At 67.0% G+C, this 56,537-nt stretch carries 54 protein-coding genes (1 of these 54 only partly in view); 36 read left to right on the top strand and 18 right to left on the bottom strand.

Annotated elements, in window-relative coordinates:
• From RT614_RS04240 to RT614_RS04185, 12 genes are all read left to right on the top strand, one after another.
• Nucleotides 1–314, top strand: the end of a protein-coding gene (locus RT614_RS04240) for a M14 family metallopeptidase (protein WP_313620501.1). Its footprint begins 796 nt before the window's first position; the window shows 314 of its 1,110 coding nt (coding positions 797–1,110); its start codon lies beyond the left edge, outside the window; its stop codon occupies nt 312–314.
• Between the two features lie 37 nt (nt 315–351).
• The gene (locus tag RT614_RS04235; RefSeq protein WP_313620500.1) at nt 352–1,365 is read left to right on the top strand and encodes a zinc-binding dehydrogenase; all 1,014 of its coding nucleotides are present in this window, start codon (nt 352–354) and stop codon (nt 1,363–1,365) included.
• A complete protein-coding gene (locus tag RT614_RS04230; protein WP_313620499.1) occupies nt 1,362–1,784 on the top strand; it encodes a PaaI family thioesterase in 423 nt (140 codons plus the stop codon). The genes RT614_RS04235 and RT614_RS04230 overlap by 4 nt, the downstream gene beginning before the upstream one ends.
• Before the next feature lie 28 nt (nt 1,785–1,812).
• The gene (locus RT614_RS04225; RefSeq protein WP_313620498.1) at nt 1,813–3,459 is read left to right on the top strand and encodes an ABC transporter substrate-binding protein; all 1,647 of its coding nucleotides are present in this window, start codon (nt 1,813–1,815) and stop codon (nt 3,457–3,459) included.
• 7 nt (nt 3,460–3,466) lie between these two features.
• Nucleotides 3,467–4,438, top strand: a complete 972-nt coding sequence (locus RT614_RS04220) for an ABC transporter permease (protein ID WP_313620497.1) — start codon at nt 3,467–3,469, stop codon at nt 4,436–4,438.
• A 1-nt stretch (nt 4,439) separates the two neighbouring features.
• Nucleotides 4,440–5,327 carry an ABC transporter permease gene (locus tag RT614_RS04215; protein ID WP_313620495.1) on the top strand — a complete coding sequence of 296 codons (888 nt, stop codon included), beginning with the start codon at nt 4,440–4,442 and terminating at the stop codon, nt 5,325–5,327.
• 26 nt (nt 5,328–5,353) lie between these two features.
• Nucleotides 5,354–6,892, top strand: a complete 1,539-nt coding sequence (locus RT614_RS04210; protein ID WP_313620494.1) for a class I adenylate-forming enzyme family protein — start codon at nt 5,354–5,356, stop codon at nt 6,890–6,892.
• Entirely contained in the window at nt 6,889–7,662 is a 774-nt protein-coding gene (locus RT614_RS04205; protein ID WP_313620491.1) for an SDR family oxidoreductase, read from the top strand. The genes RT614_RS04210 and RT614_RS04205 overlap by 4 nt, the downstream gene beginning before the upstream one ends.
• 122 nt (nt 7,663–7,784) lie before the next feature.
• The gene (locus RT614_RS04200) at nt 7,785–8,342 is read left to right on the top strand and encodes a carboxymuconolactone decarboxylase family protein (RefSeq protein WP_313620489.1); all 558 of its coding nucleotides are present in this window, start codon (nt 7,785–7,787) and stop codon (nt 8,340–8,342) included.
• A 21-nt stretch (nt 8,343–8,363) separates the two neighbouring features.
• Nucleotides 8,364–9,161 (top strand): ABC transporter ATP-binding protein, encoded by a 798-nt coding sequence (locus tag RT614_RS04195; RefSeq protein ID WP_313620487.1) that lies wholly within the window; start codon nt 8,364–8,366, stop codon nt 9,159–9,161.
• Nucleotides 9,158–10,009 (top strand): ABC transporter permease, encoded by an 852-nt coding sequence (locus RT614_RS04190; RefSeq protein WP_313620485.1) that lies wholly within the window; start codon nt 9,158–9,160, stop codon nt 10,007–10,009. The genes RT614_RS04195 and RT614_RS04190 overlap by 4 nt, the downstream gene beginning before the upstream one ends.
• 26 nt (nt 10,010–10,035) lie before the next feature.
• On the top strand, nt 10,036–11,004 hold the full coding sequence (locus RT614_RS04185) for an ABC transporter substrate-binding protein (protein WP_313620484.1): 969 nt from the start codon (nt 10,036–10,038) through the stop codon (nt 11,002–11,004).
• A gap of 7 nt (nt 11,005–11,011) precedes the next feature.
• Here RT614_RS04185 and RT614_RS04180 read toward each other — a convergent pair whose 3' ends face one another.
• Nucleotides 11,012–12,100, bottom strand: coding sequence for a porin (locus tag RT614_RS04180; RefSeq protein ID WP_313620483.1), 1,089 nt, complete (start codon nt 12,098–12,100; stop codon nt 11,012–11,014).
• Between the two features lie 8 nt (nt 12,101–12,108).
• Nucleotides 12,109–13,281, bottom strand: coding sequence for a DUF1624 domain-containing protein (locus RT614_RS04175; protein ID WP_313620481.1), 1,173 nt, complete (start codon nt 13,279–13,281; stop codon nt 12,109–12,111).
• Between the two features lie 312 nt (nt 13,282–13,593).
• On the opposite strand from RT614_RS04175, the gene RT614_RS04170 reads away from it, so the two are divergent.
• Both RT614_RS04170 and RT614_RS04165 read left to right on the top strand, forming a co-directional pair.
• Nucleotides 13,594–14,616: an NADP-dependent oxidoreductase gene (locus RT614_RS04170; RefSeq protein ID WP_313620479.1), complete on the top strand. Its 1,023-nt coding sequence runs from the start codon at nt 13,594–13,596 to the stop codon at nt 14,614–14,616.
• 182 nt (nt 14,617–14,798) lie between these two features.
• Nucleotides 14,799–15,731, top strand: coding sequence for a hypothetical protein (locus tag RT614_RS04165; protein ID WP_313620478.1), 933 nt, complete (start codon nt 14,799–14,801; stop codon nt 15,729–15,731).
• 10 nt (nt 15,732–15,741) lie between these two features.
• Here the strand turns inward: RT614_RS04165 and ilvA are convergent, their stop codons facing one another.
• Both ilvA and RT614_RS04155 read right to left on the bottom strand, forming a co-directional pair.
• Entirely contained in the window at nt 15,742–17,313 is a 1,572-nt protein-coding gene (gene ilvA, locus RT614_RS04160; protein ID WP_313620477.1) for a threonine ammonia-lyase, biosynthetic, read from the bottom strand.
• Between the two features lie 188 nt (nt 17,314–17,501).
• Nucleotides 17,502–19,073 (bottom strand): helix-turn-helix domain-containing protein, encoded by a 1,572-nt coding sequence (locus RT614_RS04155; protein ID WP_313620476.1) that lies wholly within the window; start codon nt 19,071–19,073, stop codon nt 17,502–17,504.
• Nucleotides 19,074–19,555: 482 nt separating this feature from the next.
• Between RT614_RS04155 and RT614_RS04150 the strand changes: the two genes are divergently transcribed.
• From RT614_RS04150 to RT614_RS04100, 11 genes are all read left to right on the top strand, one after another.
• Nucleotides 19,556–21,784: an NADP-dependent isocitrate dehydrogenase gene (locus RT614_RS04150; RefSeq protein ID WP_313620475.1), complete on the top strand. Its 2,229-nt coding sequence runs from the start codon at nt 19,556–19,558 to the stop codon at nt 21,782–21,784.
• Nucleotides 21,785–22,123: 339 nt separating this feature from the next.
• On the top strand, nt 22,124–22,858 hold the full coding sequence (locus RT614_RS04145) for a 2Fe-2S iron-sulfur cluster-binding protein (RefSeq protein WP_313620474.1): 735 nt from the start codon (nt 22,124–22,126) through the stop codon (nt 22,856–22,858).
• Nucleotide 22,859: 1 nt separating this feature from the next.
• Nucleotides 22,860–23,195 carry a succinate dehydrogenase gene (locus RT614_RS04140; protein WP_313620473.1) on the top strand — a complete coding sequence of 112 codons (336 nt, stop codon included), beginning with the start codon at nt 22,860–22,862 and terminating at the stop codon, nt 23,193–23,195.
• Nucleotides 23,192–23,536: a succinate dehydrogenase gene (locus RT614_RS04135; RefSeq protein WP_313620472.1), complete on the top strand. Its 345-nt coding sequence runs from the start codon at nt 23,192–23,194 to the stop codon at nt 23,534–23,536. The genes RT614_RS04140 and RT614_RS04135 overlap by 4 nt, the downstream gene beginning before the upstream one ends.
• Before the next feature lies 1 nt (nt 23,537).
• Entirely contained in the window at nt 23,538–25,277 is a 1,740-nt protein-coding gene (locus RT614_RS04130; protein WP_313620471.1) for an L-aspartate oxidase, read from the top strand.
• A gap of 13 nt (nt 25,278–25,290) precedes the next feature.
• Nucleotides 25,291–26,226, top strand: coding sequence for a fumarate hydratase (locus tag RT614_RS04125; protein ID WP_313620470.1), 936 nt, complete (start codon nt 25,291–25,293; stop codon nt 26,224–26,226).
• Nucleotides 26,220–26,900, top strand: coding sequence for a fumarate hydratase C-terminal domain-containing protein (locus RT614_RS04120; protein ID WP_313620469.1), 681 nt, complete (start codon nt 26,220–26,222; stop codon nt 26,898–26,900). The genes RT614_RS04125 and RT614_RS04120 overlap by 7 nt, the downstream gene beginning before the upstream one ends.
• Before the next feature lie 50 nt (nt 26,901–26,950).
• Complete coding sequence (locus RT614_RS04115) at nt 26,951–27,784, top strand: amidohydrolase family protein (protein ID WP_313620468.1); 834 nt, start codon at nt 26,951–26,953, stop codon at nt 27,782–27,784.
• Nucleotides 27,785–27,836: 52 nt separating this feature from the next.
• Nucleotides 27,837–28,742 (top strand): LysR substrate-binding domain-containing protein, encoded by a 906-nt coding sequence (locus tag RT614_RS04110; RefSeq protein ID WP_313620467.1) that lies wholly within the window; start codon nt 27,837–27,839, stop codon nt 28,740–28,742.
• A gap of 180 nt (nt 28,743–28,922) precedes the next feature.
• Complete coding sequence (locus tag RT614_RS04105; RefSeq protein ID WP_313620466.1) at nt 28,923–29,924, top strand: tripartite tricarboxylate transporter substrate binding protein; 1,002 nt, start codon at nt 28,923–28,925, stop codon at nt 29,922–29,924.
• 64 nt (nt 29,925–29,988) lie between these two features.
• The gene (locus RT614_RS04100) at nt 29,989–30,741 is read left to right on the top strand and encodes a sulfite exporter TauE/SafE family protein (protein ID WP_313620465.1); all 753 of its coding nucleotides are present in this window, start codon (nt 29,989–29,991) and stop codon (nt 30,739–30,741) included.
• Between the two features lie 74 nt (nt 30,742–30,815).
• On the opposite strand, the gene RT614_RS04095 is transcribed toward RT614_RS04100, so the two are convergent.
• On the bottom strand, nt 30,816–32,345 hold the full coding sequence (locus RT614_RS04095; RefSeq protein ID WP_313620464.1) for a CoA-acylating methylmalonate-semialdehyde dehydrogenase: 1,530 nt from the start codon (nt 32,343–32,345) through the stop codon (nt 30,816–30,818).
• A 118-nt stretch (nt 32,346–32,463) separates the two neighbouring features.
• On the opposite strand from RT614_RS04095, the gene RT614_RS04090 reads away from it, so the two are divergent.
• Complete coding sequence (locus RT614_RS04090; RefSeq protein ID WP_313620463.1) at nt 32,464–33,426, top strand: LysR family transcriptional regulator; 963 nt, start codon at nt 32,464–32,466, stop codon at nt 33,424–33,426.
• Here the strand turns inward: RT614_RS04090 and RT614_RS04085 are convergent.
• The 7 genes from RT614_RS04085 to RT614_RS04055 all read right to left on the bottom strand — a co-directional run bounded on the left by RT614_RS04085 (nt 33,423) and on the right by RT614_RS04055 (nt 40,146).
• Nucleotides 33,423–34,424, bottom strand: coding sequence for a tripartite tricarboxylate transporter substrate binding protein (locus tag RT614_RS04085; RefSeq protein ID WP_313620462.1), 1,002 nt, complete (start codon nt 34,422–34,424; stop codon nt 33,423–33,425). The two genes, RT614_RS04090 and RT614_RS04085, sit on opposite strands and share 4 nt — an antisense overlap.
• A gap of 62 nt (nt 34,425–34,486) precedes the next feature.
• Nucleotides 34,487–36,118, bottom strand: a complete 1,632-nt coding sequence (locus RT614_RS04080) for a thiamine pyrophosphate-binding protein (RefSeq protein ID WP_313620460.1) — start codon at nt 36,116–36,118, stop codon at nt 34,487–34,489.
• Nucleotides 36,119–36,268: 150 nt separating this feature from the next.
• A complete protein-coding gene (locus RT614_RS04075; RefSeq protein WP_313620458.1) occupies nt 36,269–37,084 on the bottom strand; it encodes an ABC transporter permease in 816 nt (271 codons plus the stop codon).
• Entirely contained in the window at nt 37,075–37,716 is a 642-nt protein-coding gene (locus RT614_RS04070) for an ATP-binding cassette domain-containing protein (protein WP_313620456.1), read from the bottom strand. Before RT614_RS04070 ends, RT614_RS04075 begins: the two co-directional genes overlap by 10 nt.
• 63 nt (nt 37,717–37,779) lie before the next feature.
• Entirely contained in the window at nt 37,780–38,532 is a 753-nt protein-coding gene (locus RT614_RS04065) for an amino acid ABC transporter ATP-binding protein (protein ID WP_313620659.1), read from the bottom strand.
• Nucleotides 38,533–38,572: 40 nt separating this feature from the next.
• A complete protein-coding gene (locus RT614_RS04060; protein ID WP_313620455.1) occupies nt 38,573–39,226 on the bottom strand; it encodes an amino acid ABC transporter permease in 654 nt (217 codons plus the stop codon).
• Between the two features lie 128 nt (nt 39,227–39,354).
• Entirely contained in the window at nt 39,355–40,146 is a 792-nt protein-coding gene (locus RT614_RS04055) for an amino acid ABC transporter substrate-binding protein (RefSeq protein WP_313620453.1), read from the bottom strand.
• Between the two features lie 166 nt (nt 40,147–40,312).
• Between RT614_RS04055 and RT614_RS04050 the strand changes: the two genes are divergently transcribed.
• Nucleotides 40,313–41,143: a TlpA disulfide reductase family protein gene (locus tag RT614_RS04050; RefSeq protein ID WP_313620452.1), complete on the top strand. Its 831-nt coding sequence runs from the start codon at nt 40,313–40,315 to the stop codon at nt 41,141–41,143.
• A 16-nt stretch (nt 41,144–41,159) separates the two neighbouring features.
• Here RT614_RS04050 and argC read toward each other — a convergent pair whose 3' ends face one another.
• Nucleotides 41,160–42,092, bottom strand: coding sequence for an N-acetyl-gamma-glutamyl-phosphate reductase (gene argC / locus RT614_RS04045; RefSeq protein ID WP_313620450.1), 933 nt, complete (start codon nt 42,090–42,092; stop codon nt 41,160–41,162).
• A 179-nt stretch (nt 42,093–42,271) separates the two neighbouring features.
• Here argC and RT614_RS04040 point away from each other — a divergent pair, with 179 nt between their 5' ends.
• Complete coding sequence (locus RT614_RS04040) at nt 42,272–43,162, top strand: LysR family transcriptional regulator (protein ID WP_313620449.1); 891 nt, start codon at nt 42,272–42,274, stop codon at nt 43,160–43,162.
• A 156-nt stretch (nt 43,163–43,318) separates the two neighbouring features.
• Here RT614_RS04040 and RT614_RS04035 read toward each other — a convergent pair whose 3' ends face one another.
• The gene (locus RT614_RS04035; protein WP_313620448.1) at nt 43,319–45,124 is read right to left on the bottom strand and encodes a chloride channel protein; all 1,806 of its coding nucleotides are present in this window, start codon (nt 45,122–45,124) and stop codon (nt 43,319–43,321) included.
• 74 nt (nt 45,125–45,198) lie between these two features.
• On the opposite strand from RT614_RS04035, the gene RT614_RS04030 reads away from it, so the two are divergent.
• The 5 genes from RT614_RS04030 (at nt 45,199) to RT614_RS04010 (ending at nt 49,622) form a co-directional block, all read left to right on the top strand.
• Nucleotides 45,199–45,660 carry a MarR family winged helix-turn-helix transcriptional regulator gene (locus RT614_RS04030; protein ID WP_409558424.1) on the top strand — a complete coding sequence of 154 codons (462 nt, stop codon included), beginning with the start codon at nt 45,199–45,201 and terminating at the stop codon, nt 45,658–45,660.
• Between the two features lie 97 nt (nt 45,661–45,757).
• Complete coding sequence (locus tag RT614_RS04025) at nt 45,758–46,915, top strand: HPP family protein (RefSeq protein WP_313620444.1); 1,158 nt, start codon at nt 45,758–45,760, stop codon at nt 46,913–46,915.
• A 56-nt stretch (nt 46,916–46,971) separates the two neighbouring features.
• A complete protein-coding gene (locus tag RT614_RS04020) occupies nt 46,972–48,411 on the top strand; it encodes an ATP-binding protein (RefSeq protein WP_313620443.1) in 1,440 nt (479 codons plus the stop codon).
• Complete coding sequence (locus tag RT614_RS04015; protein WP_313620442.1) at nt 48,408–49,022, top strand: response regulator transcription factor; 615 nt, start codon at nt 48,408–48,410, stop codon at nt 49,020–49,022. The genes RT614_RS04020 and RT614_RS04015 overlap by 4 nt, the downstream gene beginning before the upstream one ends.
• Nucleotides 49,023–49,133: 111 nt before the next feature.
• Entirely contained in the window at nt 49,134–49,622 is a 489-nt protein-coding gene (locus tag RT614_RS04010; protein WP_313620440.1) for a heme-binding protein, read from the top strand.
• Between the two features lie 177 nt (nt 49,623–49,799).
• On the opposite strand, the gene RT614_RS04005 is transcribed toward RT614_RS04010, so the two are convergent.
• From RT614_RS04005 to RT614_RS03990, 4 genes are all read right to left on the bottom strand, one after another.
• Nucleotides 49,800–51,377 carry a hypothetical protein gene (locus tag RT614_RS04005; protein ID WP_313620438.1) on the bottom strand — a complete coding sequence of 526 codons (1,578 nt, stop codon included), beginning with the start codon at nt 51,375–51,377 and terminating at the stop codon, nt 49,800–49,802.
• Between the two features lie 136 nt (nt 51,378–51,513).
• The gene (locus RT614_RS04000; protein WP_313620437.1) at nt 51,514–52,053 is read right to left on the bottom strand and encodes a DsbA family protein; all 540 of its coding nucleotides are present in this window, start codon (nt 52,051–52,053) and stop codon (nt 51,514–51,516) included.
• Nucleotides 52,050–52,556, bottom strand: coding sequence for a redoxin domain-containing protein (locus RT614_RS03995; protein WP_313620436.1), 507 nt, complete (start codon nt 52,554–52,556; stop codon nt 52,050–52,052). Before RT614_RS03995 ends, RT614_RS04000 begins: the two co-directional genes overlap by 4 nt.
• A gap of 77 nt (nt 52,557–52,633) precedes the next feature.
• A complete protein-coding gene (locus RT614_RS03990) occupies nt 52,634–53,152 on the bottom strand; it encodes a DNA starvation/stationary phase protection protein (protein WP_313620435.1) in 519 nt (172 codons plus the stop codon).
• Between the two features lie 313 nt (nt 53,153–53,465).
• On the opposite strand from RT614_RS03990, the gene RT614_RS03985 reads away from it, so the two are divergent.
• From RT614_RS03985 to RT614_RS03975, 3 genes are all read left to right on the top strand, one after another.
• Nucleotides 53,466–55,388, top strand: a complete 1,923-nt coding sequence (locus RT614_RS03985) for an ATP-binding protein (RefSeq protein WP_313620434.1) — start codon at nt 53,466–53,468, stop codon at nt 55,386–55,388.
• Nucleotides 55,385–56,035, top strand: coding sequence for a response regulator transcription factor (locus tag RT614_RS03980; protein WP_313620432.1), 651 nt, complete (start codon nt 55,385–55,387; stop codon nt 56,033–56,035). The genes RT614_RS03985 and RT614_RS03980 overlap by 4 nt, the downstream gene beginning before the upstream one ends.
• Nucleotides 56,036–56,151: 116 nt before the next feature.
• Nucleotides 56,152–56,535: a response regulator transcription factor gene (locus RT614_RS03975; protein WP_313620430.1), complete on the top strand. Its 384-nt coding sequence runs from the start codon at nt 56,152–56,154 to the stop codon at nt 56,533–56,535.
• Nucleotides 56,536–56,537: the final 2 nt, after the last annotated feature.

Genomic DNA, 56,537 nt, shown 5'->3' with positions numbered 1-56,537 from the left:
GCCCGCATGGACTGGCCCGGCCGGACTACCAAGGACTGGTCTTTCGCGGCGTGCAGCAGGCGCTGGGCGACCGTCCGCTGGCCGGCGCGGTCGTCGAATTCGGCACACGCGGGCTGCAGATGCGGCCCGCACTGCGCCTGGATCAATGGCTGCGCTTCAAGTCGCCAGCGGCGCCCGACGCCGCCCGTGATGCGCAGCTGCGCGCGGACCTGATCGACGCCTTTGTCCCGGTATCCAGCGTATGGCGTCGCAGCGTCGTGGCGCATGGCCTGAACATTACCCGGCAGGCCATCGACGGCGTGGCCGGCTGGTGAATTCCTTCAATTCAAACCCACTCTAGAACTGGCATTCATGAAAGCGATTGTTTTGCGTGAGCACGGCGGCAACGAAAAGCTGCGCCTGGAAACCCAATTCCCCGATCCCGTGGCGGGCCCCGATGACGTGGTGATCCGTGTCAAGGCGTCGTCCCTGAACTATCACGACGTCTTCACCCGCCGCGGCATGCCCGGCATCAAGCTGCCCTTCCCCGTCATCATCGGCCTGGACGTGGCCGGCGAGATCGTGCAGACGGGCGAGAACGTGCGCGACTGGAAGGCCGGCGACCGCGTGCTGGTGGATCCGATCGACCGCGTGGATGGCGGCCTGGTGGGCGAAACCATCCACGGCGGCCTGGCCGAGCTGTGCCGTGTGCCGGCCCACCAGCTGCTGCGACTGCCCGACGAAGTCAGCTTCGAACAGGCCGCGGCGCTGCCGGTGGCCTACGGCACCGCCCTGCGCATGATGAACCGCATCGGCCAGGTGCAGGCCGGCGAAAAGGTGCTGATCCTGGGCGCCAGCGGCGGCGTGGGCGTCTGCGCCGTGCAGCTGGCCAAGCTGGCCGGCGCCGAGGTCATCGCCTGCGCCGGCACGCCGGAAAAGGGTGAGGCGCTGCGCGCGCTGGGCGCCGACCACATCATCCTGTACACCGAAGAAGACTTCCTGAAGGCCGTGCAGGAACGCTTTGGCAAGCCCTCGCGCCGCCGCGGCGGCAAGCCGGGCGGCGTGGATGTCGTCGTCAACTTCACGGGCGGCGACACCTGGGTCAAGTCCCTGCGCTGCCTGCGCCTGGGCGGACGCCTGCTGACCTGCGGCGCCACGGCCGGCTTCGATCCGAAGGAAGACCTGCGCTACATCTGGACCTTCGAGCTGCAGATCCGCGGCTCCAACGGCTGGGACCGCGAAGACCTGCACGAGCTGCTGGCGCTGGTGCGCGACGGGCGCCTGCATGTCGAGGTAGACCGTGTCTGGCCGCTGGAACAAGGCGCGGATGCGCTGGCCTCGCTGGAAGATCGCAAGATCGTCGGCAAAGTGCTGGTGGCGTCATGAGCGCGCTGCTGAACGCCGAGCAGATCCAGGCCAAGTTCGACGGGTCTCCCTTCATTGCGTGGCTGGGCCTTTCCGTGCGCGAGGTCGACCACGACAAGGGCGAACTGACGGTGCTGGCCCCGATGCGCCCGGAATTCGAGCGCGGCGCCGCCAGCGGCCAATGGCATGGCGGCCCGCTTGCCGCCGTGATCGACACCGTGGGCGACTTCGCCGTCGGCATGCTGCTGGGCCGCGGCCTGCCCACCATCAATTTCCGCGTGGACTACCTGCGCCCCGCCGTGGACACGGCGCTGACCGCCGTGGCGCGCGTGCGCCGCAACGGCCGCAGCGTGGGCGTGGCCGACGTGGACCTCTACAACGACCAGGGTGCGCTGGTGGCCATTGGCCGCGCCACCTACGCCACGCTCAGCCAGGGCTGAGCCGCGCCATCCATCCAAGGACTTGATCATGACCCAATCCACGCGCGCCGGACGGCGTGCTTTCCTGACCCGCTCCGCCGCGGGCGGCCTGGCCGCGACCGGCCTGGGCCTGGCGCCGCGCGCCCTGCTGGCCGCAACCGACCGGCCCGGCTCCGACGCCGGCCCCGCGCGCCGGGGCGGCACGCTGGTCGCCACCTGGGGCGGCCTGGAGCCGCAAGCGTTGTTCGTGCCGGGCGGCGGCGGTTCCAGCCCCTTCCAGACGTCCACCAAGATCCTGGAACGCCTGCTGAAACTGGACGCCGACCTGAAGTTCCAGCCCGCGCTGGCCCTGTCCGTCACGCCGGCCGCCGATTTCCGCAGCTACACCATCAAGCTGCGCGAGAACGTCACCTGGCACGACGGCGCGCCGTTCACGTCGGCCGACGTGGTCTACAACGTGCTGCAGCACTGGAAGCCGATCTCGGCCGGCATCGCCTTGAAGTCGCTGACGGACGCCACGGCCCCCGACGCGCACACCGTGGTGCTGACCTTCAACGCGCCGGTGCCCGAATTCTTCCTGAAGTCCACGCTGTCGGGCCAGTACCAGCTTCTGGTGCCCAAGCATCTGTATGACGGCAAGGATCTGATCACCAACCCGCTGAACAACACGCCGGTTGGCACCGGCCCCTGGAAGTACGGCAAGTGGGTGCGCGGCAGCCACGTCGAATATTTGCGCAACGACAAGTACTGGAACCCGGCGCAGCCGAACCTGGACAAGGTGGTGATCCGCTGGTGGGCCGATCCGGCCTCGCGCGGCGCCGCGCTGGAAACCGGCGAACTGGGCCTGGCCTATTCCAACCCGGTGCCGGCGCGCGATATCGACCGCCTGGTCAAGACCGGCAAGGTCGTCGTCGACACCCGCGGCTACCAGAACACGGCCTGGACCGTCACGGCGGAATTCAACCAGCGGCGCGAAATCGTCAACCGCCGCGAAGTCCGCCAGGCCATCCTGCACGCCATCGACCGTCAGTTCATCGTCGACACCATCTACTACGGCCGCGGCAAACCCGCGATCGCGCCGATCTTCAGCAGCAACCCTCTGTTCTTCACGGAAGACGTGCCACGCTATCCCTTCGACCCCAAGAAGGCGGCCGCGCTGCTGGACGCGGCCGGCCTGCCGGTCAAGGACGGCAAGCGTTTCACCGTCAACCTGCTGGCCGCCGCCTGGTTCGAGGAAAACGCCAAGCTGGGCCAGTACCTGAAGCAGGCGCTGGAGGACGTGGGCATCGCAGTGAAGCTGGATTCCGTGGACCGCGCCACGGCTCTCAAGCGCATCTACGGCGACTATGACTACGACATCGCCGTGTCCAACTTCACGTCGCCGCTGGAACTGGTGCCCACCGTGACGCAGTTCTTCACGACCGACGGCATCGTGCGCGGCGCCGCGTTCCGCAACGCCACGGGCTATTCCAGCCCCGAGATGGACGCCATCGTGGGCAAGCTCGCGGTCGAGACCGAGCCCGAGGCCCGCCGTGCGCTGGCCGCGCAATTCGCGCGCCTGGCGTCCACCGACGTGCCGATCGTTCCGCTGGTGGAGATCCAGTCGTTCACGCTGGCCGGCAAGAACGTGCGCAACTTCACCACCGGCGCCAACGTCCAGGGCGAAACCCTGGCCGACGTCTGGCTGCAGGCCTGAGCCCGCCATGCCGATCCGCCTGATCTCGCGCCGCCTGCTCCAGGCCATCCCGCTGCTGCTGGGCGTGGTGGTGCTGAACTTTGCCCTGATCCAGTCCGTGCCGGGCACCTTCCTGGACGTCATGACGGCCGAGCAGCAGGTCACCGATCCGGCGCTGATCGAACGCCTGCGCGTGACCTACGGGCTGGACCAGCCGCCGGCGGTGCAGTTGTTGAAGTACATCGGGTCGGTGGCCCGACTGGATTTCGGCTACTCGTACCGGCACAACCTGCCGGTGCTGGACGTGATCCTTGCTCACCTGCCCGCCACGCTGGTGCTGATGCTGGCCAGCATCGCCATCGCGGTGCTGGTGGGCGTGGCGGCCGGCATCGTGTCGGCCGTCAAGGTCAACACCTGGTGGGACAGCGCCGTGTCCGCCTTCGCGGTCCTGTGCTTCGCCGCGCCGAGCTTCTGGCTGGGCATCATGCTGATCATCATGTTTTCGGTGAAGCTGGGCTGGTTCCCCGTCGGCGGCATGGTCACCATCGGCCTGGACGGCGGACTGTGGCGGCAGGCGCTGGACGTGCTGCATCACCTGGCGCTGCCGGCCGTGGCGCTGGGCCTGTTCTACTCGGCGGCCTATGCCCGCGTGATGCGCGCCTCGATGCTGGAAGTCAGCCGCATGGACTACGTGCGCACGGCCTACGCCAAGGGCCTGACGCGCGTCACGGTCGTGCTGCGCCACATCCTGCGCAACGCCGTCCTGCCCATCGTCACCTTGCTGGGCCTGCAGCTTGGCGCGGTGCTAGGCGGCAGCATCGTGATCGAATCCGTGTTCAGTTGGCCCGGCATCGGCGCCGTGCTGTTCGACAGCGTCATGAGCCGCAACTATCCCGTCGTGCTGGGCATCCTGGTGCTCAGCTCCGTCGTGGTCATCATCGCCAACATCATCGTGGATCTTGCCTATACGCGGCTGGACCCACGCATCAAGGCCGCCTGACATGTCCGCCACCCCTGCTGCAATCGTCCCCTCGAGCCCGGCTTCCGGCCGCCGCCGCGACGCGTTCGTCACCCGCTTCGCGCGCAACCGCGGCGCGGTGGCGGGCGCCCTGGTCCTGGTGCTGGTGGCGCTGGTCGCCGCCAGCGCGGACTGGCTCTACCCGGTCAACCCGCTGCGCATCGTCGGCGCGCCGGAGATCTGGCCATTCGAATCCTGGCGTTTCCCGTTGGGCACCGACTCCATGGGCCGCGACATGGCCGCGCTGATCGCGCACGGCGCGCGCGCCACCCTGCTGATCGGCCTGGTGGCCGCCGCCACCGCCACGCTGATCGGCGTGACCGTCGGCGCCGCCGCCGCGTGGTCGGGCGGCTGGATCGACGAAGCGCTCATGCGCGTGACCGAACTGTTCCAGATCATTCCCAACGTGGTCTTCGTGCTGACGGTTGTGTCGGTGCTGGGCCCGCGCATCGAGACCATCACGCTGGCCGTCGGGCTGGTGTCCTGGCCGCCCATCGCCCGCCTGACCCGCGCCGAATTCCTGTCCTTCAAAGAGCGCGAATTCGTGCAGGCCTGCCGCGCCGTGGGCATGAGCCCCCTGCGCATCGTCGCGGCCGAGGTCCTGCCCAATGCGCTGCCGCCCGTGATCGTCATGTCGTCGCTGGTGGTGGCCGGCGCCATCCTGTACGAATCGGTGGTGTCGTTCCTGGGCCTTGGCGATCCCAACATCGCCAGTTGGGGCCGGCTGGTGGGCGAAGGCCGCAGCCTGATCCGGTCCTCCTGGTACATCTGCGCCGTGCCCGGCGTGGCCATCATGCTTACCGTGCTGTCGCTGAACCTGGTTGGCGACGGCCTGAACGACGCGCTCAATCCCAAACTGCAAAAGCGCTGAGCCGCCATCAACCCGGAAACATCCTCATGACGCATTCCCTCAAGAACCTGGGCGACCTGGCCGACCCGCGCCTGTCGGCCGACCTGCCGGCCATCGTCGACCTGCGCCTGCCCGACTCGCCGTGGAGCCTGACGCATGGGCAGGCAGACAAGCTTGCCGGCGGCGTGGCCGCGTGGCTGGCGGCGCGCGGCCTTCCGCCCGGTGCCCGCATCGCCATCGCCGCGCTGAACCGCGCCGAATACCTGCTGGCCTACTTCGGCATCATGCGCGCGGGCTTCGTGGCGGTGCCCATCAACATCAAGCAGTCGCAAGAGAACATCGACTACGTGCTGCGCGACGCGGACGTGGCATTGGCCTTTGTGGACGGCGCCCGCCGCGCATCGTTCGAGGCCACCGTGCCGGTGCTGGACTTCGACGACGCGGGACCGCAGGGCTTTGCCGCCCAGATCGAGCCGGCGGAATTCGCCGCCGTCACGCCTGCCCCGCAGGACATCGCGCAGATGCTGTACACGTCCGGTTCCACGGGCAAGCCCAAGGGCGTGCCGCTGACCCATTCCGGGCAATTGTGGGCGCTGACGGCCACCGCCGGCGCGGCCGCTGGCGGCGGACAGGCGCGCTATCTGCTGGCGCAGCCGCTCTTTCACATGAACGGGTTGTTCATGGCGAAGCGCGCCTTTTCGGGCAACAGCCTGCTGGTGATCCAGCCGGCCTTTGACGTCGCCGCGTACGCGGACGCGCTGGAACGCTACCGCATCACCGTGCTGACAGCCGTGCCGACGATGTTCGCGCGACTGGTGAAGGACCCCGCGCTGCTGAACGGCCGCGACCTGTCCGCGCTGGAGCGCGTGATGCTGGGGTCGGCGCCGATGACCGTCGCGCTGTACGAGCGCATCCAGCAGGCCTTGCCGGGCGTGCGCATCACGCACGGCTACGGCACGACCGAAGCCGGGCCCGCCGTGTTCGGTCCGCATCCCGACGGCCTGCCGACGCCGCCGCTGGCCCTGGGCTATCCGCTGTCGCAGGACCAGGTCCGGTTGACTGGCGGCGCGGGGCCCGACGAAGGCGTGCTGCTGATGAGAAACCCCGCCGTGCTCGCCGGCTATCACAACCTGCCCGAGAAGAGCGCCCAGGTGCTGGACGACGGCTGGTATTACAGCGGCGACGTCATGCGCCGCGACGCCGACGGGTTCTATTACTTCGTGGGCCGCGCCGACGACATGTTCGTGTGCTCGGGCGAAAACATCTATCCGGTCGAGGTCGAGAAGCTGCTGGAATCCCACCCCGACGTGCGCCAGAGCTGCGTCGTTCCGCTTGCCGATGAAGAGCGCGGCAACATCCCGGTCGCCTTCGTGGTGCGACGCGCCGGAAGCAGCCTGGACGCCGAGGCCCTGAAGCAGCACGCGCTGGCGCACGGCCCGGCGTACCAGCATCCGCGCCGCATCCGCTTCGTGGACGATCTGCCGTGGGCGGGCACCAACAAGGTCGACCGCAATGCCCTGCTGTTGCAGGCGCGCGAACTCGAAGCCCGCAAGGACTGGGCACACGCCCAAAAGGAAGCAGCATGAGCCCCGCATTGGATTCCCTGCAAGGCAAGACCGCGCTGGTCACCGGCGGCAGCCGCGGCATCGGCCGCGCGATTGCGCTGGCGCTGGGCCGGCGCGGGGCCAGCGTCGCCGTGCATTACAACGCGGCCGCCGAGGCCGCCTTTGAGGTCGTCGGCCAGATCGAGGCGGCTGGCGGCCGGGCCTGGGCCGTGCAGGCAGACCTGGCGGATCCGTCGGCGGCCGAGAGACTCGCGAACGCCGTGCGCACCGCGTTGCCGGACCGCACGGGCGAAGACGGCCTGGACATCCTGGTCAACAACGCCGGCGTCGGACTGCGCGCCCGGTTGCCGGACGTGACGCCAGAAGGGTTCGACCGCGTGCTGCAGGTGAACCTGAAAACGCCGTTCTTCCTGATCCAGCACTGCCTGCCGTTCCTGCGCGACGGCGGCCGCATCATCAACATTTCGTCCATGGGCACGCGCGCGGCGTATCCGGAGATGAGCGTGTACGCTCCGGCCAAGGCAGGTCTGGAAGCCCTGACCCTGCTGCTGGCCAGCGACCTGGGCGCGCGCGGCATCACCGTGAATGCGGTGCTGCCCGGCGCCACCGCGACCGACCTGAACCAGCGGGCGCGCGACCCCGAACTGAGCCGCGCCATCGCGCAAACCATCGCGCTGGGCCGCGTGGGACAGCCCGAGGATATCGCCGACATCGTCGCGTTCCTGGCCTTGCATGAGGGCCGTTGGGTCACCGGACAAAGCATCGACGCCACGGGTGGACAGCGGTTGTAGGGGACCGGGCATACGCATCCAGGGGGACACATACCCATATACATATGTGATATCGGTATTTTTCACGCGACCCAGGGTCTTTTAGGATTCCAGCGTTGATTTTGCCTAACGCTGGAATTGCCTTGTCACGCCTGACCCCTCTGGATCCCGCCAAGCTGGATCCCGCCACCGCCGCCCTTTTCAATCAACTGCTGCAGGACTACGGTCCTTACGCGAACATGCTGAGCGCCTTCGCGCCGCGGCCGCCGGCCTTGAAGCACTTTTTCTCGTACCTGGTGCAATCGCGCCAGGACGGCCTGATCTCGCCGCGCCACCTGGAAATCGCGCTGTTGACGGCGTCCAAGGCGCACGCGTGCCACTACTGCGTCACGCTGCACACGCCCAAGCTGGCTGCGCACGGCATTTCGCAGGAAGCCATCGACCGCCTGCTGGAACCGGAATTGCCCGGCCTGGACGAAAAGGACCTCGTGGTGCGCGACTACGCCGTGCTGGTCACCCTGACGCCGGCGCAGGTCAGCGACGCGTTCTACCAAAAGCTGCAGTCCTTCTTCAGCGAAGAGCAGATCGTCGAACTGACCATCCGCATCGCCCTGTGCAGTTTCTTCAAGCGCTTCAATGAAGCGCTCGAGGTGCCGCACGAAGACGTGGTGGCGCTGGAACTGGGGCATGGCGCGGCGTGAGGCGCGTGCAGTCGTTTCGCCATGAGCCCTACCCCTGCCCTCAAGCTTGAGATCCGCAATCTATCCAAGCGCTTTGACACCGACACCGGCCCCGTCCAGGTCCTGGACGACATCAGCCTGAACGCCGCCGGCGGCGAATTCATCAGCATCATCGGTCCTTCCGGCTGCGGCAAGTCCACGCTGTTCAACATCCTGACGGGCCTGTTGGACCATGACGCCGGCACGATCGCGCTGGACGGACAGCCGCTGCCGAACCTGCGCGGACGCGTCGGCTACATGCTGCAGCGCGACCTGCTGATGCCCTGGCGCACCGTGCTGGACAACGTGCTGGTCGGCCTGGAAATCCGCGGCACGCCCAAGGCCGAATCCGTGGAACGCGCTCGCGAATACCTGGACACCTTTGGCCTGCTGCCGTTCCAGGACAGCTACCCGAAGGCGCTGTCCGGCGGCATGCGCCAGCGCGTGGCGCTGGCGCGCACCCTGCTGCCCGACCCCGACGTCCTGCTGCTGGACGAACCCTTTTCGGCGCTGGACTACCAGACCCGCCTGTTCCTGGAATCCATGCTGGCCGACACCGTCAGCAAGCAGGGCAAGACGGTGGTGCTGGTGACCCACGACATCGACGAGGCGATCGCCCTGTCCGAACGCATCTTCGTGCTGAGCGCCCGACCCGGCCGCCTGAAGACCGTGCACAACATCGAACTGGGCACGCGTTCGCCGCTGGAAGCGCGCCACGACAGCCGCTTTCCGGGCTATTTCGACCTGCTGTGCCAGGAACTCGACATTCAGACCGCCCGCAAGGACGGCACCCACGCATGAGCCAGACCACCGCAACCATCGCGCAGGGCGCACCCGCCTCCGCGCAAGCCAGGCCGCGCACCCGCGGCAAATTCCGCCTTCCCGTGCTGGCCACGCAGCTCCTGATCCTGGCCGTCCTGTTCGGCGCCTGGGAAGCCGCCGTGCGCACCGGCGCCGTGTCGGGCTTCCTGTTCGGGTCGCCAGCGGGCGTGCTGCAGGCCGCCTGGAAAATGATCCTGAACGGCGAACTCTGGGAACACGCCAACTACACCTTGTGGGCGTCGGCCGCCGGCTTTGTGGTCGGCACCGTGCTGGGCACCATTCCGGGCCTGGCGCTCTGGTATTCGCCCTACGGCGCCAAAGTGGTCGAACCGTTCCTGGTCGCCATCAACAGCGTGCCCAAGATCGCGTTCGCGCCGCTGGTGATCCTGTGGTTCGGCACCGGCATCATCTCGAAGGTGGCCCTGTCGATTTCGCTCACGTCCATCGTCGCCCTGCTGGCCGCGTTCCAGGCCGCCAAGGACGCCGATCCCGACATCCAGAAGATGCTGGTGTCGCTGGGCGCGACGAAGCGGCAGATCTTCTCCAAGGTCGTCGTGCCGTCGTCGCTGCCCGCCATCATCGCCACGTTCCGTATCAACATCGGCTTCGCGCTGGTGGGCACCGTGGTGGGCGAGTTCATTTCGTCCAAGTACGGACTGGGACACATCATCTTCGTCGCCTCGTCGCTCTATGACCTGAACACCGTCTGGGTCGGCATCTTCTCGCTGATGCTGCTGGGCTTTGTCCTGTACGCCGGCGTGGACGTCGCCGAGAAGCGCCTGCTGCGCTGGAAAGACCAGACCTACGCCACTCAATTCAAACTGTGAAGCGCCTTGCGCCGCTGCAAAACCCCATGAAAATCACCTTCCCCCTGCGCCTTGCCGCCGCCGCGGCCGCCTCGTTGCTGTCCGTCTCGGCCATGGCCAACGACAAGGCCGTGGTCTCCGCCGCCTTCAAATCCGTGTTCTACCTGCCGGTGTACTTCGCCGAGGAACACGGCTACTTCAAGGACGAAGGGCTGGACGTGCGTATCGACGTGGCCTCGTCGTCGACGAACGCGCTGGCCGCGGTCATCTCCAAAAGCGCCGACTTTTCGCTGCACGGCCCCGAATGGACCGCGATCTCTTTCGGGCGCGGCGCGCCGGTCAAGGTCGTGGGCGGCACCCTGAATCGCCTGGGCGTGTGGCTGACCTGCAAGCCGGCCTTTGCCTTTGACGGCTTCAAGAGCCTGAAGGGCGCCACCATCGCCACGGGCGCCATGCCCACCACCAGCTCGTCCGCCTTCATCAAGCTGGTCAAGAACGCCGGGCTGGATCCCAAGCGCGACGTGAACCTGCTGGAAGTGCCGCTGGGCAACGAGATCGGGCCGCTCAGTTCCGGCCAGGCGGATTGCGCGGTGCTCTACGAGCCGGGCGCGTCGCAGGCGCAGGCCCAGGGCTACAAGGTCGTGTCCGCGTTCTCGCGCGAGATCGGTCCGTACACGTTCTCGGCCATCTCCACCCGCCAGGACATCCCGCCGCAGGTGTCGCAGAAGTTCGTGTCCGGCATCGACCGCGCGCTCAAGGCCATCCACAAGGATCCCGCCGCCGCCGTCGCCAGCGGACTAAAGCTCTTTCCCAACCTGGACCCCGCGGTCGTGCGCGCATCGGTGCAGCGCCTGATCGACGACGGCGTGTTCGCGGACTCCGTGGCCGTGCCGGATCAGGCCCTGAAGGACGCGCTGCAGACCCAGATCGACCTGAACAACCTGGACCGGATTCCGCAGGACGGCAAGTGGCTGGATCTGGGATACGCCGACAAGATTTCGGGCAAGACGTACTAGGCCCGCATCAGAACCGATGGCGCATCCCCACCGCGTACTGCGCCTGATGCCAGGACGGGTCGTCCCACGCGCCGCGCATGTAGCCGTAGATGGCGTACAGGTTGGTGCGCTTGGACAGGTCGTACACGTAGCCGGCCGAATAGATCTGCTGCGTGTGCGTCGCGCCGTCGCGCTCCAGGACGCCGCCGCCCGGCAGGCTGCCCTGCCATGACGCCATCACCATCCCGGGGCCGGCCCGCCAGGTCGCGCCGGCCATCAGGCCATGCACCGTGCTGCCCGGGAAATAGACGCGCTGGCCCGGCGACGGCACCGCCGGAATGGTGGAGCCGTTGCGCATCACCGACCAGCCCGCGTACAGCGTGAAGGCGTCCAGCGTCGCGCGCCCGGCCAGCGTATAGGCGTCGGGCTGACGCGCGCCGCCGGCCCGGGCCATGGCGGCAGCCTGCGTCGTGCCGTCTGCCCAGCGCGCGCCTTCGTACGTGGCGGCGATCGAATAGCCCGCCTGTTCATAGACCAGCGCGGCGCTGTACAGCTTGTTGGTGGACCCCGTCTGGAAGCCGCCCCCGCCGTCGTAGTCCAGGCTGGCCTCGACCCCTGCGCGGAATCCGCCCGCGGAGGGCGTCCAGTACGCGACCGTATTGTCCGCGCGGTTCGCGTTGTAAGGCAGCAGCGCCGTCTGCGCGCCCGTGATCAGGTATGACGCCATGAAGGCGTCGTAGTCCGCCAGCGTGGCGGAAGACACCGAGGTCTGGCGGCCCAGCCGCACATCCCCGAAGGCTCCCGACACGCCCACCCAGGCCGCGCGGCCGAAGAGCCGCCCGCCCTGCGCGGACTTGCCGTTGGTGGCGAGGATGCCGCTTTCAAGCTGGAAGTTGGCCCGCAGGCCGTTGCCCAGATCTTCGCTGCCCCGCAGACCCCACCGCGATCCGGACTGCACGCCCGACTGCATGTTGATCGCCGTGCCGCGCTCCTGCGTGGAGAAACCCGCAAGGCTCAGGTCCACGACGCCGTACAACGTGACGGCGCTTTGCTGCGCGTCGGCCGCCCACGGCGCGATCAGCGCCGCGACGCCCGCGGAAAACTTCCGGACCGCCATCGCCGACCTCACAGATACTTGAGCCAGGAGATGTCGCGGCGCGCAGCCTTCAATCGGCCGAACCAGCGCACCGGCCAATACAGCGCCGCCGCCAGCAATACCGAGATCAGCCACACCGAGCTCATGTCGTCCACGCCGAAATACTTGCCCTGGTTCAGCCCCCAGACGCCCTCTCCCGCCAGGTACAGCGCCTTCAGGACGTACAGGTGCAGCAGGTAGAAGAACATCGGCGCCGCGCCGAACACGCACAGCGCGCGCACCCACGCGGCGGATTGCGCCCGCTCGATCAGGACCAGCAGGCAAAGGCCCAGGCCCAGCGTCAGCAGCAGGAACATCAGCGAAGGCGGATATTTGGTGATGTTCAGGAAGCTCATCGCCGTATGAAGCGCGTCCGCTTGCGGCGCCCACTGCTGAGCCTGCCCATACCCGTTCAACGCGCGCAGGACGACAAAGCCCGCGATGGCCAGCAATCCCGCCGTCCACAGCCGCCGCTGCCGCGTCGCCGCCGGAAAGCCGGCGTGGAACCAGGGCCCGGCCGCAAAACCCAGGGCGATCACGCCGATCCACGGCAGCAGCGGATACGAGGTGCGCAAGCGCAATGTCTCGCTCAGCTCGATCCAGCCGCGGTCGTGCAGGATGGCCCACGGCACGTGCATGGCATGTCCCGCCGCGAAATGCAGGCCGTCCAACGCGTTATGCCCGGCTACCAGCACGATGCCGACCGCAATCAGCGCCGCGCGCGGCAGCCACAGCAAGGCGGCCAGCGACAGCATGGACAGCCCAATCACCCAGATCACCTGCAGGTACACGACGCTGGGCGGAAACTGGAACGTCCACGCGAAATTCACGACGATGACTTCCAGCGCGATCAGGAACGCGCCGCGCTTGGCCAGGAACGCCGCCGTCGCGCCCCGGCTGCCGGCCTTCGCGCCATACAGCCACGCCGACAGGCCGGTCAGGAAAACGAACACGGGCGCGCACAGATGCGCCATCAGGCGCGAGAAAAACAGATCCGGTGGGGTCGTCGACACGTCCATCGGGTCGCCCACCTGGTGATGCAGGAAGAAGGTCTCGCGGACGTGGTCCAGCAGCATGATGACGATGACCAGCCCGCGCAGGGCGTCGATCGATTGCAGGCGGGAATTGCGGGGGGAAGCGGAAACGGGAATGGGTGATGCCATCTTGGAATGCAGCGTGGGAATGCGCGCGGGCCGGACAAAACTGCCCGGAGCCGCTCGAAAAAAAGCACGAATAGTAATGTAATAACATTACTATTCCAAGACAAGATTGGTCGCCAAGTTCGTATCCGCGCGGTTTTGACGGCGGGACAGCGAAACGCTGCATCAGGACCGCCTTTGTTCATCACGCTTCTCACCGCAGTGCGCCCTACTCCGCCTGGACGCCCGCCTGCCGCACCTTGTAGCCCGGAGTTTTTCTCACGCACATACCGTATGCATGCCTAGAATGTTCGGAACAACCCGAGGAGACACCCCATGCACGTCCGCAATCTGACCAACCGGCAGGTCGTCCTGAAGTCGCGCCCCCAGGGCATTCCGCAGGCAGAACACTTTGAGATCCGGACCGCGTCGGTGCCGGAACCGAAGGATGGCGAGGTGCTGGTCCGCAACCTGTTCCTGTCGGTGGACCCGGCGATGCGCGGCTGGGTGAACGCGGTCGCCAACTATTCCGAACCCGTCGGCATCGGCGAGGTCATGCGCGCTTTCGCCGCCGGGCGCGTCGTGGCTTCGCGCAATCCGCAATATCCGGAAGGCAGCCTGGTCATGGGCCTGCTGGGCTGGCAGGACTACGCCATCACGGATGGCAAGGCCATCCGCCGCCAGGTCCTGGAGACCGACCTGCCGCTGTCGCTGTCCCTGGGCGTGCTGGGCTTGAACGGCGTCACTGCGTACTTCGCGCTGAACGCCTGCGGCGAGCCCAAGGCAGGCGAAACCGTGGTGGTGTCCACCGCCGCGGGCGCCGTGGGTTCCGTCGTGGGACAGCTTGCACGCCATCAGGGCTGCCGCGCCGTGGGCATCGCGGGCGGCGCCGACAAGGCGCGCCTGTGCGTCGAGGAATTCGGCTACGACGCGGCGCTGGATTATCATGCGCCCGACCTTGCGCAGACGCTGGCGCAAGCGTGCCCCGATGGCGTGGACGTGTACTTCGACAACACCGCCGGACGCATCAGCGACACCATGCATCCGCTGATCAACCGCCACGCCCGCATCGTGATCTGCGGCACCGCGTCCGTCAGCAGCTGGGATCCCTGGCCCGCCGGCCCGCGCGTCGAACGACATCTCTTGAACAAGGCGGCGCGCATGCAGGGCTTTCTGGTCTGGGACTACGAGCACCGCTACGAGGAAGCCATCGCCGCGCTGGCCCCGCTGGTGCGCCAGGGCACGCTGCGCTATCGCGAGGAAATCCTGGACGGCATCGAGGCCGCACCGGGGTCGATCGCCGATCTTTATCAAGGCAGGAACATGGGCAAACGCCTGATCCGGCTGGAAAATGCTTGAATGGCCAAGAAGGTTTCAGCACACGCGGACGGCCCCGCGGACGAAGACCAGCCCACCGCGCACCCGACAGGCCCGCGCCCCAGCGTCTTGACAGGCCCTCAGACGCGCAACCCGGCCTCCTGAGGGACCTGCTCCGCACACCGTTATATATTTACCCCCTTGCCCTACCCCGGAGCCAACCGATGACGAGCCGCCGCGCCATCGCGTTTCTACTCAGCATGCTTGCCGCCACCGCAGGCGCCGCCGTGATATTCGACAGCCAGGGGCTGGTGGTCGACGTGACGCAGGGATCTCGCAACGACTGGAACACCGGCCAGCGCCAGGCGACCCGTGCAACGACCATCACTTACCAGGGCAAGAAACTGTGCGGCGCCGACGTCGGCGCTCTGCTATACCCGGACAGCAAGGAACCCGCCGCGCGCGCGTTCTTCTGCGCGGGCCCGGCACGCGCGTTGGAAACGGATGCCGTGCTGGCATTCTTCAACAGCTCCAGCGCCCGCAGCGTGCTGGCGCACCTGCAGGTGATCAATGGCGTCCTGCGCGTGCAGCGCGTGGCGCTGTCCGACAAGCCCGACCGCGACCGCGTGGGCGGCACGCTGTTCGGCGACGCTCGAATGCCCGGCTGGACGCGCGTCGAGTCGGCATGGAACGAAACCGTCATGATTCGCCACGCGCCGCTCAAGGCATTGAACCTGGGGCCCGGCAAACTGCTGGACGTGCAGGACGGCGTGGCCTATCTAGCTGTCCCGCCCGGCAGCGATGTGGTGGTGGTCGAGCCCGCCAAGACCGTCAAGGATGCGCACGGCTACAACCAGTATGTTCCGGAAATCACGCGGTTCGTGCCCGTTCCGCTGGCGTTCCGCGCCGTGCGCATGAGCGACGGCCGCGAGCTGGCGCGGCTGGACTTCAAGGACGTCTGCCTGCGCCTGCCCGCCATTCAATTCGACCGGCCCGATCCGCTGCGCACCACCTCGGCCACGCCGGACGTTTCGTTCGACGACGTGCCGGCCTGGCGCGCCGCCTCCCTGCAACTGGACCAGACGCAGGGCCGCACCACGCTGCGCCTGCAGCCGGGCGTGGGCCTGCCGCGCAAGCCCGGCTGCGCGCCAGGCTAGGCGGCCGCGCTCAGGCCAGGAACCGCCGGTACGCCTCGTTGCCGGTCTCCTCGGAATGCGCGTAGCCCAACTGGCGCAGGAATGAATCCAGGGCGGCGTCGTCGGCCAGCGGCGCCTGGATGCCCACCAGGGCGGAACTGAAATCGGCGCCTTGGTTGCGGTAATGGAACAGGCTGATGTTCCAGTTGGGCGCCATGGCCGACAGGAACTTCATCAACGCGCCCGGACGCTCGGGAAACTCGAAGCGGAACAGACGCTCGCCGCTGGCAAGCGGCGAACGTCCGCCGACCATATAGCGGATGTGCTGCTTGGACACTTCGTTGTGTGTCAGGTCGCTGGCCGCAAAGCCCTGCTCCTCCAGCCCCGCCATGATGTCGGCCGCTTCGCCGCGGCGCGCGATCTGCACGCTCACGAAAATATGGGCGGTGCGGGCGTCGGCGATGCGGTAGTTGAATTCGGTCACGCTGCGCTGGCCGATCACGCCGCAGAAGCGGCGGAAGCTGCCGCGCTCTTCGGGGATGGTCACCGCGAAAACCGCTTCGCGCGCCTCGCCCACTTCGGCGCGGTCGGCCACGAAGCGCATGCGGTCGAAGTTCATGTTGGCGCCGGATGTGATCGCCACCAGCGACTGTCCCTGCGCACCCTCGCGTTCCACGTACTTCTTCAATCCCGCGACCGCCAGCGCGCCCGCCGGCTCCAGCACGCTGCGCGTGTCCAGGAATACGTCCTTGATCGCCGCGCACACCGCGTCCGTATCGACCAGGATGACTTCGTCCAGATATTCGCGGCACAGGCGGAAGGTCTCTTCGCCCACCAGCTTGACGGCCGTGCCGTCCGAGAACAGGCCGACCTCGGCCAGGATGACGCGCTCGCCCACCCGCAGCGACTGCGCCATCGCGCACGAGTCTTCGGTCTGCACGCCGATTACCTTCACACCCGGATTGACCGCCTTGACGTAGGCCGACACGCCCGCCGCCAGGCTGCCGCCGCCGATGGGCACGAAGATGGCGTGCAGCGGTTCGGGATGCTGGCGCAGGATCTCCATGCCCACCGTGCCCTGCCCGGCGATCACATAGGGGTCGTCGAACGCCGGCACGAAGGTCAGGCTTTGTTCCTGGGCCAGCTTTTGCGCGTGCGCGTAGGCGTCGTTGTACGAATCGCCGGCCTGCACCACGGTCACCGTCGGCCCGCCATGCGCGCGCACGGCATCCACCTTCACTTGCGGCGCCGTCTGCGGCACCACGATGATGGCGCGCACGCCCAGCTTGGCGGCCGAGATCGCGACGCCCTGCGCGTGATTGCCGGCCGACGCCGTGATCACGCCGCGGTCCAGCGCGGACTGCGGCGTGTTGCGCATCTTGTTGTACGCGCCGCGCACCTTGAACGAGAACACCGGCTGGTTGTCTTCGCGCTTCAGGTGGACGGTGTTGCCAAGCCGGGTGGAGAGGCCGCGCGCCAGGTCCAGTTCGGTTTCACGGGCGATGTCGTAGACCCGGGCGGTCAGGATCTGCCTCAGGTATTCCATGGGCGATGCGGCGCCGGCCTGGAAATCCGTGGTTGCGGTGTGGGGTGTAGCGGACATGGGGTTCTCTGCTTGGGTAGGCTTTGCCCGGCAGAGGCGGCCACAAAAAACCCGCCTCTTGGGGCGGGTGGCTGTGACTGTTGCGGTCGCGCGCTAACCCACCATTCCAGGAATGATGGTAATAATCAGCGAAATGCGGACGGCGCGGAAATTCATGGACCGAAGCTTGCGCCAAGCAAGCTGCTTTGTCAAACGGCGCTTTGTGATCCCGCCTGTCCGCGCGCGATGTCCGCCAGCCCTGGAGCGGACGCAAACACTTCCGGCGGCAGGACGTCGCCGGGCCGGTGCGCCACCATGCGCGTCACGATGCCGCGGAACATGCGCTCGCGTCCCGCCGCGTCCGGCACGCGCCGCACGAACAGATAGTCGTAATGCGCCAGCATCCGCTGCAGCAGCGCGGCGTCCAGGCTCTCAAGGACGTGTCGCAAGTCCTGCGGCAAGGCGTCGTCCGGATGCGTCAGGAACACGCCCAACTGCATGCGCGTCAGCGGCTTGATCTCGTACAGCATTCGGTTGGCTGCCTCGGAGGCGTCGCGGTCGCCCATCGCCACGAGCGTCGTGCACTTGAGCACCTGCAGGAACACCTGGAATTCCGAACCCGGCTCGGCCAGTTCGATGCCCTGGTCGAAGTCCTCGACCGCCTCGGCCAGCCGGCCCCGGTTCAGTTTCAATTGCCCCAGCACGGCGAAGGCCGATGCGTAGGCCGTGCCTTGCGCGAACGCCTCGTCGGCCAGCGCCTCCGCCAGGTCCAGATGGTCGCGGCCGACGAAACACAGCAGCTTGGCCGCAGCCAGCATCAGCACGGGGTTGTCGCGGATATGCGGCAACGCCTGGAACACCAGCGCCTCGATCTGCGGTTCCAGTTCGGCCGGCTTGCTGGCCAGGTCCAGCACCAGACGCGCGTACAGATGGGATGCCCACATCAACGCGGTCTGCGGATCGTCCGGGTGCTCGGCGCGCACTTTCTCCAGCTCTTCCACCGATTCCAGCCAGCCTTGCGGCGTGCGCGCCAGCAGCACGGTGGCGCGATGCAGGCGCAGTTCGAATGGTTCGTCCGTGGGACCGGCGTGTCCGTCCTGCGCCCGCGTCAGGCTGCGCCAGATCTCGCTCTTGATCGACGCCGCGCACGCGGCGGCTGCGCGCCCGAGGTCCGTCGATGCGCCATGCCCGATGACCAGCCGGTCGGCCCGCAAAGCCCTTCCGCCAGCCGTCTCGCGCAGGGCGACGGCGCAGTGGATGCCCGCGTCATCCTGGCGGAGGCCGATTTCCACGCAAAAGGCGGCTGTCGCACGGGCCTGCGCGTCCGGCTCCAGGCTGACGCCGCGCTCGCTGGGCAGCCGGTCGCGCACGGCGTCGGCCAGCGCGTCCAAAAAAGCCCGCACGGAAGAAGCCTCGCGCAGGCGCGCGGGACCAACGGCCGGGCCGATCGCGACGTAAACGGATTCGGGCAAGGCCGGGGTGGCGGCGGCGATCCAGCTATATCCCTCGCCGTAACTGGTGGCGATGTAGCGCGGCGCCCGCGCCGAATCGCCCAGCTTGGCGCGCAGGCGGTTGACGAGCAGGTCCACGCTGCGTTCCAGCGCGTCGGCATCGCCGCGCTGGGTGGCGTCAAGCAACCGCTGACGCGGCAGGATCGAGCCGGCATGCCCGACCAGCAACGCCAGCGCCGCGGATTCTGCCGTCGTGAACTGGGTCACGCTCCCCTGCCCGTCGGTCGCATAACGAAACCGATCGTCGAATGTCAGGTCTCCGTACCGCATGTGCTCTCCCGCCGGATGTCGCGCGTGGACGGCGCCCGCATCCCCGGCCATCGTCTTCGATAACGGTGTCAACGGCACCAGAAAGCGGCAATGCTATGTCAAACCCCGTTCATTGCGCCAGCGGGACAAGAACGCACGCCCTCGCATATCGACTGCCCCTCCGTTATACGTCCCCATATAAGTGGCATGAGCTTATAACCCACCCCGAAGCAAACAAGAGACGTTTCGCCGCGCAATGCGTAGCACGGTATTACAATGGAAGGTTCGTGGCCCCCGTACTTCCCAAGGCGGACCTGGACACGGCCGGAACTCCGGCCGCCCGGTCCAGTCAACAATAGGGCGGACGGCGGCCATGTTGGGTGGACGCTCGGCCTGTCGTGTCCGCCCATACGAACCCACTCTCGACAACATCTACCGGCGCATGCCGCATAGCATGTTCGGGTTTGCGCGTTAAGCGCCTGAGCCGAACAGATTCAAGGATCATGTCTCTTACTCCGAAGATTATCTATACCCTCACCGACGAAGCTCCGGCACTTGCAACCCGTTCGCTGCTGCCCATCGTCCAGGCATTCGCCAAACCCGCAGGCATCACGGTCGAGACCCGCGACATTTCGCTGGCAGGCCGCATCATCGCCCTGTTCCCGGACTACCTCGAAGACAGCCAGAAGCTGTCCGACGCCCTGTCCGAACTGGGCGGCCTGGCTGTCAAGCCTGAAGCCAACATCATCAAGCTGCCCAACATCAGCGCCTCGATGCCTCAACTGAAGGCGGCCATCAAGGAACTGCAGGACCAGGGCTACAAGCTGCCGGACTACCCGGACGCCCCCGCCAACGACACCGAGCGCGACGTCAAGGCCCGCTACGACAAGGTCAAGGGCAGCGCCGTGAACCCGGTCCTGCGCGAAGGCAACTCCGACCGCCGCGCCCCGCTGTCGGTCAAGAACTACGCTCGCAAGCACCCGCACAAGATGGGCGCCTGGACGTCTGACTCCAAGTCGCACGTCGCGCACATGAGCGAAGGCGATTTCTACGGCACCGAAAAGTCCGCCCTGATCGCCCAAGCCGGCGACGTCAAGATCGAACTGACCGCCGCCGACGGCACGAAGACCGTGCTGAAGGAAAAGACCCCCGTCAAGGCCGGCGAGATCATCGACGCCGCCGTGATGTCGGCCGCCAAGCTGAAGTCCTTCCTGCAGGCGCAGATCGACGACGCGCGCGCCACCGGCGTGCTGTTCTCGGTGCACCTGAAGGCCACGATGATGAAGGTCTCCGACCCCGTCATCTTCGGTCTCGTGGTTTCCGTGTTCTACAAGGACGTGCTGGCCAAGCACGCCGACACGCTCAAGCAGGCGGGCTTCGATCCCAACAACGGCATTGGCGACCTCTACGCCAAGATCCAGTCCCTGCCGGCCGACCAGCAAGCCGCCATCACGGCCGACATCGACGCCGCCTACAAGACGCTGCCGCAACTGGCCATGGTGAACTCCGACAAGGGCATCACCAACCTGCACGTGCCCAGCGACGTCATCGTCGACGCGTCCATGCCCGCCATGATCCGCGACTCCGGCAAGATGTGGAACGCCGAAGGCAAGCTGCAGGACACCAAGGCCGTCATCCCCGACCGCAGCTACGCTGGCGTCTACCAGGCCGTCATCGACGACTGCAAGCGCAATGGCGCCTTCAATCCGGTCACGATGGGCAGCGTGCCCAACGTCGGCCTGATGGCCCAGGCCGCTGAAGAATACGGTTCGCACAACAAGACCTTCGTCATCCCGGCCGCGGGCACCGTGCGCGTCACCGACGCCGCTGGCGCCGTGCTGCTGGAGCAGGCTGTTGAAGCCGGCGACCTCTGGCGCATGTGCCAGACCAAGGACGCCGCGATCCAGGACTGGGTCAAGCTGGCTGTCTCGCGCGCCCGCGCCACCAAGACGCCCGCCGTCTTCTGGCTGGACGAAAAGCGCGCCCACGACGCCCAGGTCATCGCCAAGGTCAAGCAGTACCTGAAGGACCACGACACCAGCGGCCTGGACCTGCGCATCCTGGATCCGGTCGAAGCCACCAAGTTCTCGGTCAAGCGCATCCGCGAAGGCCTGGACACCATCTCGGTCACCGGCAACGTGCTGCGCGACTACCTGACCGACCTGTTCCCCATCATGGAACTGGGCACCAGCGCCAAGATGCTGTCGATCGTTCCGCTGGTCGCCGGTGGCGGCCTGTTCGAAACGGGCGCCGGCGGCTCGGCCCCCAAGCACGTGCAGCAGTTCCTTGAAGAAGGCTTCCTGCGCTGGGATTCGCTGGGTGAATTCATGGCGCTGGCCGAATCGCTGGACCACCTGGGCCGCACGTACAAGAACCCGACCGCCCAGATTCTGGCCAAGACGCTGGATCAGGCAACCGCCAAGTTCCTGGACGAGAACAAGTCGCCCGAGCGCAAGGTCGGCGGCCTGGACAACCGCGGCAGCCACTTCTATCTGGCGATGTACTGGGCCCAGGCCCTGGCTGCCCAGACCGAAGATCGCGCGCTGGCAGCCCAGTTCGCCCCCGCGTCGACCGCGTTCTCGGAAGGCGAGAACAAGATCCTGGACGAGCTGAAGGCCGCCCAGGGCAAGCCGGTGGACATCGGCGGCTACTACCAGCCGAACGAAGCCAAGGCCAGCCAGGCGATGCGCCCCAGCGCCACGCTGAACAAGGTGCTGGCCTCGATCGGTTAAGACCCCCTGCTTTGCCGGCCGGCACATGCCGGCCAGCCGAGTCAAAAACCGGCAGTCCGAACATGGACTGCCGGTTTTTTTTATCGGTCGAATTTCGCCACCCGCGCAGAAAAATTCCCCGACCGACCCCCACGTCAACCGCGCCGACCAGACTTTGACGCGCCGCGTCATTGCAAATCGTTGAACCTACCGCGGCGCAGTAGTCGCCTTGCCCGCCCAGGCACCCTCTGGACCGCCCCGGATTAACTACAAAAAATATCAACCAAAACTATATTGCTTCAGGGATTCGCGAGATTCAAACTTTGTCCATGGGCGCAGCATGCCAATCGAGGACAGGAAATGGATGCTAAGAATTCCACCGATCAGAGACAGCTTACGGTCCGCATCGCGCGGGGCACCGAAGACGGAACCTTCTCCACCTACTCGGTGCCCTGGCGTGAAAATCAGACCGTGCTGGACGTGGTGACCGAAGTCCAGCGCACGCAAGAGCCCACGCTTTCGTACCGCTACGCCTGTCGCGTCGGCGTGTGCGGTTCCTGTGCGATGACCGTGAACGGCAAACCGCGCTGGACTTGCCGGACCCACGTAAGCCGCGTCGAAGAAGACGGCGTGATCGTGATCGAACCCTTGCGCAACATGCCGCGCATCAAGGACCTGGTCGTCGACATGCGCGAGTTCTTCCAGAAGTGGGCCCGCGCCGGCAACACCTTTGTCGGAACGGCCACGCGCAATGATCCGCCGGCGCTGGTGTCGCCCCAAAGCAAGAAGCGCAAGCTCGCGGACGCGGCCATCGAATGCATCAACTGCGGCGTCTGCTACGCCGCCTGTGACGTCGTGTCCTGGGACAAGGATTACCTTGGCCCTGCGGCGCTGAACCGGGCATGGACGCTCTACAACGACGAACGGCATGCCGATCCCAAGGACGTGCTGCACAAGTCCACGTCGGGCAGCGGCTGCAACTCCTGTCACACCCAGGGCAGCTGCATGAAGCACTGCCCGGTCAGCCTGAGCCCCACCGGCAGCATCGCCGGATTGAAACGCAGCGCCATCTTCAGCCTGCTCAAGGGAGGCTGACATGGAGGCACGTCTGTTTGCGCTCCAGCGCCTGACGGCGATGGTGATGGCCCCCTTCGTCTTCGTGCACGTCGGACTTGTGATCTATGCGGTCCGGGGCGGCCTGACCGCCGGCGAAATCCTTTCACGCACCCAGGGGAACTGGCTCTGGATCGCCTTCTATGGCCTGTTCGTACTCAGCGTGTCCATCCACGTCCCGATCGGCGTGCGCAACATCCTGATCGAGTGGCTGCGGATCGGCCGTCCGGCGGCGTCCGCCATCGGGCTTGCCTTCGGCGCGGCGCTGCTCATCCTGGGCATGCGCGCCGTGGCCGCAGTGGGAGGACTGGCGTCATGAAGTCCGCGCGCAACCATCAAGCCTACTGGGCCTTCCTTGGGCATCGCCTGTCCGGCCTTGCGCTGGCCCTTTTCCTTCCCGCCCACTTCTATGTGCTGGCCATGGCGCTGGACCAGGCCCGGCTGGACGCCTTCCTGAAGCTTTCGGAGATGCCAGCGATGAAATTCGGCGAATGGGGGCTGGTCCTGCTGCTTACGCTCCATATGTTCTTCGGACTGCGTCTTCTTGTCCTGGAACTCCTGCCCTGGAATACCCCGCGCGACGCGCGCGTCGCCTGGATCGGCTGGGGCTTCGCGATCTCGATGGCCACGGGCCTGGCTTTCCTCGCTGGAGTCATCTGACATGCAAATCGAAAACCACAAGACGGACATCCTGGTGATCGGCACCGGAGGCGCGGGCTTGTTCGCGGCGCTGCATGCCAAGAAGGCGAACCCCTCCCTGCAGGTGACGGTGACCGTGAAAGGCCTGCTCGGCAAGTGCGGCTGTACCCGCATGGTCCAGGGCGGCTACAACGTTGCGCTGGCCGCTGGCGATTCGGTCGAACGCCACTTCATGGACACCATCGAAGGCGGCAAATGGCTGCCGCGCCAGGACCTGGCGTGGCGGCTGGTCGAAGGCGCGGTCGAGCGGGTGCGAGAGCTTGAAAACGAAATCGGCTGTTTCTTCGACCGCAATCCCGACGGATCGCTGCATTCCAAGGCGTTTGCCGGCCAGAGCTTCGACCGCACGGTGCACAAGGCGGACCTGACGGGCATCGAGATCATCAATCGGCTGATGGAGCAGGTTCGCGCGCTGGACGTCGACGAATTGGAAGAGCATCGCGCCATCGAGCTGATTCCCGCCGCCGACGGTTCCGGCATCTCGGGCGTTCTGTTCATCGATATGCGGACAGGCGGGTATCGGTTCATCCAGGCCAAGGCGGTGCTGCTGGCCACCGGGGCCGGTCCGACGATGTACCGGTACCACACGCCCTCCGGGGACAAGACGTGCGACGGGCTGGCGATGGCATTGCGCTACGGCCTGGCGCTGAGAGACATGGAAATGGTCCAGTTCCACCCGACCGGCCTGCTGGGCGGGCCGGATACGCGGATGACCGGCACGGTGCTGGAAGAAGGACTGCGGGGCGCCGGCGGCTACCTGCTCAACGGCGACGGCGAGCGCTTCATGGCCAATTACGACAAGCGCGGCGAACGCGCCACGCGGGACGTCGTCAGCCGGGGCATCTACGCTGAAATGCGCGCCGGGCGCACGGGACCGATGGGCGGCGTCTACATCCAGATGAGCCATCTCGGCCCGGAGAAGGTCGCCAAGACCTTCCCCGGCATGGTCAATCGATGCAAGGACTGCGGATTCGACCTGGCCGGTGGCAAGGTCGAGGTCGTTCCGACGGCCCACTACCTGATGGGCGGCGTCGAGTTCAACGTGGATGGCTCGACCGCTTCGCCCGGCCTGTACGCCGCGGGAGAGGATTGCGGCGGCGTGCACGGCGCGAACCGCCTGGGCGGCAACGGCGTGGCCAACTCGACGGTGTTCGGCGGCATCGCGGGCGACTCGATGGCCGCCTATGTCGCCAAAACCGGCCATTGGCGCGACCCGGACAAGCAAATCATCGCGCGCGGCGTCGAACGCGCCGAGTTCCCATTTTCCAGGCCGTCCGGCCGCATTCATGAATTGCGCGATGCGCTTTCGCAGACGATGTGGGACGACGTGGGCGTGTTGCGCACCCAGGACGCCATGGAACACGGCCTTGGCGCCATCGCCGGCCATCGCGCGGCGCTGCGCGGCATCGGCGTGGCGGATGGGGACCGACGCTACAACCTGACCTGGCACGACTGGCTCAACCTGGAAAGCCTGGTCGACATCTCGAAGGTCATCACGCTGTCGGCGCTGGCGCGCCAAAACAGCCGTGGCGCGCACTTCCGCGAAGACTTTCCCGAGCCGGGCGACCTGCACACCAGCCGCTACACGCGCGTGAGCGCGCGGGACGATTCGGTGCGGCTGGAGATGGTTCCGGTTTCCTTTGACATCGTAAAGCCCGGCGAATCGCTGATCGAAGGCGAAGCAGGCATCCCCCAGAGCTAAGGCACACACCACCATGAGAATCCCCGTTCAGAAAGTCGAAGAGGCGGCGCTGGAGATCATGCGACGCGCGGCAATCGAAATCCCCCCGGACTACAAGCAAGGCATCCAGGCCTTGCAGAAAAAGGAGACCGGAAAGCTCCCGCGTTTCGTCATCCATGCCATGGTCGACAACTGGGAGGCCGCCGACCAGGACCGGCGCCCCATGTGCGCCGACACCGGACTGCCGCGCTACTACGTCAAGGTCGGCAACAACGCGTCCGTGGACGCCGGCTTTGTCGCGGTGGAGCGCGCGCTGCGCTACGCGACGGCCGAAGGCACGGTCACCATTCCTTTGCGCCCGAACCGCGTGCATCCGCTCTGGCGCACCGACCACAACAACAACGTGGGCATCAACGCGCCGGAGATCGAATGGTCTTTCGAACCGGATGCCGACTGGATCGAAATCACCACCGTCCACAAGGGCGGCCTGTTCGGCACGGATTACCGGATGCTGTTCCCAGGTGACGGCATCGACGGCATCAAGCGCTTCGTGCTGGATACCCTGATCGCCTTCGGCAAGCGCGGGCTGGCGTGCCAGCCGGCCATCGTCGGCATCGGCCTGGGCGGATCGAAGGACACCTGCATGCAGCTGGGCAAGCAGGCGGCCTGTCTTCGGACGGTGGGAGACCGGAATCCCGATCCCAAGGTGGCCGAGCTGGAGCTGGAGCTGATGCAGCTGGGGAACTCGATCGGCATGGGGGCCATGGGCTTCGTCGGCACCGGCATGGTGGTCGACTGCCACATCGAGTGCGGCTATACGCATACGGGCGGCATGCCCATCAGCCTGCACACGTTCTGCCTGTCTTCGCGCCGCGCCACCGCGCGGATCCACGCCAACGGAGAGATCCAGTACCGCACGGATCCCCAATGGTTCACGCCCTACATGCGCCGGGAGACGGTCGAATGGTAAGCAACGACGACGACATCAAGGTCTTTCACCTGGACTTGCCCGCCAAAACGGAAGACATCGCCAAGCTTGAACTCGGATCGGCGGTCTATCTCAATGGCCTGGTGTACACGGCCCGCGAGGGCGTCTACAAGAAGGTCCTGGACGAGGGCCTGCCGCTGCCGCTGGACCTGCGATCCCTCAGCAACGTCAACTTCCATTGTTCGCCGGCCGCGGCGCCGGACGGCCGTGGCGGCTTCAACGTCGGCGCCGTCACCGCCACCGCGTCGTTCCGGTTCTCCAAGTGGATTCCTCGATGGCTGGACGAGACCGGATGCCGAATCCTGATCGGCAAAGGCGGCATGCCTGCGGACGACTACAAGAAGGTGCTTGCGCCCGGCGGCGCAATCTATCTGACGACGGTCGGCTACGGCACGGGCGCACTGCTGGGCCGGGGCATCAAGCGAGTGCGCGAGGTGCATTGGCTGGATGAGCTGGGCATCGCGCAGGCGATGTGGCTGTTCGAAGTGGAGAACTTCGGCCCCTTCATCGTCGAAAGCGACCTCGATGGAAATTCGCTCTTCGCGCAGCACGCGGAAGTCATCAACGCCGGCATCGAAAAGCTCTACGCCGGCTTGAAGCCTCCTGCCCTGCACCGCTACGGCGAGACGGACGACCGCAAGGACGAAGTGATGTAGGCGGCGCAACGCGCGGCTGCCACCAACCCATTCCATTCAGAGACACTGCGATGATCATCGACTTTCGGCTTCGGCCGCCCGTGGGCGGTTTCCTGGACACGCTGATGTACTCGGCGGGAGAGCGGCGCGACGGTTTCACCCGGACCGTGGGATTCGAGCCGTCCAAGGCGGCGCAGCAGCAGTCGATGGACATGCTGCTTGACGAGATGGATGCCGCGAAGATCGATCGCGGCGTGGTGGTCGGGCGGCTGGCCGGGGTGCTGGGCAGCGTGTCCAACGAAGACGTCCGCGGCATCGTGGCCGATCACCCGGACCGCTTCATCGGCGCCGCCTCGATCGACCCCACCGATCGGCGCAAGGCGTGTCGCACCATCAGCCAGGCCGTCGAAGATGGATTCCGGCTCATCAACATAGAACCCGGCTCATACCCGGTTCCGATGTACGCCGATGACCGGCGCCTCTACCCGATCTACGGCCATTGCGAGGACATCGGCGTCCCGGTGATCATGATGGTTGGAGGCACGGCGGGTCCGGACCTGAGCTATTCGGATCCGATCCGGACCGACCGGGTCCTGACGGACTTTCCCAATCTGAACGTCGTCGTCGCGCACGGCGGCTGGCCATGGGTCAACGAAATCCTGCATCTGGGCTTCCGGCGGCCGAACATGTGGCTGTCGCCCGACATGTATTTCTCGCGCATGCCCGGCTGGGAAGAATACGTGAAGGCGGCCGATGGCTTTCTTTCGGATCGGATGCTCTACGCCAGCTCATTCCCATTCTGCCCCGTGCAAGGGTACAAAGAGTGGTTCGAGCGCTTGCCGATCCGGGAAGACAACCTGAAAAAGATCATGGGCGGAAATGCCCGGCGGCTGCTCGGAATCTAGCGCCTGGAAACGGGCGTTTCGCAACGCCTATCTCTACTGGGACATAACTTGCATGGACATCCGGACCCTCTACACGCTGATCGCCATTGCGGACCATGGCAGCTTCGCCGAGGCCGGCAACACCATCGGCCTGTCGCTGTCGGCCGTGAGCATGCAGGTCCGCGCCCTGGAGGACGAGCTGGGCATCACGATCTTCGACCGCAGCCGGCGCCCGCCGATTTTGACGGACACCGGCCTTGCGCTGGTGCACCGGGCGCGCGACCTGATCGCGCACTGGGAGAGCATGAGCGCATCGCTCAAGAAAGGCACGTCGGCGGGCCTGCTCAAGCTGGGCAGCGTCCATACCTGTGTGTCCGGCGTGTTGCCGCTGGCCCTGCGCCACCTGCAAAAGCAGGGGCATGGCCTGGAGGTTCACGTCACCACGGGGCTGACGCATGACCTGGAGCGGGCCATCTACCACCGCCAGCTTGACGTGGCCATCGTGACCGAGCCCGACGCGCCACGGTCAGGCCTGGACTTCCTGCCGTTCGTCGAGGAAGAGCTGGTCGTCATCGCGCACCGGTCGATCAAGGGCGCGAGCGACCAGGAGATCCTGGAGCAGACGCCCTATGTCCGCTTCAACCGCTCCGCCCGCGTCGGGCATCTGGTGCAGGAAGAAATGGTGCGCAGGCGCATCACGGTGCGTTCGACCATGGAAATCGACAACCTCGAAGGCGTCATCGCCATGGTGGCCAATGGCCTTGGCGCATCGGTGGTGCCGGCCCGGCGTGGCGGGAACGAATTTCCGGCCGGCATCCGGGTCATTCCGTTCGGTTCTCCGACAATCACCCGCCGCCTGGGCATCCTGGCGCCCAAGGAGAACCCAAGATCCCATCTGTCGCAGCTATTGCTGGATGCATTGAAGGCAGTCTGCGCCAGCCAGCATGACCTGACGAAACAGGCCAGCACCATCCCGTAATCCGCAGCCCAGCAGTCCGTAGCCCAGCAGTCCAGTAGTCCAGTAGTCCGCAAAAAAACCACCGCAACGCCCGCGAAAAATCGAGCCCTTCGGCCCGAGGGGCAGTTGCTGCCTGGCGATCCGCCTGTCGGCCGCAATCCGGCAGGTACCGCCTTTCCGCGAACTGAAGGAGACAAAGCCGTGAAAGACGCAAATCAACCTGTCAATACGCGCCGCCGTATCGTCCAAGCCATCGGGTACGGCCTGGCGCTTTCACCATTTCTTGCGAAGTCCGCGCGCGCGGAGTGGCCATCGGACAAAGTCATCCGCATGGTCGTGCCGTTCTCGGCGGGCGGCGCCACCGACCTGCTGGGCCGCGCGCTCGCCGCCGAATTGGGCAAGGGCCTGAACCAGAGCGTGATCGTCGAGAACCGCGCCGGCGCCGGCGGCAGCGTGGGAGCACAGGCCGTCGCCAGTTCGACCCCAGACGGCTACACGCTGTTGCTCGCATCGGGCAGCATGTTCACCGTCAATCAATACATCTACAGCAAACTGCCCTACTCCCTGGACGACTTCAGCCTCATTGGCAAGGTTGCGAACGGGCCGATGGTCATCACCGTCAACGCCAGCCTACCCGTGAACAACACACGGGAACTCATCGCGTACGCCAAGGCCAGGCCCGGCAAGCTCAGCTTCTCGTCCGCCGGCGTCGGCAGCCAGACGCACATGGCCGGCGAGGCGTTCACCGATGCTGCGGGGATCGAGCTGATGCACGTCCCGTACAAGGGCGAGGGCCCCGCCTACACCGACCTCATGGCTGGCGTCATTGAAGTGGCCGTCGGCAATATCAACGCGATTGCACCGCTGCTCAAGGGCGGCCGCCTGCGCGCGCTTTCCGTCACGGGCAAGGAACGCGCGGCCTTGCTGCCCGACGTGCCGACCACCGCCGAGGATGGCGTGCCGGGCTTCGAGTTCACCGGCTGGTTCGCGTTGCTGGCTCCGGCTGGGACGCCGCAGTCGTCGATCGACCGGCTGCTGGCGGATGCCACGCGGGCGGTTGCGCAGCCGGGCCTGAAGCGCTACCTGCAGGACCAGGGCATGACCGCCACCATCGTGCCGCCCGCGGCGCTCCGGGAGGAGATCGCCAGGGAGTCCGCCAAATGGAAGGCGCTGGTGCAGAAAAAGAAGATCACCACGACGTGAGCCCACCATCAGGCTTGGGAAGATCCACAGGCCTTTATCCGCCAATCAAGGTTACGCTGTCCGCATGATGTCCGCCGAATCGCTAGCCATCGTTGCCCCCGTCATTTTTGTCGCCTACACGGTCTTCGGAATGACGGGGTTCGGCGCGGCCATGGTCGCCGTCCCGGTCCTGGTCCAGTTCATCCCGCTGCAGTTCGCCGTGCCGCTCGTCGTCCTGTTCGACCTGACCTGCACCGCGCTGGTGGGCGGGCGGAACTGGCGGCGCGTGTCGCTGCCGGAACTCAAACGCCTGTTCCCGTGGATGATGCTGGGGATCGCGCTGGGCGTGACGCTGCTGCACGACGCGGGCGCCCGGTGGCCCTTGATGCTGCTGGGCGGGTTCGTGCTGGTCGTGTGCATCCGGGGCCTGCTGGGCGCGACGGGAAACGCCGGCGTTCCGCTGAAGAGTTACTGGGCATTGCCGTACGGCGTGTTCGGCGGCGTTTTCAGCGCGCTGTTCGGCACCGGCGGCCCCATCTACACCATCTATCTGTCACGCCGGCTTGACGCGCTTGACCAGTTCCGAGCCACCATCTCGGTGGTCATCCTGCTGAGCGGTATCGTGCGGGCGGGCGCCTTCGCCGCCGCCGGTCTTTACGCGCAACCGGCCATCCTGACCGCCGCCGCGCTGTTGCTGCCTGTCTCGCTCATGGGCCTGTACGCGGGCTCCCGCCTTCGGACGCGCGTTTCTCCCGAATTGCTGAAACGCGCCATCTTTGTGTTGCTTGCGATCGCCGGCGCGGGCGCCATCTACCGGGGCTGGATGTCGCCCGCATGAGCGGCGCGGGCCATCCGGAACCGCGGGCTTGCAGCGCAACCCCGCGGCCGGATTCCGTATGCAAGCCTTCCGCCCTACTTCGCCGTCGGCATCGCGAACTCGGCGCCCTTGCTGATGCTCTCGGGCCAGCGTTGCATGATGGACTTCTGGCGGGTGTAGAAGCGGACGCCCTCTTCGCCATAGGCGTGCATGTCGCCGAACAGGCTGCGCTTCCAGCCGCCGAAGCCGTGCCAGGCCATCGGCACGGGGATCGGCACATTGATGCCCACCATGCCCACCTCGATGCGCCGGCCGAACTCGCGCGCAACGTTGCCGTCGCGGGTGAAGCAGGCGACGCCGTTTCCGAACTCGTGGGCGTTGATGAGATCCACGGCCTCTTTCAGATCCTTCACGCGCACGCAGCCCAGCACCGGGCCAAAGATCTCTTCCTTGTAGATGCGCATGTCGGGCGTAACGTGATCGAACAACGTGCCTCCCATCCAGAAGCCGTCGCCGCAACCCTCGCCCGCCTGCGTCCCCTTGAAGCCTCGGCCATCCACCAGCAGCTTGGCGCCCTCGGCTTCTCCCAGGGCAATGTAGCCGCTGATACGGTCATGTGCGGCGCGGGTCACGATCGGGCCCATTTCGGCCGCCGGGTTCTCGCCGTCCAGCACCTTCAGCGCCTTCGTGCGTTCGATGAGCCGCGGCAGCAGCCGGTCGGCCACGTCGCCCACCAGCACCGCCACGCTGATCGCCATGCAGCGCTCGCCGGCCGAGCCGTAGCCGGCGCCGATCAACGCGTCCACGGCCTGGTCGATATCGGCATCAGGCATCACGACCATGTGGTTCTTGGCGCCGCCCAAGGCCTGCACGCGCTTGCCGAGCCGCGCGCCCGTTTCGTAGATGTAGTTGGCGATGGGCGTGGAACCGACAAAGCTCACCGCCTTCACGCCGGGATGTTCCAGCAGCGCATCGACGGCGACCTTGTCGCCCTGCACGACGTTGAATACGCCGTCGGGCAGCCCGGCCTCGCGCAGCAGTTCGGCAATGCGCAGCGACGGCGTGGGATCCGTCGGGCTGGGCTTGAGCACAAAGGTGTTGCCCGCGGCGATCGCCACGGGGAACATCCACATGGGCACCATCACCGGAAAATTGAAGGGCGTGATTCCCGCCACCACACCCAGCGGCTGGCGCAGCGTCCAGTTGTCGATGCCCGTGGAAACCTGATCCGTGTGCGCGCCCTTCAGCAGCTGCGGAACGCCGCAGGCGAATTCCACGATGTCGATGCCCCGCGAGACTTCGCCTTGCGCATCGCTGAAAACCTTGCCATGCTCGGCGGTGATCATGTGCGCAAGCTCGTCGCGGTGGCGGTTCATCAGTTCCAGGAACTTGAACAGCACCCGCGCGCGGCGGATCGGCGGCGTGTCGGCCCAAGCGGGAAACGCCGCTTGAGCGCTCGCCACCGCGCGGTTCACTTCGTCCGGCGTGGCCAGAGCAACGTGCCTGGTCACCGCGCCCGTGGCGGGATTGAAGACGGGCTGGCGGCTGCCCGTCCCGTCGACGAGGCTGCCGCCGATGAAGTGTCCGGCATTCGCGATGCCAGCGCTGGCCGTGGGTGCATTCATGGTTTTCTCCTGTGCTCTCGGATGGCGTATGGGAGCTGGCACTGTCGCCCATCGCTGGCCGGCCGTCGAGACCAGAAGGCTGGAATCAGTGTTTGAGGATTTGAACAATGGAAATGGCATGACCAAGACGAGACGCCTGGAAGACCTTTGGTCGCATATTCACTGCCTTGGCGTGCTGGCCGACACCGGCAGCTTCACGGCGGCCGCCCGGCGCCTGCAGATCAGCAAGGCCTCGGTCAGCCAGCGCATCGTCGAGCTTGAGCAGGCAGCCGGCGTGCCCCTGGTGCGCAGAACGACCCGCAGCGTGACCCTGACCGACGCGGGAGCGAGCCTTGTCGACCACACTGCCTCCGCCTATCGGCGCATCGAAGAAGGCTTCTCCGCCGTTCGCGACCTGTCCGAAGGCCCGCGCGGCGTGTTGTCCGTCACGGCCCCGGTCGCCCTGGGCCGCCAGGTGGTCGCGCCGTTGATACCGGGATTTTTGAAGCGCTTTCCGGAAGTCCGGATCCAGCTGGAGCTCAGCGATCACCTGGCGTCCCTGGCCACCGAGGGATTCGACCTGGCGATCCGGCACGTCGCCGGCGTGCCGGACACGCATGTCGCTTCGATAATCTGCGAAACGCGCTCTGTCCTGGTCGCCGCGCCGGAATACCTGTCGCGGCACGGCACGCCGCGCACGCCGGCGGACCTGGAAAACCACGACTGCCTGCACTATCTACGCCGCAGCGGCGGCGCCACGTGGTCGTTCGAATCGCAGGCGGGAGACAAACGCGTGGCAGTCCCCGTGCGCGGTAGCTTCACGGCGAACAACAGCGAAGTACTGCGCGAAGCGGCCGCCGGCTCCGTCGGGATCGCGCTGCTGCCGGACTTCAGCGCAAGCCAGGCCCTCAAAAGCGGCGCGCTGATCGAGGTCCTGCCAGGATGGCGGGTCGTCGGCGATTATGCCGAGCGGCTTTACGCGGTCAGGCCCTACACCCCCCGCGTGCCCCTGACCGTCACGTCGTTCGTCCAGTATCTGCGCGAGGCCATCCCGGCGGCCGAAGGCCTTGGCGGCCCCTTCCAGCAGGGCCCGGACCGCTAGTTGACCTGGAGCCCGGCTTTCGCCACGAGGTCGGCATAGATCGTGGCCCCCTGATTGACGTACTTCTCCGTATCGGCAGGCGACAACACGTGGGGAATGCCGCCAAAATTGGCGTTCCCGGCGATCCACTTGGGGTCCCGCGCAATCTGGGAAAGCACGGATGCCCACTTGTCGACGGCCTGGGCATTCATGCCGGGCGGACCGAAAAGCCCGCTCCAGCCGATGACGGCCTCGAGCTGGGGCAGCCCCACTTCCCGAGCCGTGGGAATGTCGGGAAACTGCGCCAGGCGTTCCGGCGTGGTTGTCAGCAGGGCTCGCAGCTTTCCGCCCGCCAGGATTCCCGTCATTGAACTCAGGTTGTTACAGGCGAAATCGACGTCCTTGCTTAAGACCGCCAGCGCGACCTCGTTGCCGCCCTTGTACGAAACGCTGACCGCGGCATCCGGCTTCAATCCCAGATTGCTGAGCAGCAGCTGGGGCGCCAGGTTCTGCACAGTCGCTGGCCCGGAATGGCTGTAATTGAGCTTGCCCGGTTTGGCCTTCAACGCCTGCGACAGGTCGCCCAGGCTCTTGTACGGGCTGTCCGGATGCACGACGCAGACGACGGGGTTCAGCTCCAGCAGTCCGATGAAGGTGAAGTCCTTCGAGGTGTAGGGGGTCGTCTTGGGCTGCAGCGCGGGCAGCAAGACCTGGGAGCCCACCCGGCCGACCAGCAGCGTATAGCCATCAGGCGCCGCGTTTTTCACCGCGGCAGAGCCGATTGCGCCGTTTGCGCCGGCCTTGTTCACCACGACGACGGGCTGTCCGAGGACGCCTTGCGCAGCGGCAGACAGATTGCGAGCCGCCATGTCGGCGTCCCCGCCCACGCTGAAGGGCACGATGAGCTGGACCGGTCTATCGGGATAGGCCTGGGCGGCCGCAAGGCCTGGAAACGTGACGAGGACGCAAAACGCGGCGCGAGCGAACCCGCCCGGGCAACTGCCGGTATGGCTGATCATGGGATGTCTCCTGTCGTTCTAAGGGACGAAACCGGACAGCAGCGTTCCTCGATGCGTCGAGGTCAATGACCGGTCGCGGACTGCGTTGATGCGCTGAAAATCGGGGCGGCCTGGCCGGCCAGGGAAACATTGACGCAGGCGGGCAGCCCGCTGTCGGCCGCCTGTCTCAGGGCCGTGGCGAGGGTCGGCGCGTCCTGCGCCGCAAACCCTGCCCCGCCCAGCGCCGTCGCGACGTCGTGATAGCGCGCCGTGGGAGAAAGCTCGCAACCGATCAGCCGCTCGGGGCCGTACGCGCGCACCTGGATCAGATGTTCCGCATTCCAGCGCAGATCGTTGCCGATGACTGCGATGAACGCCGCGTTTTCGCGCACGGCCGTATCGAGCTCCATCAAGTGGAAGCCGGCCGTGCCGTCGCCCATCAGGACGACCACCGTGGCGTCGGGCCGCGCGATCTTGGCGGCGATCGCGTAGCAGACCCCTGCGCCGATCGCCCCCGACATGCCGTTGATGATGCGCACCGGCGCCTGGCAGAACGCCTGCGCCCACTGGCCGAATTCACCGCCGTCGCAGACCAGGATCGGATTGGGCGCGGACGCCAGGAATGCCTGCACCGTCTCGCAAAGCGCGCGTGGGCCCAGCGCGCCGTCGGCAGCTGCCGCTGGCCCCTTGGCCGCCCGGCTCTGGATCGCGTCATCCACCTGCATACACCACGACGTGCGATCGGCCTTTGATTGCGCCGCCGGCAACTGCAGAAGCGCCGCAAACGGATCCGCCTGCACCGCCAGGACCAGGCGATCGCCCAGAAGACGACCCGCGCGTTCCAGCATCCGGGCGTCCGGGTCGAAGACGGCGACCCGGGCATTCTTGCCGAGCGCGCCCGTGCCGCCGAATCCCAGCGTGAAGTCCAGGCACTTTCCCGCCAGCACGATCAGGTCTGCCTGCGGAATGACTTCGGCCAAGGCCCCCAGCGAAGGGTCCTTCAGGCCGCGTGGGCTTTCCATCGGGATGATGCGCAGCCCCAGCGCTTGTTCCGCCGCTGACCGGGCCGAATGCATGTGCGTCCGCGCGCCGGTCGGCCCCGCCAGCACCAGCGGGCGCTGCGCTGAATTCAACAGCCCACCCAGTGTGCCCAGGCCGTCGGCATCCAACGGGACGGCCGGCCGCTTCGGCGAAGCATCGGGCAGATCCGCCATGCCGGTTTCGGCCGTCAGCAAATCGAAGGGAAGCGCCAGGTGGACCGGGCCGCGCCTGGGCGACATCGCCTGGATGACCGCGTTGTCGAGCGCGGGATAGAGTTCCGCGATGGAACGCGGACGAACCGAAAGCTTGGTCAATGGGGTCGTGATGGAAACCTGGTCCAGTTCCTGGAACGCGCCCGAGCCGTCTTCGGACACAGAGGAATCGCCCGAGATGACCAGAACCGGGCTTTCGGCCTGCGAGGCCGAATAAAGCGGCGCAAGGCCATTGGTGATGCCCGGCGCCGCCGTAAGCATCGCGACGCCGAGCTCGCCCGTGATCTGTGACCACGCATCCGCCATGAAGACCGCGGCCGCTTCATGGCGCACGTGAATGATGCGGATGCCGGCGTCAATGCAGGCGTCGTAAAGCGGCATGATCTGATTGCCGGACAGGCTGAAGATGGTCTTGACGCCCAGCCGATGCAGCGAACGGATAATCAATTCAGATCCAAGCACTTTTGTCTCCGGTAGGGTCGCACCTGGCGCCGCCGCAACGGTATTGACCTGCCATGTGCGGTTCAGTTTATCGAGTATGTGCGGCGTTTAGGTTGATGTTTTTTGAACCAAGCGGGCAGTCCGGAACAGGCCGTATCCCGCCGCCCGCGCTCAGGCCTTCCGGCCCGCGGCGCCTGCCTTCAGCCGGTCCAGCCGCAGCCGTCCGCGCTCGTCCGTCAGCCGGCGCATGGCCCCGTAGGCCGCGCCCATCGCCGCCATGCCGCTGGCGCCGCACAGCAGGAACATCAGCAGGATCTGGTACTTGGCGGCATCCACGGGATCCATGCCGGCGATGATCTGGCCGGTCATGATGCCCGGCAAGGTGATGATGCCGGCCGCCGACATCTGGTTGATGCTGGGCACGATGCCGCGCCGCACGGATTCGCGCAGCAGCGATGAAAACGCCTGGTGGACGGTGGCGCCAAGGGACAGCCGCGCCTCGATCGCCAGTTTTTCGCGCCGCACGCCGGACAGCATGTTGTCCAGCGCCAGGCTGGCGGCATTGAGCACGCTGCCCAGCACGATGCCGACCAGCGCAATCGTGTAGCGCGGGTCGTACCAGGGGTCCGGACGCAAGGCCGTGTTCAGGATGAAAAGCGCCGTGACCAGCGTGGTGGAGACCACCGCCAGTGTGCCGACCCAGCCGTTGCCGCGCCCGGTCAGCCGCGCCTTGGGCCGGGCCGCGACCTCGCGCGCGGCCAGCGCCATCATCACGGCCACCACCAGCGCCGTCAGCCAGGGCGCCGCATGCGCGAACACGATGCGCAGGATCTGCCCGACCAGCAGCAGTTGCACCACCGTGCGCACGGCCACCCACAGCACCTGCCGCTGCAGGTCCAGCCGCAGCGCAAACGAAATGCCGGCGCTCAGCAGCACCAGCAACGACGCAATCACCAGGTCCAACGCCTGCAGCTTGATCACGTCCATAGCGGCTCCATGTGGCCGTGATCCATGCGCCACGACCGCCGGGCCAGCCGGCCGGCCTGTTCGGCGCTATGGGTGACCAGCAGCACGGCGGCGCCCGTGCGCAGGAAGCGCGCCAGTTCGTGTTCCACCAATCCCGTTGCCGCCTGGTCCAGCGCGGCGGTCGGTTCGTCCAGCAAGAGGACTCGCGGCGTCTGCAAAAGCGCGCGCACCAGTCCCATGCGCTGGCGCTCACCAGTGGACAGTTCGTGCACCAGCGCATCCAGCTTCGTTTCGGCCAGGCCCAGCCGGCCCATGATGTCCAGGGCCGCCTGGCGGTTCGGGTAATGCGCGGACACGTGGTCGTCCCACCAGCCGGCCTCGGCCTGGCAGTAGACCACCTGGCGGCGCCATTCGAACCCGCGCATGGAAGACCGCCGGCGGCCGTTCAGCTCGGCCTCGCCGTGGCCGGGATCCAGGTCGGCGATCTGACGCAGCAGCAGGGACTTGCCCGACCCCGAGGCCCCGACGACCGCGGCGCATTCGCCGGCCGCCAGATCCAGGCTGACGGGCGCCAGGCGTTCGCTGTAGATGCCCCGCAGCCTCAGCAACGGGGGAGCATCAACGGCGGATTCTGGACGGGCGCGGGATGGCATGGGTACCGATGATATAGAAAAGCCCGCGTCTAGGCGGGCTTGGGGGGCGAATGGCGTCGCGGTTCAGAGCATGTGCGCCAGAAACTCGCGGCTGCGCACGTGTCTGGGCGACGCGAAGAAGTCCGCCGACGGCGCTTCTTCGACGATCCGGCCGTTGTCCATGAAGATGACCCGGTGCGCGACTTCGCGCGCGAAACCCATTTCGTGGGTGACGACCAGCATGGTCATGCGTTCGTCGGCCAGCTGCTTCATGGTGCGCAGGACTTCACCGGTCAGTTCGGGGTCCAGCGCCGAGGTCGGCTCGTCGAACAGCATGATGTCCGGCTCCATGGCCAGCGCGCGGGCGATCGCAACGCGCTGCTTCTGGCCGCCCGACAGGCGCGTGGGATAGTTGTCGCGCTTGTTCAGCAGGCCGACCTTGCGCAGCAATTCTTCGGCCTTGGGCACGATCTGGGCGCGGCTCATGCCCTTGACGGTGATGGGCGCCTCGATGATGTTCTGCAGCACCGTCATGTGCGGAAACAGGTTGAACGACTGGAACACCATGCCCATCTTGCGGCAGATGCGCCGCACGTCCGCGTCGCCAACGTACTGGCTGCGCCCCCCGGGCACGGCGGCGGCCATGGACTCGCCCTCGATCTCGATGCCGCCCTCGTCGATGGTCTCCAGGTGGTTCAGGCACCGCAGAAACGTGCTCTTGCCCGAGCCCGACGGCCCGATCACCGCCACCACCTCGCCCTGTCCCAGGGTCAGCGACACATCGTCCAGCACACGCAGCCCGCTGAAGGACTTGACGATGTTGCGGGCTTCGATCATGACGGGACGATCGCCCTGCCCCGGCTGGCCGGTCAAGGATTTACTGGTCATATTTGGCATAGCGCTTTTCCATGTGCTGGAAGAACCAGGTCAGGATCAACGTCATCAGAAGATAGAAAGCGGCCGCGACGAGGAACGGCGTGGTGGTGAAGTCGCGCTGCACGATGCCGCGGGCGGTGCGCAGGATGTCGTTCAGCGCCAGCACGTAGATGAGGGACGTGTCCTTGACCAGCGTGATGGTCTCGTTGCTCATGGGCGGCAGCACCCGCTGCACCATCTGCGGCAGAACGATGCGGCGCAGCGTCTGCAGATAGGTCATGCCCAGCACCTTGCTGCCCTCGTACTGCCCGCGGTCCACCGACTGGATGCCGGCGCGGAAGATCTCGGCGAAATAGGCCGCGTAGTTCAGCGCAAACGCCACCACGGCTGCGGGAAAGTCGGGCAGCCGGATGCCGATCACCGGCACGAATGGCAGCGCGAAATAGATGAACAGCATCTGCAGCATGAGCGGCGTGCCGCGCATCAGCCAGATATAGCCATTGACCAGCTGGCTCAACAGCCGCCACTTCGAAATGCGCGCCAGGGCAAGCACCAGCCCAAGCGGCACGGCGAGCGCCAGCGTGATGAAGAACAGCGTCAAGGTCACTTTCGCGCCTTCCGCCATTGGTCCCAATAGGGAGAGTACGTAGTCCATGCAGTGGGTTCGCGCCGCGCGGGCAAGAGGGAATCATGGGCAAGCCCGCCTGGCCTTGCGGCGCCGCGGCGGGCTTTGGGACTGCTGCGGGCGGCGCCCCGGCCGTCAGGCCGCGGGCGCCGTCGCGCTTACTTGATGATGTTGGCGCCGAACCACTGGGTGGCGATGCGGCCGGCGGTGCCGTCCTGCTTCATCGAATCCAGCGTCTTGTCCAGCTTGGCGAGCAGTTCGGTGTCGTCCTTGCGCACGCCGACGCCGTAGTCTTCGGTGCCGAAGTTTTCTTCCAGCACGCGGTATTCGCCCGCGCGCTTGCTGATCAGGTAGCGGCCGACCACTTCGTCGACGACGATGGCGTCCAGACGGCCGGCGGCCAGATCCATCAGCGCGGTGACGTTGTCGCCGAACTTCTTGACTTCCTTGATCTGGGCGGCGACGGGGTCCTTGGCGATGGCGTCGGTGGCGCTGCTGCCGTCCTGCGCGCCGACCACCTTGCCGGCCAGGTCATTCTTGACCTTCACGGGCGACGTGTTGCCCACGATGATGATCTGGTGGTTGGCCATGTAGGGCGCGGTGAAGCTGATGTTCTTCTTGCGCTCTTCCGTGATGGTCAGGCCGTTCCACAGCACGTCGACGCGCTTGCCGGTGAGTTCGGCTTCCTTGGCGCTCCAGTCGATCGGCTTGAATTCGACTTCCAGGCCCAGGCGCTTGCTGGCTTCCTTGGCCATGTCGATGTCGAAACCGACGATCTGGTTGCTGGCGTCGCGGAAACCCATGGGCGGGAAATTGTCGTCCAGCCCGACCACGACCTTCTTGGCGGCGGCCGGCGCCTGGGCGCCCGCGGCGGGTGCGTTGTCGCCGGGGCCGCAGGCCGTCAGCAGCGAGGTTGCGGACACAAGAAGAACAGCAGTCAGTTTTTTCATCGTTATGGGTGCGCCAGGCGCAGGAGTGAAGAATGCCGAAAGGCTGGCAGTAAGCCGCGAGGCCGTATTTTAGCGTTCTTGCCGGGAAGTGCCGGCGCGGCGGCCGTCGCCTGACCGCCGGGCGCGCCCATGCTAGCCTGTCGGCCCCACCCCGAATGGATCCCGCATGCCCCCCGCCATCCGTCTTGGCCCCCTCGTGTTTCCCGCCGAAATCCTGGTGCTGGCCGCCGCGGCGGCGCTTGGGTTGCTGGCCGGCCGGCTCCTCCACCGCGGTCCGCGGGCGGATGGCCGCGCCCGCGTTTCCTCCATCCTGTGGGGCGCCCTGATCGCGGGGTTGACGGCCGCGCGGCTGGGCTTTGCCTGGGAGTACCGGGATCACTTCCTGGCGAATCCCTTGAGCATCCTCGATCTGCGCGATGGAGGCTGGTCCGGCATGCTGGGGCTGGCGGCAGCCTGGATCTATGGCGTGACGGCCATGCTGCGGCGCGCCGCGCCCCGTCCGGCCGTGCTGGGCGCCCTGGCCCTGGCCAGCCTGGCGTGGGTCGGTGGCGGCCGGCTGCTTGCGCCCGGGGGCCAGCCCACGCCCGCGCTGGCCGAACTGCGACTACTGGCGCTGGATGACGCGCCCGCCGCCCTGACGGCCTTTCAGGGCAAGCCGGCCGTGATCAATCTGTGGGCAAGCTGGTGCCCACCCTGCCGCCGCGAAATGCCGGCCTTTGCGCAAGCGCAGGCGGCCAACCCGGATGTGCACTTCGTATTCCTGAACCAGGGCGAAGCGGCGCCGGAAATCGCCCGGTATCTGCAGCAACACGCGCCCGGCCTCCTGAACGTGCTGCGCGACCCCGTCAGCGGCGCTTCCCGCGAATTCAGCAACCGCGGCCTGCCCGCCACCCTGTTCCTGGACGCCAACGGACGTCTGGTCGACCTGCGGGTGGGCGAACTGTCCGCGGCCACGCTGGCCCAACGCCTGGACGCGATCCGGCCGTCCAGGCCCTGAACCGCCCGCGCGCCCGTCAAGCGATTGCGGCCAGCATCAGGTCCAGGTTCTGCACCGCGGCGCCGGACGCGCCCTTGCCCAGGTTGTCGAACACGGCGGTCAACAGCACCTGGCCGTGCTGTTCGTTGCCGTAGACGCCCAGGCGCAGGTCATTGGTGCCATTGAGCGCCTGCGGGTCCAGGTGGGTGTGCGCCGCCGCGTCCTGCACCGGCACCACCTGCACATGGTCCGCGCCGGCGTAATGCTGTTGCAGGCAGGCGTGCAGCTTGCCGCTGTCCACGCCCTTGGGCAGCAGGCGCAGATGCAAAGGCACGGTCAGCACGATGCCCTGGCGGAAGGCGCCATAGGCCGGCACGAAGACGGGACGTTGCGTCAGGCCGGCGTGCCGTTCGATTTCGGGCGTGTGCTTGTGGGCCAGCCCCAGACCGTATACCTGGAATGCCGGGCCGCCCGCCGCGCCCGAGCCCTCATAGGCATCCACGGCGGCACGGCCGCCGCCCGAGTAGCCGGACACCGCATGAATGACCGCCGGGTAGTCGGCGGGCACCAGCCCGGCTTCGACCAGCGGCCGCAGCAAGGCGATCGCGCCGGTGGGGTAGCAACCGGGATTGCTCACGCGCAGCGCGTTCGCGATGCGTTCGGCCTGCCCGGCGCTCATTTCGGGGAAGCCGTACACCCAGCCCGCGTCGGTGCGGTGGGCCGAGCTGGCGTCGATGATGCGCACCTTGGGGTTGACGACGGAGGCGGCCGCCTGCCGCGCCGGGTCGTCGGGCAGGCACAGGATCGCGATGTCGGACGCATTGATCGCCTCGGCGCGCCGCTGCGGATTCTTGCGGTCGGCGTCCGGCAGCGTCAAGAGGCGCAGATCGCCGCGTCCGTGCAGCCGTTCGTGGATCTGCAGGCCGGTCGTGCCCTGATCGCCGTCGATGAAAACTAGGGGTTGGGTCATGGTGCTGTCCGCAAGGGTCGGGGTTGTCTGGAACTTCCAGGATGGCCTTCATCATTGATCCGATGCGGGGATAAGAAAAGTCGAATATCATGACCGTTCAATTCAGCTTTTCTGAATCAACGAACCTTTCTGGGCCGTCGCGACCGCCCTGCGGCCCGCCAGCCTCCCCGAGATCACCCATGCGAGAGATCAGCCTGGACCGTTTGCGCACCCTGGTCGCCATCGCCGACCTGGGGTCGTTCGCAGACGCCGCGCGCGTCCTGCACCTTGCGCCGCCCACGGTCAGCCTGCACGTGGCGGACCTGGAATCCCGCGTCGGCGCGCCCTTGCTCACCCGCAAGCGCGGCCACGTGCGGCCCACCGCCATTGGAGAAACCCTGCTGGAGCGCGCCCGCCGGCTGCTTGCCGAAGCCGACCAGGCGTTGGACGACGTGCAGCGCCAGGTGCAGGGATTGGCCGGCCGCGTGCGGCTGGGCGCTTCCACCGGCGCGATCGCGCATCTGCTGCCGCAAGCCCTGGAAGCGCTGGGCCGCGACCATCCCAACATCGACGTACAGGTCGCCGTGCTGACCTCGCAGGAAACCTTGTTGCGGCTCGCGGACGGCACGCTGGACGTCGGCCTGGTCGCCCTGCCCCAGCCGCCGCTGGACGGCCTGGTGCTGCGTCCGTGGCGCCGGGATCCGGTGATGGCGTTCCTGCCCGCCGCCTGGAAGGCGCCCGCCCGCGTCACGCCTGCGTGGCTGGCGGAAAAGCCGCTGATCCTGAACGACGCCAGCACGCGGCTGTCGCGATTGACGGGGGAATGGTTCGCCGCCGCCGGGCTCAACCCGCGCGCGCGCATCCAGCTCAATTTCAACGACGCGATCAAAAGCCTGGTCGCCGCAGGCTACGGCGCCACGCTGCTGCCGCACGAGGCAACCGCCCCTCAACCGGATCCGCGCGTCATCATGCGGCCGGTGCGGCCTGCGCTGTGGCGCCCGCTGGGCATCGCGCACCGCGCGGGCCAGGTGGAACGCGCCACGCAGCACGTGCTGGACGTCTTGTGGGAATTGCGGGCGGCGGGCGCCTGACGGCGTCAGACACCAGGAACTCGCAATCAACGGCAGGTGCCTGACACCCCCAGGCGCGCCGTCCCGGCATGACGGCGGTTTGCCCGGGGTGTCAGACTTCGATCGAGGGACGATGGTGATCGTCCCTTACGGCATCACATAAAAAGAAAACCGCCGTCAAGACGCCTTGCCCGCCTGTTTCGGCAAGGCGGCGCCTCGACGGAAATACGCCGCGCGCTGGCTTTCCTCGCGCAGCCGCCGGGCGCGTGATCGGAAGAGATCCTTGCGACCCACGATGCCCAGCAGGCGGCCCGTGTCGCGATCGACGATCGGCACCCTGCCCGCCCCGGACAGGGCCATGCGGTCGGCGATCTGGCTGGCCAGTTCGTCGGGATGGCCCTGCACCAGCTCGCGGCCGGCCAGGGCCTCCGCCAGGCTGCGTTCGTCGTGCTCGCTGTCGAGCGCCCACGCCAGGCTGTCGGCGCGCGTCACCTCGCCGATGACCACGCCCTGGGCGTCCACCACCGGGTAGCTCGTGTGCACCGGGTGCGCGGTCGTGAAATGCGCGATCGCCTGCGCCACCGTCAACGTGTCGGGCAGCGTCTGCACGGGCGTGGTCATCACGTCGGCCACGCGCAGCAGGTCGAAAGGATCGACCCGGTACTCGCGGCTGATGTGATGGCCGCGTCGCGCGATCTTCTCAGTCAGGATGGACCGCTTGAGCAGCAGCACCGTGACCCCGTAGGCAAACACGCACGCCGACAGCACGGGCAGCAGCGCTCCCATGTTGCCGGTCAGCTCCACCGCGAACAGCGTGGCGGTCAGCGGCGCGCGCATCGTGCCGCCCATCATCGCGGCCATGCCGACCAGCGCCCAGAAACCCGGATCGGCCTGCGGCAGCAACGGCGACGCCAGCGCGCCCACGGCCCCGCCGAAGATCAGCAACGGCGCCAGCACGCCGCCCGACGTCCCGGACCCCAGCGCGATGGACCAGATGGCGACCTTGACCACCAGCAGCACCAATACCGCCTGGAACGCCAGGTCGCCGGCCAGCATGTGCCGGATGTTGTCGTAGCCCACCCCCAGCGCCGCCGGCTCGATCAGCCCGCCGATACCGATGGCCAGCCCGCCGAACGCCGGCCACCACATCCAGTGGATCGGCAGTTTTTCAAACAGATCCTCGGCCGCGTAGACCAGCGAGGTCAGGACGCCGGAACCCAGGCCCGCCAGCACGCCGACGGCGGCGCACGCAGCCAGGTGCCAGGGCGTGAAGGAAAGCTGGCCCGCATACGCGAAGATGGGACCGGGCTCCATGATGAAGGCGCGCGTGGCGGCCGCCACCAGCGCCGCCATCGCCACCGGCAGGAAGCTGCGCGGCTTCCATTCGAACAGCAGCAGTTCCACGGCCAGCAGAACCGCCGCCAGCGGCGTGGCGAAAATGGCCGTCATACCCGCCGCCGCGCCCGCCACCAGCAGCGTCTTGCGCTCGCCGTCGTCCAGGTGGATGGTCTGCGCCAGCAGCGATCCGATCGCGCCGCCCGTCATGATGATGGGGCCTTCGGCGCCGAACGGTCCGCCCGTGCCGATCGATATGGCCGACGACACCGGCTTCAGCACCGCCACCTTCGGCTGAATGCGGCTCTTGCCGATCAGGATGGCCTCCATCGCCTCGGGGATGCCGTGGCCACGGATCTTCTCGGAGCCATATCGCGCCATCAGGCCGATGATCAGGCAGCCGACGACCGGTATGGCGACCGAGCCCAGGCCCAACTGGCCGGTCGTGATCGGCATGTCGGCAAAGGAAAACACGCCGTGGTAGGCCACGTTGGTGCACAACGCAATCAGGCGCAGCAGCATCCATGCGGCCGCCACGCTGGCGAGTCCGACGGGGATGGCCAGCGCCATCAGCAGCACGACGCGACGGTCGGTAGTGAAGTCGCCAAGCCGCAGGCCGGGCCGGACGGAAGAGGATATGGGGGACATGTTGTAGAAAGGTGGAGGGCAATCGCAAGACGTTTGCGAAATGTCATATATATCGTAGCACGACATATATTAGAATCGCACGGGTGAACGCACCCCGCACCCCTACTCGCCTGTCTTCCGCCGATTACGAACTGCTGGCGGACTTCCGTTACGCGCTGCGCAAATTCGCCGCATTCAGCGAAAGCGCGGCAGCGGAACTGGACCTGATGCCGCAACAACACCAGGCCCTGCTCGCCATCAAAGGCACTCGCAAAGGCGCGCCCGGACGGCGCGGCCTGTACGTCGGCGAGATCGCGGAACGCCTGCTCATCAGACCCCACACCGCCGCGGAACTTGTCGGCCGCCTTGCCCGGCTGGACCTCGTCAGCCGCGAAGGCGACCCCGAAGACGGACGCCGCGTCGAGGTGATTCTTACGCCCAAAGCCGAGCGCATGCTCGAAGACCTGTCCGCTTCCCATTTGGAAGAATTGCATGCCATGCGCCCGCTCCTGACGCGGCTGCTCGCACGCATGGGGCCCGATCCAGACCTGCCCTGACCCTGCCGCTGCGGCATAAGCTCATACCGCCAAGCAATAAGCCTCGTGATAAATTGTCGGCCCGCGACATATTTGTTCGTCGCGAGGAGAGACTGTCTTGGGTGTTGCAATCAAGCGCTGGCTGGGGTCGTTCGCGCCGGCGCCGGTGGGCGTCAATGCGCGCGAAAAAATCTATGGCGCCGTGGGCGCCCTGCTGGGGCTGTTCTGCACAGAATGGGTGGGCCACCACGCGCTAGGCTCCGCCAATCCCTGGTTCATCGCCCCCATGGGTGCCTCCGCCGTGCTGCTGTTCGCGGCGCCGGCCAGCCCGCTTGCGCAGCCCTGGTCGCTGATGGCCGGCAATCTTGTCTCCGCGTTGATCGGCGTATTCTGCGCCCAGTTCATTCCTGTCCCGGGCATCGCCGCGGCCGTCGCCGTCGCACTGGCAATCGGCGCCATGTTCTCGCTGCGCTGCCTGCATCCGCCCAGCGGCGCGGTCGCGCTGACCGCCGTGTTGGGAGGCCCTTCCGTCGCCAGCCTGGGCTACGGTTTCGCGCTGTGGCCCGTGGCCCTGAATTCGCTCATCCTGCTGAGCATTGCCGTGGTTTTCAACGGCGCGCTGAAGCGCAATTACCCGCGCCGCCATGCGGAACCGGCGGCCGGTCACCGCACGCGTGATCCCGTTCCCAGCGCCCGACTGGGCTTTTCCCGCGCCGACCTGGACGAAGCGTTGACCCAGCGCGGCGAACTGCTGGACATCAGCAAGGAAGACCTGGAGGAAATCGTGCTGGCCGCCGAGCTGCGCGCCAGCGTGCGCCGCTTTGGCGACGTGCGCTGCGCCGACATCATGTCGCGCGACGTCGTGTCCGTCATGGAAAAGGATCCGCTGGACTATGCGGTGCGGCTCTTCGACAAGCACCGCTTGCAGGCCCTGCCCGTCATGGACTCGGCGGGTCGCTATGTCGGCATGATCGCGCAAGGGGACGTGCTGGCGCGCAAGAGCCGGCTCACGCCGATTGCGGCCGACGCCGAACCCGCTCTGGACCTGCTCGTGGGCGACTGCATGCGCAGCGAAGTCCCCTTCGCCACACCCGGCCTGCCCGTCATCGAACTGGCGCGGCCCATGTCCGACAGCCTGCATTGCGTGCCGGTGCTGGACGAGGCGCGCAATCTGCTGGGCCTGGTGACGCAATCCGACCTGGTTGCAGCCCTGTATCAGATCGCCGTGTCGGCCAACTCGCACCCCGCCGGCGACGCCCACAAACTGGCCGCCTGAGCCTCCGTAGCCCTACGGATTCCGGCGCGCGCCTGCCGCAAGGCATAATTTCGGGCGTGAATCCCCTATCGCGCGCGCGCGCCCTCTTCTGCTGGCTGATCCTGTTCTGTCTTGGCGCCGTCTGGATCGCGCGGCAGGAATACGTGGACCAGCACGAGCGCTTTTTCCAGAGCACCAGCGTGGCCCAGCGCATGCTGAGCCAAAAGACGGTGCAGCACGAAGCCGTGCTGGCTACGCTGGCCGCCCTGTCGCACCCGCCCTCGCCAGAACGCCTGTATCCCAGCCTGCAACCCGCGATGCCCCAGTTGCTGGGCCTGGGCCATCTGCCGGGCGGCGTCTGGGCCGGCAGCCTGCCGCAGCCGCCCGGCCTGCAGGCTGCCGTCGAACGCGCGCGCGAGCTTGGCCGCCCCGTGACCATGCCCGTGGACGACGCCCGATACTGGCTGGTCGCGCCTTCCGGCTGGAGCCTGCTGCTCGACGCCCGCCAGTTGGTGCCCGCCGCCGACTTTCCCCCGGGGCTGGCCCACCTGACCCTGACGGTGAACGGAACGCCCCTTGTCCTCTTGGACAAGCAGGCCGGCGACACCGCACCGGGCCTGACGCTGGCGCTGCAAAAGCCGTTGGGCGCGGCCAGCCAGCCTTTTCCCATACGCAGCACCCGCAAGCTCACGCCGGATACCTGGCCGTGGACCGCCTGGCTGGGCTGGGCCGTGGCCAGCGCGTTGCTGGTGGCGGGCGCAGCGGCCTGGCAGCGATCGCGCGCGGAAGCGCGCCGGCAGCAGGAGCAGGTGCGCCTGTCGGCCATGGCGCGGCTCAGCACGGTGGGCGAAATGGCCGCCGGCATCGCCCATGAACTCAATCAGCCCCTGACCGCCATCCTGGCGCACACCCGCGCCGCGGAACGCCTGCTCGACGACGACGAAGAACGGCCCGCCGTGCGGCATGCCTTGCTTGCCAGCGCCCAACAGGCCAAGCGCGCCGCCGACATCATCAGTCGCATGCGCGCGCTGGTCCAGCCCAGTTCGCCCGCCCGGCGCGAAGCCCTGGACCCCGACGCGCTGGTGGCGTCGCTGCGCTTTCTGCGCGAACCGGAACTGGCGCGGCAAGGCATCCGCCTGACGTGGGCCAACGCCAGCCCGGGCGCGCGGCCGCTGGGCGACCGCGTGGCGTTGGAACAGATCCTGCACAACCTGGTGCAGAACGCCGCGGATGCGCTGTCCGGAACCAAAGGGCCTCGCCTTATCGCGCTGGAAGGCCGGGTCGCTGACGGCCAATACCAGTTCAGCGTCAGCGACACGGGCCCCGGCATCGCTGCCGACGCCATGCCGCGCCTCTTCGCCCCCTTCTACACCACGCGCGACCAGGGCATGGGCCTGGGCCTGGCGCTGTGCGACACGCTTGCCGGCTCCATGGACGGCCGCATCGACGCGCGCAATCTCACCCCGGCGGGCGCCTGCTTTACCCTGAGCCTGCCGCGCGCCGGAGGCGCCGCATGAACGCCAACGATCACTCCCCTCTGGTCTATCTGGTCGACGACGACGACGCCGTCCGCGACGGCCTGGCGCTGCTGCTTCGCAGCGTCGGCCTGCGCAGCGCCGGCTTTGCAGACCCCATGGCGTTCCTGGACGCGCTGGCGCAGTCGACCATCGGCTGCGTGGTGCTGGACATCCGCATGCCCGGCATCAGCGGACTGGACGTGCTGGCCACGCTGGCGGAACGGTCGGACCTTCCCGTGGTCATGCTGACCGGCCACGCAAACGTGGACCTCTGCCGCCGCGCCTTCAAGGGCGGCGCGATGGAGTTCCTGCAAAAGCCGGTGGACGATGATGTCTTCCTGGACGCCGTGCAGGCCGCCGTGCGCACGCACATCGCCAGCCGCGAACGCCTGGCCGTGACGCAGGCAGCCGCTGACAGGCTGGCCAGGCTGTCCGGACGCGAGCACGAAGTCCTGCAACGCATCGTCCAGGGCATGAGCAACAAGGAAATCGCGCGCGAGTTCGACCTGTCGCCGCGCACGGTCGAAACCTACCGCGCCAACGTGTTCGCCAAACTGGAGGCGGATTCGCTGGCGCAGCTTATCCGCCAGTACGCGACATTGCTGGATTGAGCCGCCTCCGTAACGCTACGGAGGCGCGCGCGTAGTCGGGCGTATACCGCCCCGCCGGCCTTTTGGCCACACTGTCGGTTCCTATCGCACCACCTTAAAAGGATGCCGAACATGAACCGAATCGCGCTCGCCGCTTTGACCTCCACCCTGGCATTCGCCGGCGCCGCCCACGCCGCCGTGCTGAGCGAAAGCAACCTGTCGATGGCCGATGCGCAAAAGCTCGCCACGGCCACCGTCGCGGCCTGCCAGGCCAAGGGCTACAACGTCAGCGCGTCCGTGGTGGACCGCGCCGGCCTGCTCAAGGCATTCGCGCGCGCCGACAACGCCGGCCCGCACACCATCGAAGCCAGCCGCGCCAAGGCCTTCACCGCCGTGTCGGCCAAGACGCCCACGCTGACCATGATGGAAAACGCGCAGAAGAATCCGGGCGCGGCCAACCTGACCGACATCCCGGGCTTCCTGCTGCTGGGCGGCGGTGTGCCGATCAAGGCCGGCAACAGCGTGATCGGCGCCATCGGCGTGGCCGGCGCGCCGGGCGGCAACCTGGACGCGCAATGCGCCGACGCGGTGCTCGAAGAGAACGCCGCGCTGTTCAAGTAAAGCTTGAACGGGCGGGTTGCCCGCATTCCATCGCGGCCCCGCCCAGATTCAAAACCGGCAGGCCGCCCCTGTTTGACCGGGCCACGTTCGTCCCGGCGGACTGGCCCTTTCAGACTGCTTCGACGAGTCGCCGACGCTCGCGCCAGACGTGGCCGATTGACCAGCCGCTGCGCGCCATCAGTCCTGGCGCTCTCGCGCAACGGCCCGCGCCAGCGCCAGGTGCTTGCCAAGCAGCATCGCGTCCGCCGCAGCCGGATCACGCCGCTGCAGGCGCTCGGCCTCGGTCGGTTCCAGATCCGCGGCGCGCACCAGCGACAGCAGGTCGCGGGTCTTGGTCTCCAGCACCGGAATCAAGGCCTCCTCGATCACCTCGCCCTTCACGTACGTCTGCACCCGCATGGAAAGGTTGCGGGAATGCGTGAGGGTCGCCTCGGCCAGGAAGCCTTGCTCGTAGCGGATGCCGGTCTGGCTGATGACCTCGTCCTTGATCTGGTAGAACTTGTAGTTCTGCGAATCCTTGTCGTTGGACAGGTCCAGCTTCTGCTGCGGCGTCAGCGCGGTGTGGAAGCTGGCGGCCAGATTGGCGCGCTGCTCCTGCTTGACGCCCAGGTCGAACAGCGGCCGTCCGCTGACGCTGCTGCTCTGCGAGACCTGGTAGGTGAACTGGTCGACTTCGCCGGGCTTGTACGGATTGCTGGCGTCCATGGTCTGCGAGACCGACGCCGAGAAGTCCGCCACGCCCGACAGCAGACTGCGGTACGTGTAGCCGGCCGCCACGATGCGCGGGGCTTGGCTGGACGGCGCGGCGCCGGACTCGTAGCTTTGGTGCAATTCGGCGAACGCGTCCTTGAACGTCGACATCAACGCCTCGTCGCCTCGGCCCCGACTGCGCGCGGCCTCGAACTGCTGCAGGTAATCGGCCACCGCCGCGGCGCGCTGCTGCGCGTTGCCCATCAGCGCAGCCTTGCTCACGTCGACATTGACCTTCACCACGCCGTCGGCGTTCTTGATGGTCAGCGACCGCTGCTTGCTGTCGGCCGAGAATTCGACGCTCTGATTGATCACGCCATTGGCGGTGGACGTCGCCTGCATCGACACCGACGACAGCACGGCGGTATCGAACTTGGCCAGGCTGGCCAGCGCCATGCGCGGCGGCACCGAGGCCAGGCCATCGACCGCATCCTGGAACGCCTTGGACAATCCCGCGATGGCGTTGCGCTCGGACTCGTTCAATTCGCCGTCGGTCACTTCGATCTGCACGGCCATGCCGTCCGCGCCATTGCCCAGCGTCACGGCAACTTTCACGCCGCTGGCGGTCGTGATGTTCAGTGTGTAGGCGTCCTCGGCCTGCCCGGGCAGGCTGGTTGGCAGCGCTTCCGCCAGGCCGTCGACCGCCCCGGCGCCAGACGAGAACGTCGCGGACTGCGAATAATTGGACCCGTCCGTCTTGAATCGGGCCAGCAGCGCCGACGCCACGCCCTCCAGCCGGCCTGCGGCCGTGCGTGCGGTAATCGCGTTTGCGATGGCCGTGGACACGGAATCGACGGCGTCCCGTTCCCACACCACGCCGGCGACCGCGGTCGCCGCGGGCTGGGACGTATAGGTCAGCGCGTTGGGCCCGCTTTGCCCGAGCGTGACCGTCGTGGAGGCGGGAACGACGTCGGCGTCGGTCTTGGCGCCGGCGCGGATCACGCCGGTTGCGGCCGGCGGCACGCCGATCGTCGTGACGGCGCCCGTCGAGGCAATGGATGTCATGGCGTCTCTTCCTTGTGGGGCGGTGGGCAAGGATTGCCCGGGCCAACCCATTCGTATGACAAATGTAACGGCAGAAAAAGCGCAGACTTAAGGGCACGGCGCCAGGAGCGAACCCCCGTCGCCGCCATCGGCCGTCTCAGGCGTGGACCGCCGCGCCACGCGCCGCCCGGCTCAGCGCCTCGACGAGGCTGTCGACATCGCGGGCTCCGTCGTATCGCTGGCCGTTGATGAACAGCGAAGGCGTGCCGTTGACCCCGCTTCGCACGCCGCCGCTGAAATCGACCTCGATCTTGGCGTCGAACGCGCCGTCAAAAGCGCGGCGCAGCATCTGCGAGGACAGGCCGATTTCCTGGCCGTACGCCAGCAGGTCTGACTCCGCCAGCGCGTCCTGGCGCTCGTACAGCAAATCATGGGCAACCCAGAACTTGCCGACCTGGGCGGCGGCTTCCGCGAATTCGGCCGCGCGGACCGCGTCCGGATGCAGTTCCGAAATGGGGAAGTTGCGGAAGACGAAGCGCAGGCGTTCCCCCAGCGCGCGCTGCACCGCCTTCAGCACGGGATAGGCCTGCCCGCAATACGGACACTGGTAGTCGCCATATTCCACCCAGGTGACGGGCGCGCTGTCCGACCCTTCGGCGTGGTCCTGCGCATTAACGGGAATGAAGAGACGGCTCATGACTGGACTCCTTGGATTGCAACGGGGGCAAGCGCGTCGAGCGCATCGAGAATGCCGTCCGCGCCGGGGTTGATGCCCAGCGGCGACACATAGCTCCATCGGATGACGCCATCCGCATCGATGACGAACAGGGCACGGTCGGCAATGCCTTCGTGCTCGCGGTACACGCCGTAGCGCCGGGCCACTTCGCCTTTGGGCTCGAAGTCCGCCAGCAGCGGGAAGTGCAGTTTGCGATCCGCGGCGAATGCCGCGTGGCACCACACGCCGTCCACCGAGATGCCGACGAGCTGCGCGCCCGCCTTGTGGAATTCCGGAAGGATCTCGTTGTACAGCGCCATCTGGTCGCCGCAGACCGGGCTCCAGTCGGCGGGATAGAACGCCAGGATCAGCGGTCGGCCCCGCAGTTCCTCGAGCCTGACCGTCTGGTCCGGCGTCGCCGGCAAGGCAAACAGGGGCGCGGCCGCGCCGGCGGGCAATGCAGCCGCGGGATAGTCATGTGACATGGGAACATCTCCGGATAGCGCCATGCAGCGCAAAGATGAAACGCGGTCGGGCGATACGCGGCCGCGGGCCGGAAGGCTTAGCGTTCCGCGCGGGTGGATTCGAACAGGAACCAGGTGCGGCGCTCGGCTTCGTCGATCCAGTTTTCGATCAGGCTGGTCGTGGCGACGTCGTTATGGCTGTCGCAGACGACGTGCGTGGCGCGCAGGAACCCCGTCAGGCGCCGGTTGTCGTCAGCCAGCTCGGCCAGCATGTCCTCGGGCGTCACATAGTCTGCGTCGTTGTCCAGCAGGCGCTGAAGCCGACGGATGTGGCCGATGGAGCGCAGCGTGGTGCCGCCGATCTTGCGCGCGCGTTCGGCGATGGCGTCGGTGGTCGCGTAGATCTCGGCGCCCTGCTCGTCCAGCATCAGGTGGTAGTCGCGGAAGTGCGGACCCGAAACATGCCAATGGAAATTCTTGGTCTTCAGGTACAACGCGAACATGTCCGCCAGCAAGGTCGTCAGCGCGGCAGCGATGTCGACTCTGGCCTCGGCGCCTAGATCCGAGGGCGTGCGCAGCGGTGCGGTCATGCGGGTTTGAAGCGACTGGTCGTTCATGGAATTTCTCCTGGGTTGGCTTGGCGAGTCGGGCATCGATTCCCGATGCAAACCAGAATAGCGACGGCGCCCCGCGCGCAGAATCGGCTCATCGTTTCCTGGCGTCATACGTAGGTTTATTCCGGGGATACGGGTGTTTTCTTTCAACGTGGATGCCTGATAATGTGCGGGTCTCGTCGCGCCCGGCGTCCAAGTGTTGCGGCGCGCCCCTAACCGGAGGTGGATCCTGCTCACGTCTTCAATCGGCCGCGCCCCGCACCAGCCGCCCGAGCAAGAACACGCCCATGCGCCGCAAGCACCAAACGCGCGCCGAATGCAGCTGGTGTTCCGCCTGGCCGCGCTGCTGCTTGCGCTGGCCATCTTCATGGTGGACACCTTCACCAGTTTCGACGGCGCCGTGGCGGTGCTGTATGTGGTGGTCGTGCTGCTGGCGGCGCGGACCTCGCGGCGCGCGGACATCATCGTCGCAGCCACCGCCGGCATCGTGCTCACGATCGCGGCGTACCTGGATTCGCACGGGCTGAATCACGTGGGCTCTCCCACCGCCCGCGCGCTGGTCAGCCTGGCGGCCATCGGCATCGCCGCGCTGCTGGCGCTGCAGAACCAGAGCGCCACCCGCAAGCTGGCCTCGCAGGCCCGGCTGCTCAACCTGTCGCACGACATGATCTTCGTGCGCGACCACCAGGGCGTCATCACCTTCTGGAACCGGACCGCCGAAGACGCCTATGGGTGGCCGGCGCGCGCGGCGATCGGACGCATCGCGGACGACCTGCTGCACACGCGCTACCCCGATCGCCGCGACGCCATCGAGGCCGAGCTCCTGGCGACCGGTAGCTGGGACGGCACGCTCGAACAACAGACTCGGGCGGGCGCCACCCTCGTCCTGGAAAGCCGCTGGGTCCTTCAGCGCGACCATCACGGTCGAGTGGCCGGCGTCATGGAAACGCACCGGGACGTCACGGACCGCAAGGCAGCCTACGCGGCGCTGGTCAGCAGTGAACGACGCTACCGGCGCATGTTCGACGCGAGCCGCATTGGCGTGATCCAGGAAGACTGGCGCGCCGTCCGCGCAGAATTGTCGGCAATGGGGCTGATGAATGGCCCTGCCCTTGCCGCCCATCTGGCGCGCCATCCGGAATTCATCGATCACGCCCGACGGCTCGCGAAGGTCGACGACGTGAACCCCGCGTTCCTGGCCATGGTCGGCCGGCGGCATGCGGCGGAGGGCATGGATTCCGTCGACGATATCCTCTGCGACGACGACCGCATGTACGCGCGCTCGCTGCTGGCTTTCGTGCAGGGCGACGCCTTCCACGAAGGCGAAACCGAAATCGTGCGCCCGGACGGCAGCCGCGTGCCGGTGCTGTTCACCATCACCTTCCCGTCCGCCGACGATGTCGCGGGGTCCGTGCTGGTCTTCGTGGTGGACAACACCGACCGCAAAGAGGCCCAGGACGCGCTGCTGCTGGCCCAGGCCGAACTGGCGCACGCCGCGCGCGTGGCGACGCTGGGCGAACTCACCGCCTCGATCGCGCACGAGGTCAACCAGCCGCTCATGGCAGTCGTCACCAGCGGCGACGCCGGCATGCGGTGGCTGCGCCGTCCGCAGCCCGACCTGCACGAGGTCGGACTGGCCATGGAACGCATCATCTCCGAGGGCCGACGCGCCAGCGAGATCGTCAAACGCATCCGCGCATTCCTGAGCAAGGCGCCGGTGCAGCAGGCCGTGCTGGACATCGCGACCGTCATCGAAGAGGCGACCCGCCTGGTGGCCCACGAACTGACCCGCGAGCGCGTGGCGCTGCAGGTCGACATCGAACCGGGGCTGCCGCCCATCATGGGCGACCGCATCCAGCTCCAGCAGGTGCTGGTGAACCTGATGGTCAACGCCAGCCAGGCCATGGCCGGCCAGACGCGGCCGCGCCGGCTTTCGGTCAGCGCCGAGCGGGCAAGCGCCAGCCACGAAGGCGCCGCGTCCGAAAACGCCGCGTCCGATGCCCCCGGCATGATCGCCGTCACGGTGCGCGACACCGGTCCCGGAATTGCGCCCGAAGACGTCGAACGCCTGTTCGACCCCTTCTTCACGACCAAGCCGCAAGGCATGGGCATGGGGCTGCCCATCTGCCGGACCACGGCGCAAGCCCATGGCGGCGCCCTCACCGTCCACAACACGCCTGGAGCCGGCGCAGCCTTCAGGCTGACCCTCGCCGCCACGCAGGGAATTCCTTCCACATGAACCAACGCACCGCCACGACCGCCGCGCCCGCGGCCGCCCAATCCCAGGTCATCGTCGTCGACGACGAGGCCAGCGTCCGGGCCTCTCTGGACAGCCTGTTCCGGTCGATCGGGCTGCGCACCACGTTGTGCGCATCACCCGCCGAGCTGCTTCAAACAGCCATCCCCGACGCGCCCGGCTGCATCGTCCTGGACGTGCGCCTGCCGGGCATCAGCGGCCTGGACTTCCAGGACCAGCTCGCCAGGCATGGCATCGACCTGCCCATCGTGTTCATCACCGGCCACGGCGACATCCCCATGACCGTGCGCGCCATGAAAGCCGGCGCGGTGGACTTCCTGTCCAAGCCCTTCCGCGAACAGGACATGCTGGACGCCGTGTCCGCCGCCATCGAACGCGACACGCAGCGGCGTTCCCGCGATGCCGCGATGGGCGGCCTGCGCGCCCGCTACGACACCCTGACCCCGCGCGAACGCGAGGTCATGGCGCACGTGGTGTCCGGGCTGATGAACAAGCAGGTCGCGGGCCTGATCGGCCTGAGCGAGATCACCGTCAAGATCCACCGCGGCCACGTCATGCGGAAAATGGGCGTGCGGTCGCTGGCCGATCTGGTGCGCCACGCCGAGGCGCTGGGGATTTCCGCGCCTTGATCGGGGCACAGGACAAACCTCTGTATGATTTTCCTGGCAGTCGCAAAGGTTCATAAGGAACAGTGCCGAGCTTCGGATGCGCATCGTGATCCGCCCGGCCCGAAGGATTCTCTTACATGAACCACACTCCCACTATCGCGGTCGTCGACGACGACGATGGGGTCAGATTGTCGCTGTCCAGCCTGTTGCGTTCGCTGGGCTATGAAGTCCGCACCTATGGCTCCGCGCCCGAGTTCCTGCATGACCAGGATATCGGCGAGCCCGACTGCATGATCACCGACGTCCAGATGGCGCCGATGACGGGCGATCAGCTTCAGGGCGCGCTCATCGCCGCGGGGCGCCGCATCCCGCTGATCTTCATGACGGCGTTTCCCACCGAGGCGGCGCGCCAGCGGCTGCTGGCGCTGGGCGCCTGCGCCTACCTGGACAAGCCCGTCGACGGCGAGGCCATCGCCCGGTGCGTCGCCGATGCCCTGGAGCATGGGCATCCATCGGGATAAGC

Origin of the sequence: Achromobacter sp., assembly GCF_032102605.1 — a bacterium.
In the GTDB taxonomy this organism is placed as follows: Bacteria; Pseudomonadota; Gammaproteobacteria; order Burkholderiales; family Burkholderiaceae_B; genus Achromobacter.
Note: the sequence above shows the minus strand (reverse complement) of the source record. Positions and strands in the feature narration are given on the sequence as shown.

Excerpts from the sequence above, each read along its gene's own strand:
- RT614_RS04235 (WP_313620500.1), top strand. The coding sequence starts at position 352 with ATGAAAGCGATTGTTTTGCGTGAGCACGGCGGCAACGAAAAGCTGCGC.
- RT614_RS04230 (WP_313620499.1), top strand. The coding sequence starts at position 1,362 with ATGAGCGCGCTGCTGAACGCCGAGCAGATCCAGGCCAAGTTCGACGGG.
- RT614_RS04225 (WP_313620498.1), top strand. The coding sequence starts at position 1,813 with ATGACCCAATCCACGCGCGCCGGACGGCGTGCTTTCCTGACCCGCTCC.
- RT614_RS04220 (WP_313620497.1), top strand. The coding sequence starts at position 3,467 with ATGCCGATCCGCCTGATCTCGCGCCGCCTGCTCCAGGCCATCCCGCTG.
- RT614_RS04215 (WP_313620495.1), top strand. The coding sequence starts at position 4,440 with ATGTCCGCCACCCCTGCTGCAATCGTCCCCTCGAGCCCGGCTTCCGGC.
- RT614_RS04210 (WP_313620494.1), top strand. The coding sequence starts at position 5,354 with ATGACGCATTCCCTCAAGAACCTGGGCGACCTGGCCGACCCGCGCCTG.
- RT614_RS04205 (WP_313620491.1), top strand. The coding sequence starts at position 6,889 with ATGAGCCCCGCATTGGATTCCCTGCAAGGCAAGACCGCGCTGGTCACC.
- RT614_RS04195 (WP_313620487.1), top strand. The coding sequence starts at position 8,364 with ATGAGCCCTACCCCTGCCCTCAAGCTTGAGATCCGCAATCTATCCAAG.
- RT614_RS04190 (WP_313620485.1), top strand. The coding sequence starts at position 9,158 with ATGAGCCAGACCACCGCAACCATCGCGCAGGGCGCACCCGCCTCCGCG.
- RT614_RS04185 (WP_313620484.1), top strand. The coding sequence starts at position 10,036 with ATGAAAATCACCTTCCCCCTGCGCCTTGCCGCCGCCGCGGCCGCCTCG.
- RT614_RS04180 (WP_313620483.1), bottom strand. The coding sequence starts at position 12,100 with ATGGCGGTCCGGAAGTTTTCCGCGGGCGTCGCGGCGCTGATCGCGCCG.
- RT614_RS04175 (WP_313620481.1), bottom strand. The coding sequence starts at position 13,281 with ATGGCATCACCCATTCCCGTTTCCGCTTCCCCCCGCAATTCCCGCCTG.
- RT614_RS04170 (WP_313620479.1), top strand. The coding sequence starts at position 13,594 with ATGCACGTCCGCAATCTGACCAACCGGCAGGTCGTCCTGAAGTCGCGC.
- RT614_RS04165 (WP_313620478.1), top strand. The coding sequence starts at position 14,799 with ATGACGAGCCGCCGCGCCATCGCGTTTCTACTCAGCATGCTTGCCGCC.
- ilvA (WP_313620477.1), bottom strand. The coding sequence starts at position 17,313 with ATGTCCGCTACACCCCACACCGCAACCACGGATTTCCAGGCCGGCGCC.
- RT614_RS04155 (WP_313620476.1), bottom strand. The coding sequence starts at position 19,073 with ATGCGGTACGGAGACCTGACATTCGACGATCGGTTTCGTTATGCGACC.
- RT614_RS04150 (WP_313620475.1), top strand. The coding sequence starts at position 19,556 with ATGTCTCTTACTCCGAAGATTATCTATACCCTCACCGACGAAGCTCCG.
- RT614_RS04145 (WP_313620474.1), top strand. The coding sequence starts at position 22,124 with ATGGATGCTAAGAATTCCACCGATCAGAGACAGCTTACGGTCCGCATC.
- RT614_RS04140 (WP_313620473.1), top strand. The coding sequence starts at position 22,860 with ATGGAGGCACGTCTGTTTGCGCTCCAGCGCCTGACGGCGATGGTGATG.
- RT614_RS04135 (WP_313620472.1), top strand. The coding sequence starts at position 23,192 with ATGAAGTCCGCGCGCAACCATCAAGCCTACTGGGCCTTCCTTGGGCAT.
- RT614_RS04130 (WP_313620471.1), top strand. The coding sequence starts at position 23,538 with ATGCAAATCGAAAACCACAAGACGGACATCCTGGTGATCGGCACCGGA.
- RT614_RS04125 (WP_313620470.1), top strand. The coding sequence starts at position 25,291 with ATGAGAATCCCCGTTCAGAAAGTCGAAGAGGCGGCGCTGGAGATCATG.
- RT614_RS04120 (WP_313620469.1), top strand. The coding sequence starts at position 26,220 with ATGGTAAGCAACGACGACGACATCAAGGTCTTTCACCTGGACTTGCCC.
- RT614_RS04115 (WP_313620468.1), top strand. The coding sequence starts at position 26,951 with ATGATCATCGACTTTCGGCTTCGGCCGCCCGTGGGCGGTTTCCTGGAC.
- RT614_RS04110 (WP_313620467.1), top strand. The coding sequence starts at position 27,837 with ATGGACATCCGGACCCTCTACACGCTGATCGCCATTGCGGACCATGGC.
- RT614_RS04100 (WP_313620465.1), top strand. The coding sequence starts at position 29,989 with ATGATGTCCGCCGAATCGCTAGCCATCGTTGCCCCCGTCATTTTTGTC.
- RT614_RS04095 (WP_313620464.1), bottom strand. The coding sequence starts at position 32,345 with ATGAATGCACCCACGGCCAGCGCTGGCATCGCGAATGCCGGACACTTC.
- RT614_RS04090 (WP_313620463.1), top strand. The coding sequence starts at position 32,464 with ATGACCAAGACGAGACGCCTGGAAGACCTTTGGTCGCATATTCACTGC.
- RT614_RS04085 (WP_313620462.1), bottom strand. The coding sequence starts at position 34,424 with ATGATCAGCCATACCGGCAGTTGCCCGGGCGGGTTCGCTCGCGCCGCG.
- RT614_RS04075 (WP_313620458.1), bottom strand. The coding sequence starts at position 37,084 with ATGGACGTGATCAAGCTGCAGGCGTTGGACCTGGTGATTGCGTCGTTG.
- RT614_RS04070 (WP_313620456.1), bottom strand. The coding sequence starts at position 37,716 with ATGCCATCCCGCGCCCGTCCAGAATCCGCCGTTGATGCTCCCCCGTTG.
- RT614_RS04065 (WP_313620659.1), bottom strand. The coding sequence starts at position 38,532 with ATGATCGAAGCCCGCAACATCGTCAAGTCCTTCAGCGGGCTGCGTGTG.
- RT614_RS04060 (WP_313620455.1), bottom strand. The coding sequence starts at position 39,226 with ATGGACTACGTACTCTCCCTATTGGGACCAATGGCGGAAGGCGCGAAA.
- RT614_RS04055 (WP_313620453.1), bottom strand. The coding sequence starts at position 40,146 with ATGAAAAAACTGACTGCTGTTCTTCTTGTGTCCGCAACCTCGCTGCTG.
- RT614_RS04050 (WP_313620452.1), top strand. The coding sequence starts at position 40,313 with ATGCCCCCCGCCATCCGTCTTGGCCCCCTCGTGTTTCCCGCCGAAATC.
- argC (WP_313620450.1), bottom strand. The coding sequence starts at position 42,092 with ATGACCCAACCCCTAGTTTTCATCGACGGCGATCAGGGCACGACCGGC.
- RT614_RS04040 (WP_313620449.1), top strand. The coding sequence starts at position 42,272 with ATGCGAGAGATCAGCCTGGACCGTTTGCGCACCCTGGTCGCCATCGCC.
- RT614_RS04035 (WP_313620448.1), bottom strand. The coding sequence starts at position 45,124 with ATGTCCCCCATATCCTCTTCCGTCCGGCCCGGCCTGCGGCTTGGCGAC.
- RT614_RS04015 (WP_313620442.1), top strand. The coding sequence starts at position 48,408 with ATGAACGCCAACGATCACTCCCCTCTGGTCTATCTGGTCGACGACGAC.
- RT614_RS04010 (WP_313620440.1), top strand. The coding sequence starts at position 49,134 with ATGAACCGAATCGCGCTCGCCGCTTTGACCTCCACCCTGGCATTCGCC.
- RT614_RS04005 (WP_313620438.1), bottom strand. The coding sequence starts at position 51,377 with ATGACATCCATTGCCTCGACGGGCGCCGTCACGACGATCGGCGTGCCG.
- RT614_RS04000 (WP_313620437.1), bottom strand. The coding sequence starts at position 52,053 with ATGAGCCGTCTCTTCATTCCCGTTAATGCGCAGGACCACGCCGAAGGG.
- RT614_RS03995 (WP_313620436.1), bottom strand. The coding sequence starts at position 52,556 with ATGTCACATGACTATCCCGCGGCTGCATTGCCCGCCGGCGCGGCCGCG.
- RT614_RS03990 (WP_313620435.1), bottom strand. The coding sequence starts at position 53,152 with ATGAACGACCAGTCGCTTCAAACCCGCATGACCGCACCGCTGCGCACG.
- RT614_RS03985 (WP_313620434.1), top strand. The coding sequence starts at position 53,466 with ATGCAGCTGGTGTTCCGCCTGGCCGCGCTGCTGCTTGCGCTGGCCATC.
- RT614_RS03980 (WP_313620432.1), top strand. The coding sequence starts at position 55,385 with ATGAACCAACGCACCGCCACGACCGCCGCGCCCGCGGCCGCCCAATCC.
- RT614_RS03975 (WP_313620430.1), top strand. The coding sequence starts at position 56,152 with ATGAACCACACTCCCACTATCGCGGTCGTCGACGACGACGATGGGGTC.